Source organism: Cognatishimia sp. (genome assembly GCF_049116455.1).
GTDB lineage: Bacteria > Pseudomonadota > Alphaproteobacteria > Rhodobacterales > Rhodobacteraceae > Cognatishimia.
Map to the genome: position 1 here is coordinate 459197 of NZ_JAGDYW010000005.1, position 56544 is coordinate 515740.

General features: G+C 52.6%; 62 protein-coding genes (2 of these 62 only partly in view). 35 read left to right on the forward strand and 27 right to left on the reverse strand.

The genetic code is table 11. From position 1 onward, the window contains the following. From JXQ85_RS14145 to JXQ85_RS14160, 4 genes are all read right to left on the reverse strand, one after another. Positions 1 to 95 carry the 5' end (the start) of an ATP-binding protein gene (locus tag JXQ85_RS14145; RefSeq protein ID WP_421749586.1) on the reverse strand. It extends 2584 nt beyond the left edge of the window, so the window shows 95 of its 2679 coding nt (coding positions 1-95); it begins with the start codon at positions 93 to 95; the stop codon falls past the left edge of the window. After that, positions 82 to 369 carry a hypothetical protein gene (locus JXQ85_RS14150; protein WP_421749587.1) on the reverse strand — a complete coding sequence of 96 codons (288 nt, stop codon included), beginning with the start codon at positions 367 to 369 and terminating at the stop codon, positions 82 to 84. Before JXQ85_RS14150 ends, JXQ85_RS14145 begins: the two co-directional genes overlap by 14 nt. Continuing rightward, entirely contained in the window at positions 369 to 734 is a 366-nt protein-coding gene (locus tag JXQ85_RS14155) for a response regulator transcription factor (protein ID WP_421749589.1), read from the reverse strand. Before JXQ85_RS14155 ends, JXQ85_RS14150 begins: the two co-directional genes overlap by 1 nt. A gap of 65 nt (positions 735 to 799) precedes the next feature. Then, complete coding sequence (locus JXQ85_RS14160; protein WP_421749590.1) at positions 800 to 2098, reverse strand: short-chain fatty acyl-CoA regulator family protein; 1299 nt, start codon at positions 2096 to 2098, stop codon at positions 800 to 802. Positions 2099 to 2314: 216 nt separating this feature from the next. Here JXQ85_RS14160 and JXQ85_RS14165 point away from each other — a divergent pair, with 216 nt between their 5' ends. The 7 genes from JXQ85_RS14165 (at position 2315) to JXQ85_RS14195 (ending at position 10664) form a co-directional block, all read left to right on the forward strand. Further along, entirely contained in the window at positions 2315 to 3670 is a 1356-nt protein-coding gene (locus tag JXQ85_RS14165) for a substrate-binding protein (protein ID WP_421749591.1), read from the forward strand. A gap of 139 nt (positions 3671 to 3809) precedes the next feature. Further along, a complete protein-coding gene (locus JXQ85_RS14170) occupies positions 3810 to 4841 on the forward strand; it encodes a branched-chain amino acid ABC transporter permease (protein ID WP_421749592.1) in 1032 nt (343 codons plus the stop codon). Positions 4842 to 4844: 3 nt separating this feature from the next. Then, positions 4845 to 6050, forward strand: coding sequence for a branched-chain amino acid ABC transporter permease (locus JXQ85_RS14175; protein ID WP_421749593.1), 1206 nt, complete (start codon positions 4845 to 4847; stop codon positions 6048 to 6050). Between the two features lie 12 nt (positions 6051 to 6062). After that, on the forward strand, positions 6063 to 6818 hold the full coding sequence (locus JXQ85_RS14180) for an ABC transporter ATP-binding protein (protein WP_421749594.1): 756 nt from the start codon (positions 6063 to 6065) through the stop codon (positions 6816 to 6818). Between the two features lie 14 nt (positions 6819 to 6832). Continuing rightward, positions 6833 to 7588 carry an ABC transporter ATP-binding protein gene (locus tag JXQ85_RS14185; RefSeq protein ID WP_421749595.1) on the forward strand — a complete coding sequence of 252 codons (756 nt, stop codon included), beginning with the start codon at positions 6833 to 6835 and terminating at the stop codon, positions 7586 to 7588. 70 nt (positions 7589 to 7658) lie between these two features. Further along, the gene (gene acs, locus JXQ85_RS14190) at positions 7659 to 9605 is read left to right on the forward strand and encodes an acetate--CoA ligase (RefSeq protein ID WP_421749596.1); all 1947 of its coding nucleotides are present in this window, start codon (positions 7659 to 7661) and stop codon (positions 9603 to 9605) included. Between the two features lie 126 nt (positions 9606 to 9731). Then, a complete protein-coding gene (locus JXQ85_RS14195; RefSeq protein ID WP_421749597.1) occupies positions 9732 to 10664 on the forward strand; it encodes a DMT family transporter in 933 nt (310 codons plus the stop codon). On the opposite strand, the gene JXQ85_RS14200 is transcribed toward JXQ85_RS14195, so the two are convergent. Further along, positions 10597 to 11271 (reverse strand): thiamine diphosphokinase, encoded by a 675-nt coding sequence (locus JXQ85_RS14200; RefSeq protein WP_421749598.1) that lies wholly within the window; start codon positions 11269 to 11271, stop codon positions 10597 to 10599. The genes JXQ85_RS14195 and JXQ85_RS14200 overlap by 68 nt on opposite strands. 144 nt (positions 11272 to 11415) lie before the next feature. Here JXQ85_RS14200 and JXQ85_RS14205 point away from each other — a divergent pair, with 144 nt between their 5' ends. After that, complete coding sequence (locus JXQ85_RS14205; protein ID WP_421749599.1) at positions 11416 to 13215, forward strand: hypothetical protein; 1800 nt, start codon at positions 11416 to 11418, stop codon at positions 13213 to 13215. 64 nt (positions 13216 to 13279) lie between these two features. On the opposite strand, the gene JXQ85_RS14210 is transcribed toward JXQ85_RS14205, so the two are convergent. Further along, positions 13280 to 13516 carry a DUF2842 domain-containing protein gene (locus JXQ85_RS14210; RefSeq protein ID WP_421749600.1) on the reverse strand — a complete coding sequence of 79 codons (237 nt, stop codon included), beginning with the start codon at positions 13514 to 13516 and terminating at the stop codon, positions 13280 to 13282. A gap of 4 nt (positions 13517 to 13520) precedes the next feature. Next, positions 13521 to 14816, reverse strand: coding sequence for an adenylosuccinate synthase (locus tag JXQ85_RS14215; RefSeq protein WP_421749601.1), 1296 nt, complete (start codon positions 14814 to 14816; stop codon positions 13521 to 13523). A 202-nt stretch (positions 14817 to 15018) separates the two neighbouring features. Here JXQ85_RS14215 and JXQ85_RS14220 point away from each other — a divergent pair, with 202 nt between their 5' ends. The 4 genes from JXQ85_RS14220 to JXQ85_RS14235 all read left to right on the forward strand — a co-directional run bounded on the left by JXQ85_RS14220 (position 15019) and on the right by JXQ85_RS14235 (position 18210). Next, positions 15019 to 15318: a YciI family protein gene (locus JXQ85_RS14220; protein ID WP_421749602.1), complete on the forward strand. Its 300-nt coding sequence runs from the start codon at positions 15019 to 15021 to the stop codon at positions 15316 to 15318. Between the two features lie 95 nt (positions 15319 to 15413). Further along, positions 15414 to 15809: a DUF6524 family protein gene (locus JXQ85_RS14225; protein ID WP_421749603.1), complete on the forward strand. Its 396-nt coding sequence runs from the start codon at positions 15414 to 15416 to the stop codon at positions 15807 to 15809. Positions 15810 to 15981: 172 nt separating this feature from the next. Next, a complete protein-coding gene (gene secG / locus JXQ85_RS14230; RefSeq protein ID WP_421749604.1) occupies positions 15982 to 16344 on the forward strand; it encodes a preprotein translocase subunit SecG in 363 nt (120 codons plus the stop codon). A 222-nt stretch (positions 16345 to 16566) separates the two neighbouring features. After that, positions 16567 to 18210, forward strand: coding sequence for a CTP synthase (locus JXQ85_RS14235; protein ID WP_421749605.1), 1644 nt, complete (start codon positions 16567 to 16569; stop codon positions 18208 to 18210). 61 nt (positions 18211 to 18271) lie between these two features. On the opposite strand, the gene JXQ85_RS14240 is transcribed toward JXQ85_RS14235, so the two are convergent. After that, a complete protein-coding gene (locus JXQ85_RS14240) occupies positions 18272 to 19315 on the reverse strand; it encodes a Hint domain-containing protein (protein ID WP_421749606.1) in 1044 nt (347 codons plus the stop codon). 158 nt (positions 19316 to 19473) lie between these two features. On the opposite strand from JXQ85_RS14240, the gene JXQ85_RS14245 reads away from it, so the two are divergent. The 8 genes from JXQ85_RS14245 (at position 19474) to JXQ85_RS14280 (ending at position 25920) form a co-directional block, all read left to right on the forward strand. After that, on the forward strand, positions 19474 to 19896 hold the full coding sequence (locus JXQ85_RS14245) for a TerB family tellurite resistance protein (RefSeq protein WP_421749607.1): 423 nt from the start codon (positions 19474 to 19476) through the stop codon (positions 19894 to 19896). Between the two features lie 38 nt (positions 19897 to 19934). Next, positions 19935 to 20372, forward strand: a complete 438-nt coding sequence (locus JXQ85_RS14250; RefSeq protein WP_421749608.1) for a TerB family tellurite resistance protein — start codon at positions 19935 to 19937, stop codon at positions 20370 to 20372. Positions 20373 to 20539: 167 nt separating this feature from the next. Next, a complete protein-coding gene (locus JXQ85_RS14255; RefSeq protein ID WP_421749609.1) occupies positions 20540 to 21319 on the forward strand; it encodes an ABC transporter ATP-binding protein in 780 nt (259 codons plus the stop codon). A 19-nt stretch (positions 21320 to 21338) separates the two neighbouring features. Continuing rightward, positions 21339 to 22058 carry a transporter substrate-binding domain-containing protein gene (locus JXQ85_RS14260; protein ID WP_421749610.1) on the forward strand — a complete coding sequence of 240 codons (720 nt, stop codon included), beginning with the start codon at positions 21339 to 21341 and terminating at the stop codon, positions 22056 to 22058. Between the two features lie 60 nt (positions 22059 to 22118). Then, positions 22119 to 23003: an ABC transporter permease gene (locus JXQ85_RS14265; RefSeq protein ID WP_421749611.1), complete on the forward strand. Its 885-nt coding sequence runs from the start codon at positions 22119 to 22121 to the stop codon at positions 23001 to 23003. Further along, complete coding sequence (locus JXQ85_RS14270; protein WP_421749612.1) at positions 23000 to 23806, forward strand: ABC transporter permease; 807 nt, start codon at positions 23000 to 23002, stop codon at positions 23804 to 23806. The genes JXQ85_RS14265 and JXQ85_RS14270 overlap by 4 nt, the downstream gene beginning before the upstream one ends. A gap of 115 nt (positions 23807 to 23921) precedes the next feature. Beyond that, on the forward strand, positions 23922 to 24605 hold the full coding sequence (locus tag JXQ85_RS14275; protein WP_421749613.1) for a type 1 glutamine amidotransferase: 684 nt from the start codon (positions 23922 to 23924) through the stop codon (positions 24603 to 24605). 109 nt (positions 24606 to 24714) lie between these two features. Further along, positions 24715 to 25920, forward strand: a complete 1206-nt coding sequence (locus JXQ85_RS14280) for a DegT/DnrJ/EryC1/StrS family aminotransferase (protein ID WP_421749614.1) — start codon at positions 24715 to 24717, stop codon at positions 25918 to 25920. A 63-nt stretch (positions 25921 to 25983) separates the two neighbouring features. Here the strand turns inward: JXQ85_RS14280 and phaR are convergent, their stop codons facing one another. The 3 genes from phaR to JXQ85_RS14295 all read right to left on the reverse strand — a co-directional run bounded on the left by phaR (position 25984) and on the right by JXQ85_RS14295 (position 29021). Further along, a complete protein-coding gene (phaR, locus tag JXQ85_RS14285) occupies positions 25984 to 26535 on the reverse strand; it encodes a polyhydroxyalkanoate synthesis repressor PhaR (protein WP_421749615.1) in 552 nt (183 codons plus the stop codon). A 121-nt stretch (positions 26536 to 26656) separates the two neighbouring features. Continuing rightward, positions 26657 to 27097, reverse strand: a complete 441-nt coding sequence (locus JXQ85_RS14290; RefSeq protein WP_421749617.1) for a phasin, PhaP — start codon at positions 27095 to 27097, stop codon at positions 26657 to 26659. A 130-nt stretch (positions 27098 to 27227) separates the two neighbouring features. Then, a complete protein-coding gene (locus JXQ85_RS14295) occupies positions 27228 to 29021 on the reverse strand; it encodes a PHA/PHB synthase family protein (RefSeq protein WP_421749618.1) in 1794 nt (597 codons plus the stop codon). A 107-nt stretch (positions 29022 to 29128) separates the two neighbouring features. Here JXQ85_RS14295 and phaZ point away from each other — a divergent pair, with 107 nt between their 5' ends. After that, positions 29129 to 30400 (forward strand): polyhydroxyalkanoate depolymerase, encoded by a 1272-nt coding sequence (gene phaZ, locus JXQ85_RS14300; RefSeq protein ID WP_421749619.1) that lies wholly within the window; start codon positions 29129 to 29131, stop codon positions 30398 to 30400. A 3-nt stretch (positions 30401 to 30403) separates the two neighbouring features. Here phaZ and JXQ85_RS14305 read toward each other — a convergent pair whose 3' ends face one another. The 5 genes from JXQ85_RS14305 to JXQ85_RS14325 form a co-directional block, all read right to left on the reverse strand. After that, positions 30404 to 31105, reverse strand: a complete 702-nt coding sequence (locus tag JXQ85_RS14305; protein WP_421749620.1) for an alpha/beta fold hydrolase — start codon at positions 31103 to 31105, stop codon at positions 30404 to 30406. Between the two features lie 3 nt (positions 31106 to 31108). Continuing rightward, positions 31109 to 31858, reverse strand: a complete 750-nt coding sequence (locus JXQ85_RS14310; protein ID WP_421749621.1) for an alpha/beta fold hydrolase — start codon at positions 31856 to 31858, stop codon at positions 31109 to 31111. A 132-nt stretch (positions 31859 to 31990) separates the two neighbouring features. Next, positions 31991 to 33385 carry a TRAP transporter large permease gene (locus JXQ85_RS14315; protein WP_421749622.1) on the reverse strand — a complete coding sequence of 465 codons (1395 nt, stop codon included), beginning with the start codon at positions 33383 to 33385 and terminating at the stop codon, positions 31991 to 31993. A gap of 4 nt (positions 33386 to 33389) precedes the next feature. Further along, positions 33390 to 34058 carry a TRAP transporter small permease gene (locus JXQ85_RS14320; RefSeq protein ID WP_421749623.1) on the reverse strand — a complete coding sequence of 223 codons (669 nt, stop codon included), beginning with the start codon at positions 34056 to 34058 and terminating at the stop codon, positions 33390 to 33392. 63 nt (positions 34059 to 34121) lie between these two features. Continuing rightward, entirely contained in the window at positions 34122 to 35126 is a 1005-nt protein-coding gene (locus tag JXQ85_RS14325; protein WP_421749624.1) for a DctP family TRAP transporter solute-binding subunit, read from the reverse strand. A gap of 231 nt (positions 35127 to 35357) precedes the next feature. Here JXQ85_RS14325 and JXQ85_RS14330 point away from each other — a divergent pair, with 231 nt between their 5' ends. The 7 genes from JXQ85_RS14330 to JXQ85_RS14360 all read left to right on the forward strand — a co-directional run bounded on the left by JXQ85_RS14330 (position 35358) and on the right by JXQ85_RS14360 (position 42496). After that, positions 35358 to 37025 (forward strand): sensor histidine kinase, encoded by a 1668-nt coding sequence (locus JXQ85_RS14330; RefSeq protein WP_421749625.1) that lies wholly within the window; start codon positions 35358 to 35360, stop codon positions 37023 to 37025. Between the two features lie 3 nt (positions 37026 to 37028). After that, a complete protein-coding gene (locus JXQ85_RS14335) occupies positions 37029 to 37643 on the forward strand; it encodes a response regulator (RefSeq protein ID WP_421749626.1) in 615 nt (204 codons plus the stop codon). Between the two features lie 118 nt (positions 37644 to 37761). Continuing rightward, positions 37762 to 39711 carry a threonine--tRNA ligase gene (thrS, locus tag JXQ85_RS14340; protein ID WP_421749627.1) on the forward strand — a complete coding sequence of 650 codons (1950 nt, stop codon included), beginning with the start codon at positions 37762 to 37764 and terminating at the stop codon, positions 39709 to 39711. 219 nt (positions 39712 to 39930) lie between these two features. After that, complete coding sequence (locus JXQ85_RS14345; RefSeq protein WP_421749628.1) at positions 39931 to 40236, forward strand: DUF2282 domain-containing protein; 306 nt, start codon at positions 39931 to 39933, stop codon at positions 40234 to 40236. Between the two features lie 81 nt (positions 40237 to 40317). Further along, on the forward strand, positions 40318 to 41181 hold the full coding sequence (locus tag JXQ85_RS14350) for a DUF692 domain-containing protein (protein WP_421749629.1): 864 nt from the start codon (positions 40318 to 40320) through the stop codon (positions 41179 to 41181). Then, positions 41178 to 41939 (forward strand): putative DNA-binding domain-containing protein, encoded by a 762-nt coding sequence (locus JXQ85_RS14355; protein WP_421749630.1) that lies wholly within the window; start codon positions 41178 to 41180, stop codon positions 41937 to 41939. Before JXQ85_RS14350 ends, JXQ85_RS14355 begins: the two co-directional genes overlap by 4 nt. Next, positions 41936 to 42496, forward strand: a complete 561-nt coding sequence (locus JXQ85_RS14360) for a DoxX family protein (RefSeq protein ID WP_421749631.1) — start codon at positions 41936 to 41938, stop codon at positions 42494 to 42496. Before JXQ85_RS14355 ends, JXQ85_RS14360 begins: the two co-directional genes overlap by 4 nt. A gap of 4 nt (positions 42497 to 42500) precedes the next feature. Here JXQ85_RS14360 and JXQ85_RS14365 read toward each other — a convergent pair whose 3' ends face one another. After that, positions 42501 to 42869, reverse strand: a complete 369-nt coding sequence (locus JXQ85_RS14365; protein ID WP_421749632.1) for a hypothetical protein — start codon at positions 42867 to 42869, stop codon at positions 42501 to 42503. A gap of 42 nt (positions 42870 to 42911) precedes the next feature. Beyond that, a complete protein-coding gene (locus JXQ85_RS14370) occupies positions 42912 to 43223 on the reverse strand; it encodes an ArsC/Spx/MgsR family protein (RefSeq protein ID WP_421749633.1) in 312 nt (103 codons plus the stop codon). 207 nt (positions 43224 to 43430) lie between these two features. On the opposite strand from JXQ85_RS14370, the gene JXQ85_RS14375 reads away from it, so the two are divergent. Next, complete coding sequence (locus JXQ85_RS14375; protein WP_421749634.1) at positions 43431 to 43637, forward strand: cold-shock protein; 207 nt, start codon at positions 43431 to 43433, stop codon at positions 43635 to 43637. Positions 43638 to 43702: 65 nt separating this feature from the next. Here JXQ85_RS14375 and JXQ85_RS14380 read toward each other — a convergent pair whose 3' ends face one another. The 3 genes from JXQ85_RS14380 to JXQ85_RS14390 all read right to left on the reverse strand — a co-directional run bounded on the left by JXQ85_RS14380 (position 43703) and on the right by JXQ85_RS14390 (position 45524). Beyond that, complete coding sequence (locus JXQ85_RS14380; protein WP_421749635.1) at positions 43703 to 44047, reverse strand: hypothetical protein; 345 nt, start codon at positions 44045 to 44047, stop codon at positions 43703 to 43705. A 163-nt stretch (positions 44048 to 44210) separates the two neighbouring features. Next, complete coding sequence (locus JXQ85_RS14385; protein WP_421749636.1) at positions 44211 to 44690, reverse strand: dihydrofolate reductase; 480 nt, start codon at positions 44688 to 44690, stop codon at positions 44211 to 44213. Next, positions 44691 to 45524, reverse strand: coding sequence for a thymidylate synthase (locus JXQ85_RS14390; protein ID WP_421749637.1), 834 nt, complete (start codon positions 45522 to 45524; stop codon positions 44691 to 44693). It abuts the gene before it with no gap. 208 nt (positions 45525 to 45732) lie between these two features. Here JXQ85_RS14390 and JXQ85_RS14395 point away from each other — a divergent pair, with 208 nt between their 5' ends. Further along, positions 45733 to 46161, forward strand: coding sequence for a VOC family protein (locus tag JXQ85_RS14395; RefSeq protein WP_421749638.1), 429 nt, complete (start codon positions 45733 to 45735; stop codon positions 46159 to 46161). Between the two features lie 38 nt (positions 46162 to 46199). Here the strand turns inward: JXQ85_RS14395 and JXQ85_RS14400 are convergent, their stop codons facing one another. Both JXQ85_RS14400 and JXQ85_RS14405 read right to left on the reverse strand, forming a co-directional pair. Further along, positions 46200 to 46697, reverse strand: coding sequence for a MarR family winged helix-turn-helix transcriptional regulator (locus tag JXQ85_RS14400; RefSeq protein ID WP_421749639.1), 498 nt, complete (start codon positions 46695 to 46697; stop codon positions 46200 to 46202). Between the two features lie 86 nt (positions 46698 to 46783). After that, positions 46784 to 47044, reverse strand: a complete 261-nt coding sequence (locus JXQ85_RS14405; protein ID WP_421749640.1) for a succinate dehydrogenase assembly factor 2 — start codon at positions 47042 to 47044, stop codon at positions 46784 to 46786. A 119-nt stretch (positions 47045 to 47163) separates the two neighbouring features. Between JXQ85_RS14405 and JXQ85_RS14410 the strand changes: the two genes are divergently transcribed. Continuing rightward, entirely contained in the window at positions 47164 to 48366 is a 1203-nt protein-coding gene (locus tag JXQ85_RS14410) for a pyridoxal phosphate-dependent aminotransferase (RefSeq protein ID WP_421749641.1), read from the forward strand. Positions 48367 to 48390: 24 nt separating this feature from the next. After that, positions 48391 to 48810 (forward strand): hypothetical protein, encoded by a 420-nt coding sequence (locus JXQ85_RS14415; protein WP_421749642.1) that lies wholly within the window; start codon positions 48391 to 48393, stop codon positions 48808 to 48810. A 36-nt stretch (positions 48811 to 48846) separates the two neighbouring features. Here the strand turns inward: JXQ85_RS14415 and JXQ85_RS14420 are convergent, their stop codons facing one another. Continuing rightward, entirely contained in the window at positions 48847 to 50205 is a 1359-nt protein-coding gene (locus JXQ85_RS14420) for an MATE family efflux transporter (RefSeq protein WP_421749643.1), read from the reverse strand. A 132-nt stretch (positions 50206 to 50337) separates the two neighbouring features. On the opposite strand from JXQ85_RS14420, the gene JXQ85_RS14425 reads away from it, so the two are divergent. Next, positions 50338 to 50985: a TIGR02453 family protein gene (locus JXQ85_RS14425; protein WP_421749644.1), complete on the forward strand. Its 648-nt coding sequence runs from the start codon at positions 50338 to 50340 to the stop codon at positions 50983 to 50985. Here the strand turns inward: JXQ85_RS14425 and ppk2 are convergent. From ppk2 to JXQ85_RS14440, 3 genes are all read right to left on the reverse strand, one after another. Continuing rightward, the gene (gene ppk2, locus JXQ85_RS14430; RefSeq protein ID WP_421749645.1) at positions 50982 to 51911 is read right to left on the reverse strand and encodes a polyphosphate kinase 2; all 930 of its coding nucleotides are present in this window, start codon (positions 51909 to 51911) and stop codon (positions 50982 to 50984) included. The two genes, JXQ85_RS14425 and ppk2, sit on opposite strands and share 4 nt — an antisense overlap. Before the next feature lie 92 nt (positions 51912 to 52003). Continuing rightward, entirely contained in the window at positions 52004 to 53422 is a 1419-nt protein-coding gene (locus JXQ85_RS14435) for a pyridoxal phosphate-dependent decarboxylase family protein (protein WP_421749646.1), read from the reverse strand. A gap of 124 nt (positions 53423 to 53546) precedes the next feature. Beyond that, positions 53547 to 54311, reverse strand: a complete 765-nt coding sequence (locus JXQ85_RS14440) for a hypothetical protein (protein ID WP_421749647.1) — start codon at positions 54309 to 54311, stop codon at positions 53547 to 53549. Positions 54312 to 54561: 250 nt separating this feature from the next. On the opposite strand from JXQ85_RS14440, the gene parE reads away from it, so the two are divergent. Next, positions 54562 to 56520, forward strand: a complete 1959-nt coding sequence (gene parE / locus JXQ85_RS14445) for a DNA topoisomerase IV subunit B (RefSeq protein WP_421749648.1) — start codon at positions 54562 to 54564, stop codon at positions 56518 to 56520. Positions 56521 to 56532: 12 nt separating this feature from the next. Next, positions 56533 to 56544, forward strand: partial view of a hypothetical protein gene (locus JXQ85_RS14450; protein WP_421749649.1) — the start only. 717 nt of this gene lie beyond the right edge of the window; 12 of the gene's 729 nt are visible here — the first part of the coding sequence; its start codon is at positions 56533 to 56535; its stop codon lies off the right edge, out of view.

The window sequence follows — 56544 nt, forward strand, 5'->3', positions numbered from 1 at the left end:
CCTCGGCGGGTTGCACGTTCAGCAGCAAAGGCGACACCAAACAAGAAAGCGACGTAAATCAGGCAGACGGCAATCAAGACATTAAGATTGCCCATTTTGCCCTCGCTCAGCATGATCTTTCCCGGTCTCGGTCACGTTCAACAAAGACCGTGCAGACAGGAATTTGGCAATCACCAGAACAAACCAAATCGCAAAAATGTAGATGATGGCCGACGAGCTTAAAACTTGGTCCTCGCCTTCAGTCCGCCACAACAATGGCACCAGCCAAAGGACGAGCCCAATCACTGGTAGAATTTTGATCAAATCGATCAGACGGCGGCGGCGGTAGTTTTGCCGCTCCAGAAAAACCGATGATCGCGGGATCGCCACTAGGCGACCAGCTCATTCACAGCGTTTAAAACATCCGCATTTGAAAACGGCTTAGTCATAAACATGCTTGCTCCGGCCTGTTCAGCCATTTCGCGATCTTTGACTTGCCCTCGCGCCGTCAACATAAGCACCGGTAAAACCTTGGTTTCGATATTGGCACGAATATCTATCAAAATTTCGTACCCGCTGCGGCCCGGCAACATAACATCCAAGATCACGACATCCGGTTCACGCCTTTTTATAGCGTCCACCGCATCATGCCCATTCGAGTGCGTCGCGACATCCCAACCATCCCTAGCCAAGATAAAGCTGATCGCTTCAATAATATTCGGTTCATCTTCGATCAGAAGAACTCGCTTGCCCATGCCTCTCTCCCCATTGCAAAAGCGCGCGTTCATACATTCTTATCCACGCATATAAAAAAACCAAGCTAAATTCCTTCAGCAAGTACCGATGGTGTATGACGACCTCTGCAGTTTTCGCGCGGACAGATCCGACACGTCGTGCCAATTTCCAAAGGATTTTCCTGTTTCACATCCGCCGGGACCACCAACATATGAGCGTGATACAATGGCGGATGATCAAAACTCGGAGCCGTCACGGGCTCGGAAATTGCAAAGCACTCAAACTGCTCATGATCTCGCCCCGGGACCTCAACAACCCTACGTAAGGGCTGCATGGGCCGCGCAAGAGCCTCAAACAAAGGCCATTTCGCGCAAGCTGCACTGAATTTCGGAGCGCCAAAGCCGCGCACTTCTTTGCGAAACAACAATGTTCCGGCCGCATCACACACCACCAAGCCAAGGGGCTTACCAATGTCATCAGCTGGCATCACTGCTAGGCGGCGCAGAATGGTCGCTGTTGAAGCCTCAAATACTTTAGCCAGTGCGGCTGGGTTCAGGCCGTTCACTTGCAAGGCTTGCTTCAAAGGGTCCAACGGCACACGCTTTGCGTCGTGAGCATATTGACGCAGGAGCCGCGCAGCCTGCTTTTGCGCCGACGCACTTTTAAGCTGTTCTGCCTCGCGCACCACCAGGTCTGGCGAGGCTCCAGCGCCTTCCAGTTCAGGAAAATGAAACCTGCGATCTTCAAAAAACTGCTCGACCTCTTGTTGTGGTGAGGCCTTTTGATCCGTTGGATCTTCCCCTCCGTCTAGAAACTGAACAAGAGACTGGGCACTTTCTGACAGGCGCAGGCTGTCTTCGTTGATGTTGCGCACAAAGCGCGCGCGCCACTCAGGCTCGATATCATGATCTTCATGCAGAATTCCCGCTGTCGAATGAATCGCCGAAACCATGGAAAGCACCTCATGCATCGAGGTGGCCAAATAGGGATCATGCGACATGCGATCTGACAGAGTTTCGACAGTATGCTGCAGCTTCTGCACGCTTTCATAACTTTGCGCGATGACTTTTGCCCAGCCTGGAAAGCGCCCGGCAAATTCGTCAATACGGTCAACTTCAGGGTCTGCATCCGGTCGATCCGCCGCTGCGTTACGCAAAACAGCAACCAGATTCGCCTCAGCCCCTTCGCTCAGCAAGGACATATCAACCGCCAGTTCTTGGGCGATATCCATCAACAATTTGCCACCAATCTTGCGCTTATTGTGCTCGATCAGATTCAAATAGCTGGGCGAGATCCCAACAGCTTTCGCCAGATCCGCCTGCTTTTGCCTCGCTAAAACGCGGCGTTCGCGGATTCGGGAGCCAACCAATGTGTCTTGCGCCATGGCATTTCCTCACGTTTTCAAGAGCTTTCTGCGCGGCAGAATAATAACTTTACAAACCCACCTTATCATCAGAAAGATTTTTTACAAAATTTTCCTTACTGTTCAGGCAGTTATTGATAACTTTTCTGATTTCCCGCGAAAATGCAATGGCATGTAAATGCACGCACTGAACGGAAGAGGAGCCGGTCAGTGCACCATTCCAAAGGGAGGAAAATAATGTCTAAAACGACTGTTTCTCGTCGCGGCGTCCTGAAATCAGGTGCAGTTGCTGGTGCGGGTCTTGCCGTTCCAACAATCTTTACCGCAAGTTCAGTATCTGCGTTTGCAAACGAGCCAACTGGGTCTTCGGTCACTCTTGGCTTCAACGTTCCACAAACCGGTCCTTACGCGGATGAGGGCGCAGACGAGCTGCGCGCTTATGAGCTGGCGGTAGAGCACCTCAATGGTGGTGGCGACGGCGGCATGATGAACACATTCAGCTCCAAGGCGCTGAACGGCTCAGGTATTCTGGGCAAAAAGGTAGAGTTCGTCACCGGCGATACGCAAACCAAACCAGACGCGGCGCGCGCTTCTGCACGTTCCATGATCGAAAAAGATGGCGCGGTGATGATCACTGGCGGCTCATCCTCAGGTGTTGCGGTTGCTGTGCAAGCGCTTTGCCAAGAGGCTGGCATCATCTTTATGGCGGGCCTAACGCACTCTAATGACACCACTGGTAAAGACAAAAAAGCCAATGGTTTCCGCCACTTCTTCAACTCTTACATGTCTGGTGCCGCGCTTGCGCCGATCTTGGCCAAGAACTACGGCAAGGATCGTAAGGCCTATCACCTGACAGCGGACTACAACTGGGGTTACACCACAGAAGAAGCGGTACGCACATCCACAGAAGCCATGGGCTGGGAAACTGTTGCAGCGGTGAAAACACCTCTGGCACAGACTGACTTCTCATCCTACGTGGCGCCAGTTCTGAACTCCGGTGCAGACGTTCTGGTTCTGAACCACTACGGCGGCAACATGGTGAACTCGCTGACTTCTGCGGTTCAGTTTGGTCTGCGAGCAGCAGAGGCGAATGGTAAGAACTTTGAAATCATCGTTCCGCTCTATTCTCGTCTGATGGCACGTGGTGCTGGTAAAAACGTTGCTGGCATCTTCGGATCCACCAACTGGCACTGGTCCCTGGAAAACGTGGCGGGCTCTCGCTACGCGGGCACAAACGCCTTCGTTCAGTCCTTTGGCCAAAAGTACGGCTTCCCGCCATCACAGGCGGCGCACACTGTTTACTGTCAGACGCTGCTTTATGCAGACGCGGTACAGCGTGCGGGCTCCTTCAACCCATGTGCGGTTGCAGAAGCACTCGAAGGTTACGAGTTCGACGGTCTGGGCAATGGTCCAACCCTCTACCGTGCCGAAGATCACCAGTGCTTCAAAGACGTGCTGGTCGTGAAAGGTAAAGAAAACCCAGACAACGAGTTCGACTTGCTCGAAATCGTTGACGTCACACCGGCGGCGCAAGTGTCTTATGACGCGTCGATCTTTGGTGGCGAGCTGGGTTCCTGCAACCCGGGCGCATAACCTCCCTCGGCGCTCGGTTCCCGACAGACCCGGCGCCGTTTCACACACACGGTTAAGCGACGGAGCGGGCACCTCCAGTCTTCGCCATTCATTTGGCAAGGCTGGAGGTGCCCAACACACCAAATCCACGGTGGGGATCATGGACGCAATTATTCTTCAAATCCTAAACGGGCTCGACAAGGGCTCGGCCTATGCGCTGATTGCGCTCGGGCTTACTCTCATTTTCGGCACCCTTGGTGTCGTGAACTTCGCCCATGGCGCGCTGTTCATGCTGGGGGCCTTCTGCACGGTCACGCTCAGCCGAATCCTGACCCTCAGCCATGAGGTTGTTGACCCAACCCGCAAAGACTTTTTGGGCAATCCACTGAAAGTCGATGTGCCTTACATCTATGATATCTTTGGGGAAAGCACTGGAGCCACCATAATCGACTGGGCGGTGCCGCTGTCCATTCTCTTTGCCATTCCAGTGATGATCGGCATCGGCGTTCTGATGGAGCGCGGCCTGATCAAGCACTTCTACAAGCGTCCACATGCGGATCAGATCCTTGTGACCTTTGGTCTGGCGATCGTTCTTCAGGAAATCATCAAATATTACTTTGGCGCCAACCAAATCCCTGCCCCTGCCCCTGCGGCCTTTGTCGGTTCATTGGATTTCGGCGCGATCTTTGGCATGGAGCCCGGCGCGATCATCTACCCTTATTGGCGGATCGTTTATTTCTGCTTTGCGATGATCCTGATCGGTGCGGTCTTTGCCTTTCTGCAATTCACCACCTTTGGTATGGTTGTCCGCGCTGGTATGGCGGACCGCGAAACCGTGGGGCTTCTGGGCATCAACATCGACCGCCGCTTTACCATCATGTTTGGTATCGCCGCCGCTGTCGCTGGCCTTGCGGGCGTGATGTACACCCCGATCAACTCACCCAACTACCACATGGGCATGGACTTCCTCGTGATCTCCTTCGTTGTGGTGGTTGTCGGCGGCATGGGCTCTTTGCCTGGCGCGGTGCTGGCTGGCTTTGTTCTGGGAATTCTCGAAAGCTTTGCGTCCATGCGCCAAGTCATCGAGCTGCTGCCCGGAGTGAACCAAGTTGTCATCTACCTCGCAGCCATTGTCATTCTACTAACGCGTCCACGGGGCCTCTTGGGTCGCCGCGGTGTGATGGAGGACTAACTCATGTTTGGTCTCAATAAAAAAGACACATCCCTTCTCCTGATCGTTGCAGCACTTGTGATGTTTGCCCCGATCCTTCTGAACCCATTCCCAGAAGGATCTGGTTTGGCACAGTTCAATGCGGGGTACCCGGACTTGATGCAGCGCTTCGTGATCTTTGGTATCTTTGCAATCGGTTTCAACATCCTCTTCGGTCTCACTGGCTATCTGTCTTTCGGCCACGCGGCCTTCTTGGGCGCTGGGTCTTATGCGGGCATGTGGATGATGAAACTGCTGTCGATCAATGTGATCCCAGCGATCATCTTCTCAGTTATTATTGCTGGTGTTATCTCACTAGCGATTGGCTGGATCTCACTACGCCGCTCGGGCATTTATTTCTCAATCCTGACATTGGCCTTCGCCCAAATGGCCTTTGCACTGGCGGCATCGGTTCTGACGCCAATCACTGGCGGGGAAACCGGCCTGCAAACAAATCTAAATGACCCGCGTATCCTGCCAGAGTTTCTGGGTGGCGGTTCGTCGGTAGATGGCAACATCCCGAAGCCGTCTTTGTTCGGCATCGAGGTGAGTTCAAGCTTTGAGCTCCCAATCGCGGGCTGGCTCTGGACCTTCAACTGGGGTTACTACATCTGCGGAATCATGATGCTAGTGGCCTTCTACGTTGCGATCCGTATCTTCCGCAGCCCATTTGGTCTGATGTTGAAAGCTGTGAAATCGAACCAACAGCGCATGAATTACACCGGTCTCAACACCCGCCCCTACATGCTGGCCTGCTTTGTGATCTCTGGCATGTATGCCGGTCTAGCGGGCGGCCTGATGGCAGCAATGGACCCACAGGTTGGCGCTGAGCGCATGCAATGGACAGCCTCTGGCGAGGTGGTTCTGATGACCATCCTTGGCGGTGTTGGCACTCTGATCGGCCCGGTTCTGGGCGCAGGTTTGATTAAATACTTTGAGAACATCTTCTCAAAGATCAACGACAACCTGCTGCATCAGTGGTTTGCCTTCCTGCCTGATGGGATGGAAAACCTGATGGTGACCATCATCCATCCGTTCATCGGCAAAGGCTGGCACTTGACACTGGGCCTGATGTTCATGGCGATCGTAATCTTCCTTCCGGGAGGATTGGTCGAGGGCGGACAACGCATTCGCAAGATGCTCAAACGCCAGCCTGAGAAGACTGCTACCAAAAGAACCCCTGCGGAATAAGGAGAGAGACTGATGGGTATTCTAGAAGTCAAAGACGTAGGGAAACGCTTCGGTGGCCTTCAGGCGCTGGGTAATGTGAACCTCGACGTTAATGAAAACACCGTGCATGCCATCATCGGTCCAAACGGAGCTGGCAAATCCACCCTGCTGAACTGTTTGGTAGGCAAGCTGATCCCTGACACAGGGTCTGTCATGTTTGACGGGCAATCGGTCCTGGGCCGCACGCCTTACCAGATCAACCAGATGGGCATTTCGCGGGTTTTCCAAACGCCAGAGATCTTTGGTGATCTTAGCGTGTTGGAAAACATGATGATCCCGATCTTTGCCAAACGCGATGGCGCCTTTCGCCTGCATGGCATCGAAAACATGATGGATGAAAAAGACATCGTGGAAGGGGCCGAGAAGATGCTGGTCGACATGAATATGGCGGACAAACGCAATATGCATGCAGCCGCCATGTCTCGTGGTGACAAACGCCGGCTTGAAATTGGTATGTGTCTGGCGCAAGAGCCGCGCCTGTTGCTTTTGGATGAGCCCACCGCCGGTATGGCGCGGGCAGACACCAACAACACCATCGATCTTCTAAAAGAAATCAAAGAAGAGCGCGACATCACCATCGCCATCATCGAACACGACATGCATGTGGTTTTCTCACTGGCAGAACGCATCACCGTTCTGGCGCAGGGCACCCCACTTGTTGAAGACACCCCTGACAATATCAAAGGCCACCCCAAAGTGCGCGAAGCGTACCTAGGCGAAGCGGCATAAGGGAGGACATCAAAATGAATGCACCCGCAGATTTTTCCAAAGGCGTGAACCGCGCGCAAACCGCCCCCGCCTTCCTGTCCGTCTGGAATATGGAAAGCTATTACGGCGAAAGCTACATTGTTCAGAATATCAGCTTCAATGTACACGAAGGTGAAATTCTAGCGCTCTTGGGCCGGAACGGCGCTGGCAAAACATCAACCCTGCGCTCTATTGCCCGGATGGATGAGCCCCAAGTTACCCATGGTGAAATTTGGCTCGACCACCAACCACTGCACGATAGACAAAGCTATCAGGCCGCCATGGCAGGTATAGGATTGGTCCCTGAAGATCGCTCGATCATTCCGGGACTAACGGTAGAAGAAAACCTACAACTTGCGCAGATCGCGCCACCCATTGGTTGGTCGATCGAGCGCCTATATGACCTCTTTCCCCGGCTCGGGGAGCGCCGGAAACAGGAGGGGGTCACGCTCTCGGGCGGTGAGCAGCAGATGCTAGCCATCGCCCGAGCGCTTGCACGCGACATCAAGGTGCTGCTGCTGGACGAACCCTACGAAGGTCTTGCACCTGTGATCGTGGATGAAATTGAAAAAACGCTGCGCATCATCAAAGAGCAGGGCATCACAACAATCATCGTTGAACAGAACGCTATTCGGGCTTTGGAACTGGCCGATCGCGCTGTGATCTTGGACACCGGCGGCATCGTCTTTGACGGAACCGCGCAGGAAGTGCTTGAAAACGATGAACTCCGCGCAGAGTATCTGGCTATCTGATGCGGAGGAGCAAACCTGTGTCCGGCCCTCACTGGACGCAGGCGTTGCAGATTAAATTTAGGATCAAACTATGACCTCACAAACATTTGCCCCTGCTGCCGATCTGGCGGCCAATGCTCATGTGGACGAAGCGAAATACAATGAAATGTATGCCGCTTCGATTGCCGACCCGGAAGGGTTCTGGCGCGAGCAAGGGAAACGGGTGGACTGGATCAAACCATTTACCCAAGTCAAAGATGTCAGCTACGCATTCGGCGAAGTGAACATCAATTGGTACGCCGATGGCACGCTGAACGTTTCGGCCAACTGCATCGACCGCCATTTGGCAACGCGTGGTGATCAAACCGCGATCATCTGGGAACCTGATAGCCCCGAAGATCAAGCGCAGCACATCACCTATAAAGAGTTGCATGCCAACACCTGCCGGATGGCAAATGTTCTAAAAGACCTCGGTGTCGGCAAAGGCGACCGCGTCGTTCTTTACATGCCGATGATTCCAGAAGCGGCCTATGCAATGCTTGCCTGCACCCGTATCGGAGCTATTCACTCCATCGTTTTTGCGGGCTTCTCGCCAGACGCTTTGGCAGCGCGGGTAAACGGGTCAGAAGCAAAGGTGGTTATCACCGCAGACGAGGCTCCGCGCGGTGGGCGGAATACACCGCTGAAATCCAACGCGGACATCGCGTTGGAAGGCTGTGCCGACAGTGTGAAATGCCTCGTTGTACGCCGCACAGGTGGCGATGTGGCTTGGAATGATGCGCGGGATGTGGATTACAACGCGAAGGCCGCTGAGGCGTCTACAGATTACGCACCGGAAGAGATGAATGCAGAGGATCCGCTGTTCATTCTTTATACATCTGGCTCCACAGGCATGCCAAAAGGTGTCGTGCACACCACGGGCGGTTATCTGGTTTACGCAAGCCTGACCCATGAAACCACTTTCGACTACCACGATGGCGACATCTACTGGTGCACCGCCGATGTGGGCTGGGTCACGGGCCACAGTTACATTGTCTATGGTCCACTGGTGAATGGCGCGACCACGTTGATGTTTGAAGGCACACCAACCTACCCGGATGCATCCCGGTTCTGGCAGGTCTGCGAAAAGCATAAGGTCAATCAGTTCTACACGGCCCCAACCGCGATCCGCGCCCTGATGGGACAGGGCAATGAGTTCGTTGAAAAGTGCGACCTCTCCAGCTTGAAGGTGCTTGGCACCGTGGGCGAACCAATCAATCCAGAAGCATGGAATTGGTACAACGAGGTTGTTGGCGGCGGCACATGCCCAATCGTTGACACATGGTGGCAGACCGAAACCGGTGGGCACTTGATGACACCCCTGCCCGGTGCCCATGCCACAAAACCCGGTTCTGCGATGAAGCCATTCTTTGGCATTGAGCCTGTGGTGCTGGAACCAGCTTCTGGCAAGATCATTGAAGGCAACGGAGTCGAAGGTGTGCTCTGCATTAAAGACAGCTGGCCCGGCCAGATGAGAACTGTCTGGGGTGATCATGATCGTTTCATGAAAACCTACTTTGCGGATTACAAAGGCTACTATTTCACTGGCGATGGCTGCCGTCGCGATGAAGATGGGGATTATTGGATCACCGGTCGGGTTGATGATGTGATCAACGTCTCAGGTCACCGCATGGGGACAGCTGAAGTCGAAAGTGCGCTGGTAGCTCATCCGAAGGTCGCTGAATCTGCTGTTGTTGGTTACCCTCATGACATCAAAGGACAAGGTATCTATTGCTATGTCACTTTGATGGCAGGCGAAGAGCCCACCGAAGAGCTACGTAAAGAGCTTCGCACTTGGGTTCGTTCAGAGATTGGTCCAATTGCCAGCCCTGATCTCATACAATGGGCCCCAGGGCTGCCAAAGACCCGTTCCGGCAAAATCATGCGTCGTATCCTGCGTAAAATCGCAGAGAATGATTATGGCGCGCTGGGAGATACTTCGACCCTCGCCGAACCTGCCGTGGTCGATGATCTGATCGAAAACCGTATGAACCGGTAAACCTATCACTTCCCCGATGCGCAGCGTTCGTTTCCAGTCGCGCGCGTCACTAACTTGGGCCGGTCTTTTGATCGGCCCTTCTTTTTGCGCGTTGCTATATTGTTAGCGCCACCGTAGCGTCGCCACATGAAACAGGACCGCATCCTTCTTGGCATTGTCTTAATGCTCAGCTTTAGCACCGTCGCCCCAATTGGCGATGCGGTGATCAAAATTCTGGGTGGGTTGGTCCCTGTTATTTTCTTTGTTGTTAGCCGGTTTGCCCTGCAGGCTCTGTTTTTGACACCAATCGTATTGGTCTCAAAATCTCTCGGCTCTTTAACGCTGCGCCAATACGGGTTGATCCTGTTGCGCACGCTATTTCATATCGCCGGTGTGGGCAGCATGTTCATGGCGCTGCGCTATCTACCGCTTGCCGATGCGATTGCCATCGCCTTTGTGATGCCTTTTATCTCGCTGCTGCTGGGGAAATATATTCTCGGAGAGGACGTCGGCCTGCGCAGACTTAATGCCTGTTGTGTTGGTTTTTTCGGCACCCTGCTGGTGATCCAACCAAGCTTTGTCGAAGTCGGAACCGCCGCCCTATGGCCCTTGATGACCGCGGTGGCCTTTGCGCTGTTTATTTTGGTGGGTCGCCAGATCGCGCAACAGACCGATCCGGTTGCTATACAGATGCTCAGCGGCGTAATGGCCACAGCAATCATGTTGCCTCTTCTGTTGATCGGCGCGCAGCTGGGCTGGGCTGAATTCGAGATATTCGTGCCCACGGGCAAAACCCTCTGGCTTCTTCTATTGGCTGGATTCCTTGGCACGGTGGCGCATCTGTTGATGACCTGGTCGCTGAAGTTCGCGCCCTCCACAACATTGGCCCCGCTGACCTATGTTGAAATTCCTCTGACCACTTTGGTGGGCTTCATTGTGTTTGGTGATCTGCCAAATCAACTCGCCACCATCGGGATCTGCATTTCAGTTGCAGCAGGGCTTTATATTGTCTTCAGAGAGCAGGCCAACGCGCGACGGAGTGCAAAAGCGCCTCAGCAACCTTCTCCAGCTCAGCCTTAGGCAAAATCACAAGCATCTTGGGGCCTGTCATAGTGATCTCGATATCCCCCGTCGCTTCATTGGACGTGCCCACGCGTCCATCTGGCGTAAAGGTCAGCCCGTTGATAGGCCACTTCAAGCCATGCGACGTGCCTTCGACCAATCCCATTGGATAAAGCGAGACACGTGTGCCCCCAGACATCGGCAGGCGCAAAACCGGCGGGCAAAGAAAAGCAATGTCAGTGTCGCTTAAGATGATGCATTGCCGATCCGGGCGGCGCACCAACACATTATAAACAGCCAATTGGTGATCAAGCCGCGCACCCGTAAAACCAGCGCCCAGAACCAAAGGCGCTTCGATGTTACGCAACGCTTTATCGAAGTCCGTCGAATCTTGTTCAGCGATGGCATGCACACTGTCCTTGGGGATGCCCAACGCCTCGATATGATCCAAACTGTCCATATCCCCGATCACCGCATCGGGCATCAAACCGGCTTCAACGCAATGCGCAGCCCCGCCATCAGCGGCGATCAAAGCCGCAGATATTGCCATGCAACGTGATATTTCAGCTTTGGTTGCCAGCCCGGCTCCTACCAAAGTCACAGTTTTTGTTTCGCGAACTATCAAAATTTCACTCCTGCACCGGCCCTTACCGGATAGTTTGCCCCATTTTAGCCCCAAAATGATACGCTCATAGGCACAGAATCGGTCACGTTTGGTCACCCTCGCTGTGGTAAGCATGCTTCCGAGTAGTGCAAAGGACCTGAATCCATGGTTACGAATAACAAAGTTTTGACGGTGTCGTACGGGACATTCTCGTGCACCCTTGAAGGATTCGACGAGTCCTTTGACACCATGAAAGCAATTGCCGAGTATTTCCGGGATCTGGCCGCTGACGACCGTTATTTTGGTGCAGAACCGCCCACCCCAGATGCAGAGATGCTGACTCGGATCGCAGAACGCGAAATCGAACGTCGCGTACAGGCCCGCCACGAAGCCGGTGCTATTGTTTTAAGTGCAGCCCCAGAAGCTGCCGCCGCAGAACCAGAAACTGTAGCGCCAGAAATGGACGCAACAGAAGTAGAACAGGACGCGGCGCATATTGAAGATATCGAGGAAGACGCGCAGCCAGATACATCAGAGGCAACTCCCGTAAATGTTGCAGCTCTTGTCGAAGCTTCCGAAGAATCCGAAGAAGACGCAATTGAGCCAATCGTAGAAGACGAAAAAGTCGCGGAAGCAGCAGAAGAGTTCTTTGCAGATTCTGACGTTGCTGAAGACGCACTTGATCTGGACGATGCGTTCACTGCTGAGCTGTCAGATGAATTGGCGGATGACGAAGAAGACACCGTTAACTTGTTTGACGATGCGATCTCAGAAACCAAAGCCGACGATGCCGACGCAGAAGACAGCATTGCCGCCAAGCTACGTCGTATTCGCGCGGTTGTATCTAAGGTCGACGTCGAAGATGACGACGAAGATGATTTCATCGAAGATCAACACGCAGATGACAGCACTCCGATTGATCTTGGTGACGATCTAAGCGCCCAAGACGACTTCGAAGAAGATGTTGCACCTGTTGCAGAACCTGTAAAGCCGCGCGCACGTGTTATTCGCATGAAACGCGCAGCCTTTGAGGAAGCTGCAGAAGATGGCACGCTGGAACAAGCACTGGAAACTGCAGTTTCGCCGAAGCGCGTAATTGCAGAAGAGCGTGTTTCCGAACCAGAATCATCCTTGTCTGATGAAGACGAAGCTGACTTGATGGCGGAACTGGCTGAAGTGGATGCAGAGCTGTCCATCGAAGAACCAGAAGCGATTTCTGAGCCAGAAGAATTCATCGAAGACATTGTCGAAAATGAAATCGAAACTGAGCTGGAGCCGCATCCGATTGCAAAAGATCGTCGTGCACGTCGCGCATCTTTGGAAACATCTGAACCTGGTGATGAGGCCCTTGATCGTTTGATCGACGAAGCCAACACCAAGCTGGATGAGCCTGAAGGTAACCGCCGTCGCAGTGCTATTGCACATCTGCGCGCCGCTGTTGCAGCCACGAAGGCAGAAAAAGAAGCTGGGAAGTCTTTTGAAAAAGAAGACAACTCAGATGTGTACCGCGAAGATCTTGCTGAGGTCGTTCGTCCGCGCAAAGCCGCAAAATCTGCTCCGCCCCTGAAACTGGTGGCAGAACAGCGTATCGACGCACAAGAAAAGGCCGCACCAAAAGGTATTCGCCCTCGTCGTGTGTCTGTTGATGAAGTTGCGGCTGCAGAAGCCAACGAAGCATCAAGCAATTTTGTTGAGTTCGCTGAGAACATGGGTGCGACCCAGTTGCCAGACATTATGGAAGCAGCCGCGTCTTATCTGACCTTTGTCGAAGGTCGCAAAAAGTTCTCGCGTCCGATGCTGATGCGTCTGGCTTACCAAATGGGCGAAGATCGCTTCCAACGCGAAGCAGGTCTGCGCAGCTTTGGCCAGCTGTTGCGTGACAAGAAGATTGAAAAGATTGCTGGTGGTCGCTTCACCGTGTCCGATGCGATCAACTTCAAGCCGGATGATCGCGCAGCAGGCTAAGCCCGGCACACACATAAAAGAAAAGCCGCTCAAATTGAGCGGCTTTTTTTATTTCTAAATTGTCTTAGACGTCTTCGTCATCCGGCCCCGCCTGCCCCACGCCCATAAAGACGTTTTTAAGCGGAAAGACCCAAAGCACGCCGAGCGCAACGTAAATCACCAGCTCAAGCAAGATAGAAGGTCGGCCCAGCCACCCCAATACGGCGGTCGCCAGAACGGACGCTAAGATCATGTAGATCGGCAGGCCGATCACCAAAATGATGATCGCCCAGCGTTTCTTTGCTTTATGCGACAACGCCACCCGATCAGTCCGCGAATGGGTCAGTGACAAGAATTGTGTCATCGCGCTCCGGCGAAGTCGACAACAAGGCCACTGGGCATTCGATCAGCTCTTCAATGCGTTTCACATATTTAACCGCGTTGGCTGGCAGGTCATTCCAAGTGCGTGCCCCTTCGGTGGTTTCGGACCAACCCGGCATTTCTTCGTAAATCGGTTTGCAACGGGCCTGTTGATCCGCCGCAGTTGGCAGATAGTCCAGACGCTCACCATCCAGCTCGTAGCCAGTACAGATTTTCAATGTTTCAAATCCGTCCAAAACATCAAGCTTTGTCAGAGAGATTCCATTGATCCCTGAAGTCGCACACGTCTGACGCACAAGACACGCATCAAACCAGCCACAACGGCGTTTCCGGCCAGTGGTGGTGCCAAACTCGTGGCCGCGGGTGCCCAAACGGTTGCCGTCTTCATCGTCCAGCTCGGTTGGGAATGGACCTTCGCCAACGCGCGTTGTGTAGGCTTTCACGATACCCAGAACATAGTCGATGGAGCCCGGACCAATGCCAACCCCGGTGGCCGCTTGGCCCGCGATCACGTTGGAAGAGGTCACAAATGGGTATGTGCCAAAATCAATATCCAGCAATGCGCCCTGTGCACCTTCAAACAAGATACGCTTGCCCGCTTTGCGCTTTTCGTTCAGCACTTTCCAAACCGGAGCCGCATAAGGCAGGATCTTCTCGGCAATCTCTTTGAGCTGCGCGATCAAGGCGTCCCGATCCACGGCTTCGATGCCCAGACCTTTACGCAGTGGATCATGGTGCTGCAGAGCACGGTCAACACGCGCTTCCAACGTTGCTTCATCCGCGAGATCAGCCACACGCACTGCGCGACGGCCAACTTTATCTTCATAAGCTGGGCCAATACCGCGACCAGTTGTACCGATCTTGGTGCCCTTAGAGGCGGCCTCTTCACGGGCGCGATCCAATTCGCCATGAATTGGCAGGATCAGCGGTGTATTTTCTGCAACCATCAATGTCTCAGGCGAAATATCAACGCCCTGTGCTTTGACGGTTTCGATTTCCTTAAGCAGGTGCCAAGGATCCAAAACGACCCCATTACCGATCACGGAAAGCTTGCCACCGCGCACAACACCGGATGGCAGCGCGTGCAGTTTATATACTTTCTCGCCGACAACGAGGGTGTGACCGGCGTTATGCCCGCCTTGGAATCGTGCGACGACATCAGCGCGTTCGCTGAGCCAATCCACGATTTTGCCTTTACCTTCATCGCCCCACTGAGCGCCTACGACAACAACGTTGGCCATATCCGGTCCTTGCTTTCAAGAGTCAAACCCGCGCCCTTTTAGCGACAGTCACCCATATGTGAAACCATTAATCGCACCTGCGGCGTTTGATACAGCACATAACCTCATAGATAAGCAGTAGCTGGGCTGACAGCACCGTGCTAACTGGCTCTATACTAGACGGGTTTCTCGCCTAATCTGGACCCATACGAGGGAGATGATCATGCCGAACGCATATTGGGTGGTGCTTTTTGAAGACGAACCCGAAATGAATGATCACCGGCGCAAACACCGGGATGCGCATGTGGATTTCCTACGCACCAATGAAAATCGCATCAAAATCGCAGGTGGCATGCGCCCTATGCCCGGCGCGCCCTATTGCGGGGACATGTGGATTGTGAAGGGCTGCGATTTTGAGGACGTCGTCGATATCGTGCAAAAAGATCCTTATTATAATCCGGAATTCCGGCAATTTCGGATATTCTCCTGGGGCAAGTCTCTCGACAAACCTGTCACGCTCTAACGCAAAATAGGACATAATTCGGACTAACCCCTAGACATCACCTATGGTTTTAAGCACATGCTTAGAAAAAGACTTGGGGGGAATTGGGGGACCGGATGGGCTATTTCCTGCGCTGGATATTCGCCTTTCTGCTATTGGCACTGACGTTTAATCCGACGGACATTAATTATGTCCGCTGGACTATGACGCATTATGCCACTGAAACGCCAATCACCGTGTTGATGGGGCTTTTGCTGACAATCGGCTACATCATCTACCTCCGCGCCACCCTGCGCAGCATCGGTGGTTTTGGTATGTTCCTTATTCTTTCGGTCGTCGCTGCCCTGCTTTGGGTGCTATATGATTGGGGTATTCTCACGCTTGAAAACCGCGCCCTAAATACATGGTTAGGCGTTCTGGCTTTGTCATTTGTGCTTGGGATCGGCCTCAGCTGGAGCTTGGTACGGCGACAATTGACCGGCCAAGCCGATATGGATGACGTCGACGAATAGTCGTCAATCACGCACATTCAAGCATCCGACGGCTGACCCATCGGCAATCGAAAGCAAAACCAAATGAATGTGCTTTTGGGTCCTTTCGATTGTAGATTGCGCCTTGCCCTACGCGGTAAAACTGCATAGATAGCGCGCTGAAGTATTCGAACGCTTAACAAGACAGGTTCTCATGGAAAACGTCGTCCTCATCATCCACCTCCTTCTGGCGCTGGCGCTGATCGGCATCGTATTGATGCAACGTTCTGAAGGCGGCGGCCTTGGCATGGGTGGCGGTGGCGGTGGAGCTGTCGCAGGCCGTTCGGCAGCAACTGCGCTTGGGAAAGTGACCTGGTATCTAGCCGCTGCGTTCATTTGTACATCGATTGCTTTGACCATTATCGCCGCGAAAAACGCTGGTGGTAACTCTGTGATCGACAGCCTGGGCACTGATGTCTCGGTTCCTGAAGCAACCGCACCGGTTGCGCCTGCAGGTGATTCACTTCTGCCACCGGCGGAAGGTGACAACGCACCTTTGGTCCCTAAGGCCAACTAATCAGCACATTCGGGGGTCTTTCGAGGCAACCACCATAGCTTGAGTATTTCGGCTGGACCGCAACAGCATCTTGCGGTCCCATTGCCAAATTCAAGCGAATCCTTTATATATTGAGTCCCGTGATGCTACGGCAACTTTCGTGCCGTGGGTGCTCACTTTTTTGGAATTTCACGCCACACACTCAGACGATGGCGTGTGGCAATCACGGGGGTCGCCAAACCTATGGCAAGGTTCATTTTCATCACTGGTGGTGTTGTCTCTTCGCTGGGCAAAGGCCTTGCATCTGCGGCGTTGGGCTCCCTGCTGCAAGCGCGCGGATATTCTGTGCGGCTTCGGAAACTAGACCCGTATTTGAACGTTGATCCAGGCACCATGAGCCCGTTTGAACATGGCGAAGTCTTTGTGACTGACGATGGTGCGGAAACCGATCTAGATCTTGGTCACTATGAACGGTTTACCGGTGTTCCAGCGCGTATGACCGACTCGGTGTCATCGGGTCGTATCTATTCCAACGTTTTGGAAAACGAACGTCGCGGCGATTATCTGGGCAAAACCATTCAGGTTGTTCCGCATGTCACAAATGAGATCAAAGACTTTATCTCGATTGGCGAAGACGAAGTAGATTTCATGCTGTGTGAAATCGGCGGCACCGTTGGGGACATCGAAGGTCTACCCTTCTTTGAAGCCATCCGTCAGTTCACCCACGACAAACCTCGTGGCCAATGCATCTTTATGCACCTCACTCTGCTGCCTTATCTGGCGGCGTCTGGTGAACTTAAAACCAAACCAACACAGCACTCTGTCAAAGAACTGCAGTCCATCGGGATTGCGCCTGACATTTTGGTCTGCCGCTCTGAGCAGCCAATCCCAGAGAAAGAGCGCGAGAAGATTGCTCTGTTCTGTAACGTGCGCAAAGAAGCTGTTGTGGCAGCTTATGATCTGAATTCGATCTATGAAGCGCCTCTCGCTTATCACCATGAAGGTTTGGATCAGGCGGTTCTGGATGCCTTTGGCATTGCCCCTGCCCCAAAACCAAAACTGGATCGTTGGAACGATGTTCAGGACCGAATCTATAAAACCGACGGCGAAGTGAATGTCGCGATTGTCGGCAAATACACTCAGCTTGAGGACGCTTATAAGTCCATCAAAGAAGCCCTGATCCATGGCGGCATGCACAACCGTGTGAAAGTCAATGTGAACTGGGTAGATGCTGAGGTCTTTGACAAAGGCGATGCGGCTCCACACCTTGAAGGCTTTGACGCGATTTTGGTTCCAGGCGGCTTTGGCGAGCGTGGCACCGAGGGTAAAATCAAAGCCGCACAGTTTGCGCGCGAACATAAGGTGCCATACTTAGGCATCTGCCTGGGCATGCAAATGGCCGTGATTGAAGCGGCACGAAATGTTGCGGGCGTCGAAGATGCAGGTTCTGAAGAATTTGACCATGAGGCCGGAAAAAAACGCTTCGAGCCTGTGGTTTATCACTTGAAAGAGTGGGTGCAGGGCAACGCCAAAGTGCGCCGCAAAGCCGATGATGACAAAGGTGGTACGATGCGCCTTGGAGCGTATAACGCGACGCTGGCTGAAGGATCCAATGTTGCAAAGGTCTACGGAACCACAGCGATCGATGAACGCCACCGTCACCGCTATGAAGTCGATATCAAATATCGCGAACAGCTGGAAAAAGCAGGCCTGAAATTCACAGGCATGAGCCCAGATGGACGTTTGCCAGAAATCGTAGAATGGGAAGACCACCCTTGGTTCATCGGCGTTCAATTCCACCCGGAACTGAAATCTAAACCGTTTGACCCACACCCACTGTTCCGCGACTTTGTACGCGCCGCGATGGAAAACTCACGTCTGGTGTGATCCAGACTGAAGTCATCAAATGATAGCTGAAATGAAAAACGCCGCTTTATCGCGGCGTTTATTAGTCTGACAAAACAGGTAGATCGTTTTTGCGAAGTCGCTCGACCAAGCTACGCTGCGCGCTGTCCCTTGGCATAAAACGCGCACTTGGCCACTGCCCCTGTGCAACATCAAGATCAGGAAACAGTGCCAGAACTTCAGTACGAGCCGCCTCTTCAAGCCCATTGATGGCCTCTGCGCCGCAATAAAAACTTTCCGACGGGGCATTCTCGGCAAAGACCACCTGATGCTCGTCAAAAACCAAGTGAAAATATGTCACTTCGGTCACATCCTGATCGACATAAATACCGGGCAAGACAGACAGCTTTCGCGCTGATACCAGAACTTCTTTTGCGTCAAACATCCGCGCACAAAGTGGTCCATTCACCAGCATTCGGTGCTGCGGGGACACCATCAGGTCTTTTGTTGGTAATCCTTGCCCCATGGCACCCGCCGTGATGCAGATGGGTCTAAGCTTTGGGTAGGTTGAAAAATCCTGCACATTTAAAGTACGGCTCAACACCAGACGCACGGGTTTGAAATCTCCGTCTGCCGTTTCGACCAAGTCACCGGGCTTTAGATTCTCAACCAGAGCTTCCCCGCTGTTTGTGCGGATCGAAGTGCCTCGGGTAAAACAGGCTACAAAATCTTCATAGAGGTTGTTTTGGCGGTGCGATGTGCGTTCAACGTTAAACGTATACGATTGCCCTGCGACCAGAGGTTCTGTTGATACGAGACCATGCACGGCTCCTTGTTCATAACCGTCGCCACCAAAGTGAATGCTTGTCACCTGATGGCCGTTAGACGAATTGATCAGATCATAGGCTGAGTGAATGGTTGTGCCGCTGCCATAGCTGATGCCATCGATATTCACGCCACTTGCCAAAGATTGACTATAATCGACTTCGTCAAGGACGCCGTCATTGTCGCTCACTTCGATCAATGTCGGAGTGGCTCCTGGCGCTAGGGTCAAAGTGAATGGACCAGACCCTGCGGCCATTGCACCTTGCTCACTTGGCAAACCACCAATGAAATCACTTGGACTATACACGTATAAAAACGGCATGTTGGAACCTCGAACTCGTTACTCCGGTTATGTTTGATGGGAAATTGCGGAATTGCCAGTGCAGAATTTAGACAAGATTAAGGATTTTCCCTCTGAGTTTTGTTTGCCTTCGCGGGATTGCTCGACCACATTGGGAAAAAAATAGAGGGGGAAGTGCGATGTGGGACGGATTACTGTCACGCCTAAGAGGGAAATCACCAGAACCAACACCTTTGCCAGAGCCAGATGAGCAGTTGGCGCTTGGGGCATTGTTGGTGCGCGTTGCCAAATCAGATCGTGAATATCACGTCACCGAGATTGCTGAGATCGACAGTATTCTTGCAAAATCGTTTGGAATCAATGCTGTAGATGCCGCAAAAATGCGTGCAACCTGTGAAAAGCTTGAACAGCACGCGCCTGGAACCCCGGACTTCGCATTGATCATCCGCGAGCACGTGGACTATGCGCATCGTCTTGAAGTGGTCAATGCGCTTTGGGATGTCATTCTTGCGGATGGGCATGATACGCCTGAGGAAGACGCTGCGTTGCATGAGATTGAAGGCCACTTGGGAATCGATCCCAAGGACAGCCCTGCGCCATAGCGGTTGACCTCGCGGCTTAGAACTCCGATCTAACAGTTATGTTTGCTGATTTTCTAAAGCGCCTCACTGCGCAAGACCCCGCCCCTTTGCAAGATGCCGATGCGCGTCTGGCCTTGACTGCCCTTCTTGTGCGGATTGCCCGCGCTGACGGGGATTATTCTGGGACTGAGATCGAAAACATCGATCGCATTGCAGCCACGCGATATGGCCTGTCCCCGTTCGAAGCCACCAATCTGCGCAAAGACGCTGAGGTTCTGGAAAGCGAGGCGCCAGATACCGTGCGATTCACACGTGCGATCAAAGATGCTGTCTCACATGAAGATCGGATTGGCGTGATCGAAGCCCTTTGGCAAGTTGTGCTGGCCGACGGTGAACGCGATGCCTCTGAGGACGCCATCGTGCGTCTGGCATCAAATCTATTGGGCATCAACGACCGCGACAGCGCCCTTGCACGGCAGCGAGTTAGCAGGGGTTAGAGCCAAACAACCTAAGCGGGTTTGGCCGTCGAAGTGCCGCCAACCTGCCGCCAAAATCCGTCATTTCGTTACCAAATGGACAAATTCGGACGAATTGCGAGTTGCAATTGCCATTTTTTTCGTTGCAATTGGTTGCAACTAAAAGAATGTGACAGGGATTTGCTGCTTTGACTGACGCCACGCCAGTGCTGGAGATACGTGACCTTCATAAAGCCTATGGCCAGCTTGAAGTGATCAAAGGGGTCGATATCACAGCACATAAAGGCGATGTGGTCAGTTTGATTGGTAGCTCTGGCTCTGGCAAATCCACCATCCTACGTTGTGCGAACCTGTTGGAAGACAGCCAGCAAGGCGACATTCTTTTTCAAGGTGAATCTGTGAAATGGAAGGGAACCGGGCTTGCACGCGTTCCAGCAGATTCAAAACAAGTACTGCGCATTCGCACCAACCTTTCCATGGTGTTTCAACAATTCAATCTGTGGTCCCATATGACAATCTTGCAAAACGTCATGGAAGCACCGGTGACAGTTTTGAAACGCGACCGTGACGAGGTCGAAGCGAAAGCACGTGAATATCTGGAGCGTGTGGGCATCGGCGACAAATGCGATGTCTATCCAGCCCAGCTATCCGGTGGCCAGCAACAACGCGCCGCCATCGCCCGTGGCCTATGTATGGAACCACAGGCGCTTTTGTTTGACGAACCGACATCCGCTTTGGATCCGGAACTTGAACAAGAGGTGATCAAAGTGATCAAATCTCTGGCAGAAGAAGGCCGGACGATGATGATCGTGACCCATGACATGAAAATGGCTGCCGACATCAGCAGCCACGTCGTTTTCTTGCATCAGGGATTGATCGAAGAACAAGGTGCGCCGCAACAGTTGTTTGGCGCGCCCAAATCAGAACGGCTTAAACAGTTCTTATCTTCAACTGCTTACGCCGAATAAAACCAACAGGAGTGACACTATGAAAAAGTTTATCCTAGGAACCGCTGCATTGGCACTATCCGCAGGCATGGCGCTTGCTGGCAGCCATTCTGTTGTCCGTCTAGGCACTGAAGGCGCGTATGAGCCTTGGAACTTCATCAACGACAAAGGTGAGATCGACGGTTTCGAACGCGATCTGGGCGACGAGTTGTGCAAACGTGCAGAGCTGACCTGTGAGTGGGTTAAAAACGATTGGGATTCTATCATCCCGAACCTCGTGTCCGGCAACTACGATGCCATCATCGCGGGCATGTCCATCACAGCGGAACGCGATGAAGTCATCGACTTTACACAGGGTTACACTCCGCCAGACCCATCCGCATATGTTGCCCTGTCAGCTGATGTTGACCTGGATGGTGGTGTGATCGCCGCACAGGCATCCACATTGCAGGCTGCATTTGTCGCAGAACAAGGCTGGGACCTGATCGAATTCGCAACTCCTGAAGAAACAGTAGCTGCCGTGCGCAATGGCGAGGCGGATGCCGTACTTGCCGATCAATCTTTCCTAGATACTGCTCTTGAAGGCGGCGATCTGGTGATGCTTGAGCGCAAAGAAGCCATCGGTGGTGGCGTCGGCATGGGTTTCCGCGAATCTGACGCAGAATTGCGCGCGAAATTTGACGCGGCAATCGACACCATGAAAGCAGACGGTTCCTTGAACGAACTGATCGCAAAATGGAAAGTTTCCTCTCAGTGGTAAACTAATACTTTATTGGCCCACGGAAATTTCCGTGGGCCAGTTTTTTTAAGAAGGCTTGCGATGTTTTCCTATTGCACCGATCCCTCCACACTCGAAGGCTTTAAGTGGCTGAGTTGTTACCTAACAACCGGCAAACACATGAGTCTGTATTCATCCGTGTTTGTGGTTTTGGCGCTATTGGCAATCACCGCACCAACAGCACTTTTGTTCGGTTTTACCGCGGCAACCGCTGCACGTTCACGTGTTGCCCCTGTGCGTTGGGTTTCTTGGGGTTATACCAATATCGTGCGCGGCGTGCCCGACATCGCATTTTTTCTGTTCTTTGTCATTGCCTTAGACCAAGGATTTGAATGGCTTCGGCACAAAGTAAAATGCTCTGACTGGGATCAGCCCATTCGACAAGGCGTAGACTTTGTCGTCTGTGATATCGCGAAATTGCCGCTAAGCAATGCGCCGCAATGGGTTCACGAAACCTACGGATTTTTCCTTGCAGTCCTCACATTTGCCATCGTTTTTGGAGCCTTCGCCTCAAATGTGATTTTTGGCGCTATGCGCGCAGTCCCACGTGCCCAGATGGAAACAGCAGAGGCCTATGGAATGACCCGTCGTCAAGCCTTTTGGCGCGTGATGGTTCCGCAGATGTGGGTGTTTGCCCTGCCCGGCCTCTCAAACCTCTGGATGGTTTTGATCAAATCGACACCCCTGCTCTTTTTGCTGGGGGTCGAAGACATCGTCTATTGGGCCCGTGATCTGGGCGGTACGAAATCCGCCCGCTTCACGGATTACCCGCATGGCGACTGGCGCATCTGGTATTTCCTTGCGCTGCTGGTGTTCTATCTGGCCTTCACCCGTGTCTCTGAAATCACTCTGGATCGCCTGATGAAGCGGTTAACCAAAGGCCAAGCCACCGCGGGTGGTGAAGCGCAACGAAAGGCTGCGGCATGAGCTGTTATGAGACCATCCAAGCCTATGCGTTCCGCTCGCTTGGCTATGGCGAGCGTCTTCTGCCACGTGGCGAATACACGCTTTGCGAGCAGTTCACTCTGATCGGTTCAGGCATGATGCTGAATGTCTATTTTGGCGTCTTAGCTTTGGTGTCTGGCTTTTTCCTAGCGGTCGCTTTGGCGGTTGGTAAAGCCAGCCCAAATGCAATGTTCCGCAAACCCGCTGAGTGGTTCGTCTTTGTCTTCCGCGGCAGCCCTCTGTTTATCCAATTCTTCTTTGGCTACTTCTGCTTTCTGAGCCTCAAAGGTGTGTCGGGTTTCTTTGACCCCTTCACGTCGGCATGGCTGGGCGCACTTGTCGTTCTCTTCTGCAACACCGCTGCATATTCAGGTGAGATCTTTTACGGCGCGCTTCTGTCGATCCCAAAGGGAGATATCGAAGCAGCGGATGCTTACGGTATGACCGGCTGGCTACGCTTTAAACGCGTGACATTTCCAACCATGATGCGGCTGGCTTGGCCTGCCTATACCAACGAAGGCATCTTTCTGTTTCACGCGACAACGCTGGTGTTCTTTTCTGGTTTCCCAGCCAAGCGACAACAGGGTGATGCGCTTTATTACGCAAGTTATTTCGCGGATAAAACGTTTAACCCCTTCATCCCCTACCCGATCCTGGCGGGCTATTTTATTCTGCTGACGCTCGTCTTGATCCTGATTTTTGGCCAGTTCAACAAACGCTTAAATCGACACCTGCCGCAGAATAAGCGTTCAAAGATCAAACTACGCATGAATTTGCTTCGCTGACCTTGCGCAGCTCGATGCAGCGCAAAGGCACCTTTGCGTTCTCGTGCTGGCCCCATAGGTCAAGCCATGGCACATAGCCATCAAAGTATACGTTCAGATTCGGCGAAGGTGGCTTATGAAAATTGGCATTCTGATGTGCGGCGCGTTTCCGCAAAACCTGCAGGAAGTGACCGGCAACTATGACGCGATGTTCCAGACCCTGCTAAATGGGCAGGATTTCACGTTTGAAGCCTTCAATGTCTTTGAAAACCAATTCCCTTCATCGGTCGAAGATTGTGATGGCTGGCTGATCAGCGGCTCTCGCCATGGGGTCTATGAGGACCATGACTGGATTGCCCCGCTTGAAGATTTTGTACGCGAAGCGGTCACGGTCGCACGCCCAATCGTTGGCATCTGTTTTGGCCACCAATTGATCGCCCAAGCGCTTGGCGGCAAAGTTGAAAAGTTTGAACGAGGCTGGGCTGTGGGGCGTAAGCTTTATGACTTTGGCGGTGTCGAACTACCTCTGAACGCCTGGCATCAGGACCAGGTCATTGAGCCACCAGAGGGGGCTATGACCATTGCCTCCAACGACTTCTGCAAACATGCAGCCATCATCTATGGTGATCGCGCTTTTACAGTGCAAGCACACCCAGAGTTTGGCTCTGAAATGATCGAAGGACTGGCACTGACCCGGTCCGAAATCGTGGATGATCCAGAGCAGATCACCGAGGCCATCCTAAACCTGGACGAGCCTTTGGCGAACGAAGTTCTCGGCGACCAAATTGCGGACTTCTTCCGCCTAAATCGCAAATCGTGACCTATCTACAATAGGTTAAAAATTCACCTCTTAACGCGGTGTTTGGACTCGTTTTCCCGCGTGATTAGATTTAAAATTATGAAAGAGTAAATTAAGTAAAGCTGAAACTATGTCCCTGCCTGACGTCTATTCCGCCGAACCAATCCCCGCCGCCGCCCATGAAGAGGTCGAGCGCCTTCTGAAGACTGCTGACCTGTTCCGCTATACGGCAGCCGAAGATGCGCCAGTTGCCTTATTAGAAGCGGAATTTGCCGAGCTTTTGGGAAGCAAATACGCCCTGGCCGTCAGCTCATGTTCTGCAGCTTTGTTCCTGTCGCTCAAGGCACTTGATCTGCCGCGGGATTCCAAAGTTATGATCCCGGGTTTCACCTTTGCTGCTGTGCCCTCTTCAGTCATTCACTCAGACCTTTTGCCGGTGCTTTGTGAGGTTGGTGAAAACTACCGCATCGATATGGCCGATTTCGAAGCCAAACTGGATGATGTTCAAGCCGTAATCATCAGCCATATGCGTGGTCATACCTCTGACATGGACGCGATCATGACGCTGTGTGATGCGTACAATATCCCAGTCATCGAGGACGCGGCCCACAGCCTTGGAACCACTTGGCACGACCGCAACATTGGCACCATTGGTAAAATTGGTTGCTTCTCATTCCAGTCCTACAAGCTAATCAACGCTGGCGAAGGCGGCATTCTGGTGACAGATGATGCTGATCTGGTGGCGCGCATGGTCATCATGTCAGGCGCTTACGAGCACAACTGGCAGAAACATAAATCCCGTCTAGGCGACAATACCGAAGACCTGCAAAAGGCTTTTGCAAAATGGCAGAACCAATTGCCGCTTTATAATCTGCGCCTGTCTAATATGTCCGCCGCCATCATCCGTCCGCAAATCCCAGAACTAGCGCGCCGTGTGCGCGATGGCCGTGCGAACCACGACTACGTCGCAGATCGGCTGAACACCAGCATCTGGATGCAAGTGCCAGATAAGCTGGCGGCAGAAGAGCGCGCGCCGGATAGCATTCAATTCAATCTGGTAGATATGGACGATACTCAGGTTTTGGCCTTTCAAAGCGCAGCTCAGGCGCGCGGCCTGAAAGTACAGGTCTTCGGCGCAAGCCAAGACAATGCCCGTGCTTTTTGGAATTGGCAGTTCATCAAGGATCTTCCAGAGCTGCCTCAAACGCGCGCGATGCTGATGAAAGCCTGCGATGTGCGTTTGCCGGCACGTTTGAAAAAACCTGACCTAGACGCAATTGCAGATGTTTTGCTGGCAGCCATCCAAGATGTGATGGCCCCGACCCCGGCTGAATAATTCAACCGCGTCCTGCGGCTATTATCAGTAAAAAGGAAAAGGCCCCGCGAGGGGCCTTATGTATTAGGAAAGTTTGGACAGCTTGGCCTGTAATTCAGCCAGTTGCTTTTTTATGTCATCCAAAGCTTCTTCAGGTTCAGATTCTTTTTCTTCGGTCTGTCCGTCAGAGGCTGGGTTGGTTGATCCCGGCCAATTGCCCATACCACCTGTCATCGCCTTCATGAACGCCTCTTGCTGCGCTTGCATTGCGGCCATCGGATTGATGGTGGAGATGTTTTCAACCATCTTTGATTGACCTTCGCGCAGCATCTCAAAGCTTTCAGCCAAGAACTGCGGCACAATGCTAGAGGCCTGATTGGTGTACGAGCGTACAAGATCGTTCAACACATTCACGGGCAACATGTTTTCGCCGCGGCTTTCATGTTCTGCGATGATCTGTAGGAGATATTGGCGCGTCAGATCGTCACCGGTTTTCAGATCAACGATCTGAACTTCACGGCCATCCCTGATGAATGCTGCAATATCGTCCAAAGTGACGTAATCACTGGTTTCCGTATTGTACAACCGACGGCTCGCGTAGCGCTTAATCAACAGCGGCGAATTGGTCTCAGCCACAGGCAGCCTCCCTTTTATGCAGCAATGCAGAAAACCTTATGCGACTGCAGAACAAAAAGAAAGGGCGCGCCGAAGGCACGCCCTTTAGAATTCGGGTATTTACCCTAAATTCACACCGAAATTACTTCGCTGTTTTTTTTGCTGCTGCAGTTGCGTCTGCAGTTGCTTTTTTAACAGCTGCAGTTGCTTCTTCGGTTGCTTCTTTAGAAGCAGACATCATCAGCTCAACAGTTTCGGATTGTACTTTTTTCGCAACTTCTGCGAATGCCGCCATGTTTTCTGCAGCAACTTCAGCCTGTGCAGAAGCGAAGTCTGTCAGCGCTTTTGCGTAATCAGCAGGCTCTGCCTTTGCTTTAGACATGTCTGCCAATTTAGACAGGGTGTCTTTTGTCCAAACAGAAGAGATCTCGGAAGATTTCTCAGCTGCCTCCAAAGCAACGCCAGCAAGTTTTTCGTTCAGTGCTGCAGTGTTCTTGAACGCGTCGTCCAGAGCAGAAGTGTCTACTGGGAATGCGCCCATCATGTCTTTCAGAACGGCGGTCATGTCTTGGGTTTTAGCCATAGTCTTAGTCCTAAATAAATGTGCGGGTCGATCCCGCGGTTTCTAGTCTGAAGACAATATGCTTTCTGCAGTGCAGCATTTCAAGCTATTTCTTGCTGCACTGCAGAATAATTTACGTTACCTAATGAAATCAACGCGTTGCAGGAACCTTCACATAGCTTCCTGGAGCATCTTCAATCGGAGGATGATCCGAATCGCCCGGTTCGCGTGCTGCAACTTTCTTGCCAGAGCTAGATGACAACCATGTGTCCCAACGCGGCCACCATGTGCCTTCGGTGAATTCCGCCTTCTCAAGCCATTCGTCAGAATCGAGCTTCAGATCTTTGTTGGTGTAATGGCCATACTTCTTTTTGCTGGGCGGGTTCACAATGCCCGCGATGTGACCCGATTGCGAAACAATAAAGGTACGGTTGCGGCTCTTAGTTTGCTGGAAACCGCGATAGCAATCTTTCCAGCGTGCAATATGGTCCGTTTCACAGGTCACGGCACAAATCGGCAAGGTAACGTCGCTGATATGCAGCGTTTCGCCAAAAAGCTCGATGCCCTCATTCACAAATTGGTTGTCCTGACAAAGGCGGCGCAGATAATCGACAACCATCTTACCTGGCAGGCCTGATCCATCGCCGTTCCAATACAGAAGATCAAAGGCCGGCGGGGCCTCTCCCATCATATAGCTGCGAATGGCGGGGCCATAAATTAGATCATTAGACCGCAGAAAGCTCATGGTGCGCTGCATAATAAAGGAGCGTAGAAGCCCATGTTCAGCAGCTTCGGCTTCGATCCCATCCACAAAATCATTCTGCAAGAAGGGTGTGAATTCGCCCTGCTCTGCGAAGTCCGTCAATGTCGTAAAGAAGGTCGCCGTCTTGATCGACTTATCACCGCGCTTTTTCATCAACGCCAAGGTCAGATGTAGCGTTGTGCCTGCAATACAGTAGCCCACCGCATTCACTTGCTTTTGCTTTGTCAGTTTCTTGACCTCAGAGACCGCTGTGAGATAGCCGTCTTCGATGTAATCCTCGATACCGACCTCGGCAAAAGAGCGATCCGGGTTCACCCAACTCACGACAAAAACAGTATAGCCCTGATCGACGAGCCACTTAATCAGGCTGTTCTTTTCTTTTAGGTCCAGAATGTAATATTTATTAATCCAGGGTGGGAAGATCACCAGAGGGATCTCGTGTACCTCTTCTGTGCTCGGAGAATACTGCAGCAGCTCCATCATTTTATTGCGGAAAACCACTTTCCCCGGGGTCGTAGCAACGTTGCGGCCCAGTTCGAATGCGGTTTCATCCGCCAGCTTTACAAGAAGCTCACCATTGTTGGATTCCAGATCACGGATCAGGTTTTCTAGTCCGGCGATAAGCGAGCGCCCTTCTGTTTCTACTGCTTTTTCTAAGGCATCTGGATTTGTGCCCAGAAAGTTCGTCGGCGCCATCATATCAACAATCTGATCAGAGAAATATTTCAGGCGCACACGTTCCTTGGAAGGCAAATCTTCTATTGAATCCACAGCGTTACGGATGGCATCGGCATTCAGCATGTACTGCTGTTTTACAAAGTTGAAATAGGGATTGGTCTGCCACATCGGGTTTGAAAACCGACGATCGGTTGGCGTGTCATCCTCTGGAGCCTCAAGCTTACCCTGTGCGAGCGCCTGCTGGGCATCGACAAAGTGTTGAACGGATTTCCCCCAAAATTCCATTTGTTGTTCAAAGACCTTGGCTGGGTTTTCGATCATTTCAGCCCAGTAGGCTGTAGCGGCATTTGTGAAAACCTCATGATTCGGCGCTGACAGCTCTCTCCTTATTGGATCATGACGCGACATTACTTCAATCAGACGTTGAGAAAGTTGTTCAACTTTCTCCAAATTTTCACTGAGTTCGTCGTATTTCGCAACTGCGGCATCGTCATGAGTTGTCATATTAATCACTAGACCTTATCGTCGCTGCTACGCAGCAATTGTGTGCGGCTGGGGGGAGAGTCAGCCTTAATACCTCGTAGGATAGCGGGGAAAAACAGGAGAAGCCAATGCGATACATGGCCACGTATGACATGATGGAAACCATCCGGAACACCAACCAATGGCTTGGTGCGTCGGCGCAAGCCATGGCGGCTTATCCGCTTTTTTCGATGGTTCCAAACCCTGCCCTGCACTGGATGGGCGCTTGGGGAGAAGTCACAGAACGTACCTTCGCCCGCATGGTAACCAAGCCGGATTGGAACATTCACTCTTTCACCTGTGAAGACGGCAAAGACCACGTCGTCCAGGTCGAAACCGTTGTTGAACGTGATTTTGGTGATCTGATTCATTTTTCCGTTCAAGGCCGCAAGCGACGTCGTAAACAAGTCATGTTGGTTGCACCTATGTCCGGCCACTACGCGACCCTTTTGCGCTCTACAGTGATGTCGCTACTTCCTGATTGTGAAGTCTTTATTACAGACTGGCACAATGCCCGCGATATTCCGGTGTCCGCCGGAAAGTTCGACGTAGAAGATTACACTCTTTATCTGGTCGACTTCATGCGCGAGCTCGGTACAGATACCCATGTGATCGCTGTCTGCCAGCCGGCTCCTTTGACCCTCGCTGCGACCGCCTATCTTGCTGAACAGGATCCGGAAGCTCAACCTCAGACTTTGACGTTAATTGGTGGTCCGATCGACCCTGACGCAACGCCGACAGATGTGACTGACTTTGGTCACCGTGTGACGATGGGCCAGCTCGAAGAAACTATGATCCAACGAGTTGGATTTAAATACGCTGGTGTTGGCCGCAAAGTTTACCCGGGCTTACTTCAGCTTAGCTCATTCATGTCGATGAATGCGGAACGCCACTCGCAGGCTTTCGTCAACCAGATCACCCGCGTCATGAAAGGCGAGGCCTCTGATCACGATGCACACAACCGTTTCTATGATGAATACCTGGCTGTCATGGATATGCCAGCAGAGTTCTACCTGTCCACTGTCGAGCGCATCTTTAAGAACGGCGAAATTGCCAAGAATGAATTTGTGGTCGATGGCCATAAGGTTGATCTGGGCAAAATCACCACGGTTGCGGTGAAAACCGTTGAAGGCGCTAAGGATGATATTTCGGCGCCAGGCCAATGTGTGGCAGCGCTTGATCTGCTGACTGGCCTACCAGACAGCAAAAAGGCGAGCCATCTGGAACCGGATGCAGGTCATTACGGTATTTTTGCCGGCAAAAGCTGGCGCAACAACATTCGTCCACTGGTTTTGGACTTCATCAACGCCAACCGACCAAAGTCAACAAAGAGCGCCGCGAACAAAAACGCGGCGGCCTAAGCGCTACCGCAACATCAGTGGCCGTGACATCCAATGCCGTAACGCCTGCGTTACGGCAGACGGGTTCTGCAAAGTTGGCACGTGACCTGCGCCCGCAATAACTGACAGTTCTCCGTCGGTTAGAAACTCAGTCATGATCTGATGGCGTTTCAACGGGATCAACCCATCCTCTTCACCGCAAATCACCTGCACAGGGCAGCCGCATTTGCGCAGGATCGATTGCATATCACGATGACGCTGTAATGCGCGCACTTGGTTCACAAAGCGATCTACACCAATATTTGCCGCCATATCTTGCATCAAGGGCAGCAGCTGACCATCAAGGTCTTCTACTGTCACATCAAATAGCTGGCTGACAATTTCTGCCAACCGCCCAGCCCGCGCAGCCACCAACATCGGCTCGTAAGCCATTGCACCAAAAGGACTTTCCTGAAGTGGCGATGTCGAGATCAATGCCATTCTCGACAGACGATCAGGTGCGCGCGACGCAATTTCCATCGCGACGACCCCACCCATGCCACTGCCCACCAAAGCAAATTGCTTAGGCGCACGCGCCAAAACTTCTTCTGCCAGGTCAGCCATACGGCCAGACCCACCCAATGGCATTACCATCATCGCGTGTTCTGATGACAGCTCTGCCAATTGCGGCCCGAATTGACGCGCATCACATAAGATATCTGGCAACAAGATCAGCGGTTCAGCCATGATTCAGCCCTTTGCCGCTGCAATGACATCAGTCACTGCGTCTTCGATAAGTCCAAGGCAAGTCTCATCAGAAAACCTGTGATCCGCACCTTTCACCAACAAAAGGCGCATATCAGCGCCTTCTGCGTGATCCAACAAACGCACTGCAGTCTCGGTGGACACGGCGGTGTCTTCGGTGCCTTGAAGGAAACGAACCGGACAGTCGAAAGTCAGGGGCGCGCGCAGAACGAGGTTTTCGCGGCCATCTTCGATCATGCGTTTCGTGATGATGTATGGCTCCATGTAATCACTGGGCAATTCAACATGGCCAACGGTTTCAAGCGTTGCCTTTTGGGCATCGTCAAATCCAGCCCAATAGCTGTCTTCTGTGAAATCAGGGGCCGCCGCAATGGTCACAAGCCCTAGCAAACGATCTGGCTGCGCGCGCGCCAAAAGCAACGACTGCCAACCTCCCATGGAGGAACCCACCAGAACATATGACCCTTCAATCAGGCTATTCACGGCGGCAATTGAATCCTCGTGCCAGTCGCCGATGCAGCCTTCTTCAAAGGTGCCAGAGCTTTCGCCATGACCCGAATAATCAAACCGCAGAAACGCGCGACCTTGGGCCTTGCACCAAGCCTCAAGGTGCACAGCCTTGGTGCCTTCCATGTCGGACTTCAGTCCGCCAAGAAACACCACGCATGGGCTTTGGCCTTCGGTTTTGTGGTAGGCGATCTGACGCCCCTGCTCTGTTTGAAGAAAATCAGCCACAGCTCTCCCCTTTCATCGTTAACCGCTCTTAAACCCGACATTGATCAAGCGGTCAAAGGGGAACCAGTCTGAAATCGAAAAGGAGCGCCCAATGGGCGCTCCAAACTTGTTTAAACCGTGTGTCTTAACACGCTATTGCGTCACGATTTCTGGCCCCATGATCGCATTGGGCAAGACTGTCGAAATCCAAGGGACGTAAGTCACGAGGATCAAGAAGACGAACATGATCGCAAGGAATGGCAATGCTGCGCGCACCACGCCCATCATCGACATGTTCGCGACCCCCGCGGTCACAAAGAGGTTCAAACCAACCGGAGGCGTGATCATCCCGATCTCCATATTAACCACCATGATGATGCCTAGATGGATCGGATCAATGCCCAGCTCAATCGCGATTGGGAAGACCAAAGGTGCCACAATGACCAGCAGGCCTGATGGCTCCATGAACTGGCCACCAATCAGCAGGATCACATTGACGATCACCAAGAACATGACAGGACCAAAGCCGTAGGACAGCATCCATTCCGTGATCTTTTGCGGAATTTGCTCGTCGGTGATGACGTGTTTCAGCAAAAGCGCATTGGCGATCACGAACATCAAAGTAATGATCAGCTTACCTGCATCACGCAAGGTCACCACCGTGTCTTTGTGCCAGAAGGCCGTCAGGATCGCATGTGGCTTTTGCAGCAAAGATTTGCGATTTCCGTCCTCATCCGCTGCCAATGGTCCCATATCGCGATAGATGAAGCTCGCAACAAAGAAGGCATAAACAGAGGCTACGGCTGCTGCCTCGGTTGGCGTAAAGATCGCGCCGGTAACGCCCGGGATGCCGTAGATCCCAACCATGATGATTACAATTAACAAGAGACCCCAGATAGCATCCTTGAGGCTCGCCCAGATTTCACCAAAGCCTGCAAACTCACCTGCTGGCATGTTTTTGATGCGCGCCATCACATAGATGCCGATCATCAACATGGTGCCCGCCATAATACCGGGAATGACGCCTGCAAGGAACATACGCCCAACAGAAACTTCGACCGCCGCCGCATAGACCACCATTACGATGGAGGGCGGAATAAGGATGCCCAAGGTACCTGCGTTGGCAATAACACCCGCTGCGAATTCTTTGGTGTAACCCACCTGCCGCATCGCTGCGATGACGATCGAACCAATAGCCACAACCGTTGCAGGGGAGCTGCCCGAAAGCGCGGCAAACATCATGCAGGCCAGGACACCCGCGATGGCCAGACCGCCTCGGAAGTGACCCACCAAGGCAATGGAAAAGCGAATGATCCGCTGCGCCACGCCGCCGGTCGACATAAAGCTCGAGGCCAAGATAAAGAATGGGATCGCCAAAAGTGTTGAATGGCCTTCAAAGGCTTCAAACAGGGTTTGAGCGACGGAGGCCAAAGAGCTGTCCGAAAAGATCAGCAAAAAGACAATGGAGGAAAAGCCAAGGCTCACAGCGATTGGCGCACCAATCAGCATCAGGCCGATGACCATGCCAAAGAGAATAAGAATGTCCATCGGGTTAGTCCTTTAGCTTTTCAGCAGCTTTCGCCACGTCGTCTTCAGCTTCGTGGCTGACGATCAAAAGGTCTTGCTCATTGCGCCAAACGCGCAGGGCAACTTGGGCGAAACGCAGAACCAGAAGGGCCATCGAGACTGGCATCACCAGATAAGGCACTAATTTCGGCAGCTTTTCGTACTCCACACCTTCGTTAAACACGGGTTCGAGCCAGCGCATGAAGGCAGGAACTGGAATGTCTTGCGTCTCATACCACCCTTGCCCGCGGAACTTTTCAACAAAGCCGGTTGGGAACCAACGGCCTTCGGTTGGCGGCAGGTTTGCGAATGGTGCCCAGTAATCCCATGCGCCTTTCAGCAACAGCAAGGAATATGCCAGACAGACCGCAACGACGACTAAGCCAAGCACACGACGGGTTGGCGCGGGGGCTGTGTTGACCAAAGCGTCCACACCAAGGTGCAGGGTTTTCTTGACTGCATAGCTCGCACCCAGAAGAACAAGCCAGGCAAACAAGAAAACGGTCAGCTCCAGCGCGTAGAAAATGTTTGAGTTGAACCCGTACCGCGCGACGACATTGGCGAAGGTCATCAGCGTCATAATGCCAAGGATAATGGCAATGATGCTTTCTTCAATCCGGTCGATGCGAGATGGGGGTGTTGAAGTTGCGCTCATGGCGCGCCTCCTTATTGATGGGGCGCCAAGGTGACCTTGACGCCCACATTGCAGTTTAATGGGTTAGTTAATCGCCGCGTTGATCGCTTGCGCCGCGTCGATGTTGTCTTGTCCAACATCATCCGCGAACTGCGCCCAAACTGGCTTCATTGCAGAGACCCAAGCCTCACGTTGATCGGCGTCCAAAGAACGCACCACGCCACCCGCATCGATGATCGATTGTTTGGCAGCCAGATTCACAGTGGTGGATTCCTGGTTTCTGGTTGCTGTCACTTCGGAAACGATGGTTAAGAACTGCTCGCGCACATCTGCCGGCAAGCCGTCTAGCCAATCCACAGAGGTCACCAACAGGTAATCCAGAATACCGTGATCGGTTTCGGTCACACCGTCCTGCACTTCAAAGAACTTCTTGCCGTAGATGTTGGACCAAGTGTTTTCTTGACCGTCCACAACGCCCTGCTGCAGTGCGCCATAGACTTCAGAGAAGGCCATCTTTTGCGGGCTACCGCCCATGGCTTCCATCTGCGCAACTAGTACATCAGAAGACTGAACGCGGAACTTCAGACCGTTTGCATCGCTAGGCAACAGAAGCGGCTTGCTCGCTGACATTTGCTTCATGCCGTTGTGCCAGTATCCAAGACCCTGCAGGCCACGGCGTTGCATGCTGTCGAGCATGGCTTGGCCGGAATCAGACGCTTGGAAGGCTTCAACCGCATCGATGTTTTTAAACATGAATGGCAGATCGAAAATGCGGAACTGTTTGGTGAACTTTTCAAACTTAGACAGTGAGGGTGCCGCCAGCTGAACATCGCCCTGCAGCATCGCTTCTAGGACTTTGTTGTCATTATACAGCGTGGAGTTCGGGAAGACCTCCATGCACATCTTGCCGTCCATTTCGGCATTCACACGCTCTTCCAGCAAAGAGGCTGCAATGCCCTTCGGGTGTTTGTCGGTATTTGTAACGTGGCTGAACTTTACGACGATCTCGCCTTCTTCACAGGCCGCAAACGCGACGGATGGAAGGGATGCGACAGCTGCAACGCAAGCAGCTTTCAAAAAGGTTTTCATTGGTATCTCCCTAAGTCGGCGCTCCTCTGGCGCCAGTATAGCAATACGAAGGGGTGCCCATATTTACGACAAGGTAGAAACTGTATGGTGATTTTTTGTGCATTTTTTCAATGAGATAGGTTCTCAACAAATCCTAACCCGTGCGTTTTCCCGAAATTTCGGACAAATATTCTTGCGTGAAATTCCCACCTCAGCGACAAAAGAGACCTTATTTCAACCGGAGACCCAAGCGTGATTCGAACCATCATTCGCCCTGCATTGATCTGCGGCCTGCTTGGTCTTGGGGCGGCGTTGTGGGTATATCACTCGACATTAAAAGACGAGTTTCAAGCCTTGGAAAAAGCCGGGGCCGCACGGCTTGGTGAGGCGTCTAATCGCATGCGATTGCAGATCGATGCCTTTCGGGCGCAGACCAATTTCATCGCAAGTGCACCTCATGTTGCAGACTCTGTTGCGCAAGCGGATTTTGATCAAGTCACCGAGGATTTAAAGGATTTCGCGCTGACCTATGGGGCGACCCGGATCGATCTTTTTGACGAAGCAGGAAGATCGCTGGCGACCTCTGCGTTTGAGCCCACTGATGTCTCAGGAAAGTTGATTGATGCGGCCTTCAACGGACGGCTTGGATTTGAGCAAGAACGCGATCTTGAGAACCGGTTCTTTCGGTTTAGTCGCGGTATAGAAGCCGATGGGCTGACCATTGCTGCGGTGGTTGTCACAGCCGATGTTGCGGCTTTAGAATTCGAATGGCCGGTAACACCTGAGGTTATCGTTTTTCTGAACGACGACCGGCTGACCTTTGCGTCCAACCGCGCGAGTCTAGTGCTGTTGGCCCAATCAAACGATGCGGATCCCGCTAAGTTTGACATCAGAAAACAGGGTAAATCAGCAGGGTTCACAACCTACTGGATCGCCCCCCCTGGCGAACTAGAACGCGAAGCTATAATTCTCGATCAATATGTCCCGCATTTTGATCTAACTGCGCAGATTTTTATGGAAACGCGTGCCGCACGTAACACCGCATTGATCCGCGCACTCTTGGCGGTTGCCGCCGCACTGGTTCTTGGATTGATCGCAGCCATCGCCGTACAGCAACGTCGCCGGTTAGAACTCGAAGCGCAATATTCTGCGACTTTGGAAGCGCGTGTTGAAGAGCGCACAAAAGAGCTGCGAAACGCTCAAGATGAACTCGTGGAAGCATCCAAACTCGCCGCCCTTGGTCGCCTATCCGCCGGAGTCAGTCACGAGCTGAACCAGCCGCTTGGTGCAATCTTAAATTTCGCTGATAACTCTAAGAAATTCCTGCAAAAAGACATGCCCGATCGTGCGCGTGAAAACCTCACTTTGATTTCAGGACAGGTCGAGCGGATTAAGCGGATCATCACCAACCTGCGCGCCTTTGCGCGACAGGAGGCAGCACCAACAGAACGCATCGATTTCACCGAAATCACACAATCCGCAATCGAGGCTGCTGCGGATATTCTTTCGGCTGGGCATGTGTCCTTGGAATGCGTCCTTCCCGATCAGCAGATCCCAGTTGTGGCAGGCCGCGTGCGCCTGGAACAAGTGGTTCTAAATCTCTTATCCAACGCGACGGATGCCCTATCCCAGAGCGACAAAAAACAGATCATCGTCTCACTCACGGCCTCCCAAAAAATCACTACGTTGACGGTCGCTGACACTGGACCAGGCATCGAAGACCCGACGCGGGTGTTTGAACCGTTTTATACGACCAAAGAGCTTGGCGCGTCTAAAGGGCTCGGCATGGGACTGGCTTTGTCGCACGGTCTGATCACACGGTTTGGCGGCACCCTGACCTGTCGCAACCATAATAATGGCGCAGAATTCGTGATCTCGCTGCCGATTGCATCCTCAACGTCAAATCAAGGGGCGGAGTAAACTATGTTCAAAAAAGTGCTGATCATCGAAGACGACGCCATGCTGCGCAGCTCTATTGTACAGGCGCTTGAGCTTGAAGATTTGGAACCCATCCCAACGAATGGATTTACGCAAGCCCGCCGCTCGATCCGCCATAATTTTAGGGGTGTGATCCTGTCAGACATTAAGATGCCTGATCACGATGGATTTGACGTGTTGCGGTTTGCCCAAACCAAAGATGCAGAGCTTCCTGTGATCCTGCTGACCGGACATTCTGATGTGCCAACGGCCAAACGCGCCATAAAAGAAGGAGCTTATGATTACCTCGAAAAACCCTGCCCGCCTGACGAAATGATCGACGCTCTGCTGCGTGCTCTGCGGCAGCGAGAATTGGTGATGGAAAACCGCGAAATCCATCAGGAACTTGAGGAGCTAACGGATGGCACCTCGGGGAGCCTGGCAGAGCGGCTTGAATCCCATGAAAAACGGATCATCGAAGAGGCTTTGAGTGAGGCAGATGGCAAAGTCGCCATTGCCGCTGAAGCCTTAGGCATTCCGCGCAACACATTATATGACCGGATGGGCAAGCTACAGATCGTGGCCAAAGCGTTTCGGAATGGGGCGGATCAGAAAAACTGATCGCCATGAGCCTCTCTGCCTGTTGACTTGCGCAGCCTCTAGGGCGACAAGGCACATCGAACCACATACCCGCAACCGGGCGTTCTGTTGGCGCCAAACTGACGAGGAGCTTCTGGCAATGACCCAGATTTCCCTGACTTTCCCCGACGGCAATGCACGATCCTACGACGCAGGTGTAACACCTGGCGAAGTCGCAGCATCCATTGCCTCATCCCTTGCGAAAAAAGCGATCTCTGCGACCGTTGATGGTCAGCATTGGGACCTTGCGTGGCCAATCGAGGCAGATGCCTCCATCGCGATCAACACATTGAAAGACAATGACGCTGAAGCGCTGGAGCTGATCCGCCACGACTGCGCCCACATCATGGCCCGCGCAGTGCAAGAGATTTGGCCAGACGTCAAAGTCACCATCGGCCCAGTGATCGAACACGGCTGGTACTATGACTTTGATCGCAAAGAAGCCTTTACGCCTGAAGATCTCGGCCTCATCGAAAAAAAGATGAAAGAGATCATCAACAAACGCGATCCCGTCCGCACTGAGGTTTGGGAACGCGATGTTGCTGTCAAATACTATGAAGAGCGCAATGAGCCTTATAAAGTCGAGCTGATCGAAGCCATTCCTGGCGATGAGCCTCTGCGCATGTATTGGCATGGCGATTGGCAAGACCTTTGCCGCGGTCCGCACCTACAGCACACAGGTCAGGTTCCCGCGGATGGCTTTAAGCTTATGTCTTTGGCGGGTGCCTATTGGCGCGGCGACAGCAGCCGCGCGATGCTGCAGCGTATTTACGGCGTGGCGTTCAAAAACAAAGAAGACCTGAAAAAGCACCTCACTTTCCTTGAGGAAGCGGAAAAGCGCGATCACCGTCGTCTGGGCCGTGAAATGGATCTCTACCACATGCAGGAAGAGGCACCGGGTCAGGTCTTTTGGCATCCAAATGGCTGGACAGTATATACAGAGCTGCAAGACTACATGCGCCGCGCTCAGCGCAAAGGTGGCTATGTAGAGGTGAACACTCCGCAGGTGGTTGACCGTAAGCTTTGGGAAAAATCCGGCCATTGGGATAAATACCAGGAGAACATGTTCATCGTCGAAGTGGACGAGGATCATGCGCGCGAGAAATCCGTGAATGCCTTGAAACCAATGAACTGCCCATGCCACGTTCAGATCTTCAACCAAGGTCTGAAATCCTACCGTGATCTGCCACTGCGCATGGCCGAGTTTGGCTCTTGTGCGCGTTATGAACCATCTGGCGCATTGCACGGGATCATGCGTGTGCGCGGTTTCACACAGGATGATGGTCACATCTTCTGCACCGATGATCAGATCACATCTGAAACCAAGATCTTCATCGACTTCCTGTCCAAGATTTACGGCGACCTTGGGTTCCATGACTGGACCATCAAGCTATCTACCCGCCCAGAACAACGGATTGGCTCAGACGAGACTTGGGACGAGATGGAAAAGGCGCTTGGCGACGCCTGTAAAGCGGCGGGCCACGACTTTGAACTCCTCGAAGGTGAAGGCGCTTTCTATGGTCCAAAGCTCGAGTTCACTCTGACCGATGCAATCGGACGGAACTGGCAATGTGGAACACTGCAAGTCGACGCGAACCTGCCAGAACGTTTGGATGCCACCTATGTGGGCGCGGATGGTGACAAACATCGCCCCGTCATGTTGCACCGCGCGACCTTGGGATCGTTTGAACGTTTCATCGGCATTCTGATCGAAGAACACGCAGGCAAACTGCCTTACTGGCTGGCACCGCGTCAGGTCGTTGTGGCCTCGATTGTCTCTGATGCTAACGACTACTGCCTTGAGGTTGTCGAAGCGCTGAAAGCCGCTGGCGTACGTGCCGAGGCTGATCTGCGCAATGAAAAGATCAACTATAAGGTCCGCGAACACTCTGTTGGCAAAGTTCCTGTGATCTTGGCCTGCGGTAAGAAAGAAGTCGAAGACCGTACTGTGACGGTGCGCCGGTTGGGTGAGAAGCAAACCAAAGTCCAGACACTGGACGAAATTGTTACAAGTTTAAAAGTCGACGCAACTGCACCGGACTTGCGCTAGGCGTTTGTAACATTTCTCACGTAAATCCATTGGAAAGCCGGGTCATCTGATCCGGCTTTTCCTTTATTTTAAGTCATTTTCCCTTAAGGTTGTTCACACAAGATAACACGACCGTGACCCACGAATGCGTTATTGGAGAATGGATAGGTCAAAAGGCTAGAGTTCTCCCATGCCGACTAGAGCGGCAGGAATTAACAACCTGATTTAGGGAACACACACATGTCTAAGACCGTAAAAACTCTGGCAGCAGCCGCATCCGTAGCAGCAGCAATGACTGCAGTAACTTCCACAACTGCACACGCAATGGACAAAGAAAAATGCTACGGCGTTTCTCTGGCAGGCAAAAATGACTGCGCAGCGGGCCCAGGCACAACTTGCGCCGGCACATCCACAGTAGACTACCAAGGTAACGCATGGACACTGGTTGACGCAGGCACTTGCGACTCCATCGAACTGCCAGCGATGGCAGACGGCAAAGGCCGTATGGGTTCTTTGGAAGCACTGGAGCGTGACCTGCCAGCATAAGCTGTCACCAAGACTTCACTGGCTCCGCTCCCCAAGGGCGGAGCCTTTCTGCCCTCTAGGGCACACAAGAAAGACCTGATCATGCTTGATTCTGCTCAGAAATTTCCCCGCCTCCCGCATAAGCCGGGCGTTGGCTACAAAGCGCAGCATTTCACTGACATTCTGGAAAACCCAGGATCTGTTGGCTGGCTGGAAATTCATGCAGAAAACTATATGGGCATGGGTGGCCGCCCTCTGGCGCAACTGCGCCATCTGGCCGAAGAATTCCCGATTTCTGTGCACGGTGTTGGCCTGTCGATCGGCGGCGAAAGCCCGCTAGATCCAGAGCATCTTGCACGCCTGAAACATCTTGTAGAATGGCTGAACCCAACAGTGTTTTCCGAGCACCTTGCTTGGTCCACACATGATGGAAGCTATTTCAACGATCTCTTACCGCTGCCCTATACCAAAGATACTCTGACCCGCGTAGCCGATCACATCGATCAGCTACAGAATACAATTGGCCGACAGATGATGCTTGAGAACCCTTCAAGCTATTTGAAATTCGCAGAAAGCACCTGGTCAGAACCGGACTTCCTTCGCGAAGTCGCAGAGCGGTCTGGCTGTGGCCTGCTGCTGGACGTAAACAATGTTTTTGTGTCAGCCACCAACCTTGAATATGACCCCCGCGACTACATCAACGAATATCCACTCGATAAAGTCGGAGAAATTCACCTTGGTGGCCACGATGAAGACGAAGATGACCACGGCAAACCACTGCTGATTGACAGTCATGGTGCCGAAGTCGTTGACCCGGTTTGGGCGCTTCTCGATCATACCTTGGCTCTCTCTGGTCCACGCCCGATCCTGATTGAATGGGATACGGATGTCCCGGAATGGGCCATTCTATCGGCAGAAGCAGACCGTGCAGCGTCTGCGCTATCTCACATCAAGGTTCCGGCATGAGCGTGACGCAAACTGAATTCCGCGCCGCCATGTTGGACGCCGCGCAAGAGATTCCAGTGGGCCTACTGGACGGGCGCGATCAACCTGCTGGTCGCCGCTTTAGCGTCTACCGCAACAATGTAGCCGTTTCATTAACTGAGGCTTTGGAAACGGGTTTCCCCGTGATCGCGAAATTGCTGGGCGAAGCAAATTTCAAGCCAATCGCTGGCTTGTTTCTACGCCAATCCCCCCCGTCTGCGCCGGTGATGATGCATTATGGCGCGGCCCTCCCGCAGTTTCTTCGCGAATTTGAGCCACTCAAACATCTTGGCTACCTTGGGGATGTCGCCGAAATCGAACTCGCCTTGCGGCGCAGCTACCACGCGGCGGATAGCACCGGTGTGCCAGGGGATGCGCTGGCGCAGATTGCGCCAGAATCCCTGCCCAATGTTCGCATGACCCTTGCGCCTTCGCTTGAAGTGCTGCGTTCGCATTGGCCGATCTATGACCTCTGGGCGTACAACACTTACGAAGATCACCCCAAACCACAAGCTCAGGCCCAGACCGTTGTCATCCTGCGCCCAGAATTTGACCCTACCCCCCATCTGCTGCCTGCCGGCGGCGCTACTTTTATAACTGCCATCAACAAGGGAGAAACTCTTGGGCAAGCTGCGGAAACCGCGGCCGAATTGGCAGAAGACTTCGATCTTGGTGCTATCTTGGGCCTTTTGTTGACCCATGGTGCCATTATCGAAATTCAAAACGAGGACACAGAATGAACGCCCTGATTTCACTGCACAATGCCGTTTTTACGCGAGTTGACCGCCAAGACTGGCTGCTGCCAACTTTGGCCCGGTTCATCTTTGCTGCAGTTTTGCTGCTTTACTATTGGAACTCGGGCCTCACAAAACTAGGTGACGGGCTCTTTGGGGTGTTCACGCCTTCTGTCGGCGCCTATGCGCAAATCTTTCCAAAGGCACTTGAAGCGGTCAGCTACAATACCAGCGCATTGAGCATTTTTCACTGGGTGATTGTGTTTGCTGGCACCGTAACCGAATTTATCCTTCCAGCCCTCATTGTGGTTGGATTGGCCACACGCATCGCAGCCCTTGGAATGATCGGATTTGTTGTGATGCAATCAGTGACCGACATCTATGGGCACGGTGCGGACGCATCCACAATCGGTAGCTGGTTTGACCGCATTTCCGACGCGCATATCTTAGATCAACGCGCCTTCTGGGTCTTTGTCCTGCTGGTACTGGTTATCAAAGGTGCAGGCCCTTTATCTTTGGACCGAATTTTCAGCGGCCGCCAAGCCAAGTTGGCAGACGCTTAATCACTTAGAAATGCGCTTTTTCCTCGTCGGGTTTGCCTGCAGCAATTGCAAGCACCCCGGCGAGACCCGCAAAGGCAATTGGGAACATCGTAAAGACGCTAAACCCAAAGCCAACATACATCCAAACAGCAGACGCCAATAGCAACAGCCCGCCCCACAAAGCACGTGCGCGCGCCATTGCGCCACCTGCAATGGCAAGCATTGGCGCCATCAAAGATGTGCTTCTGATCAGTTCGACGTTATCAACCTGCTCAGCAATGCCGTCCAATTCCCCCCAGTTTTCAATGGCTGCGGTATAGCCCCAGCCGAAAAAACCGACGATCATTCCGATCACCCCGGCGATAATACCCAAAACCAAAGCTGCGTTTCTCATACCTGTCTCCGTTTCTACATTAGAGATAAGCGAGCGCGTGGCTCACGCCAAGGCAGCTTGGACGTCTTTGCTCCAACTTAGGAATAATTCCCCGTCACGCTCAATCAACGGTCGTTTCATCAATGATGGGTTTTCGACCAACAAAGTCATCGCCGGTTTCTGCCGCTCAGCGTTATTCAACTGACGCCAAGTTGTGGAACGCGTATTCACCAAAGCATCGCCAAATTTGGCCAAAGCCCGTTCTAAAACGTCGCTTGGTACGCCGTCTGTGCGCACATCAACAAAGGTTGCATTTGGCAGAGTTTTCATTGCCTTTCGGCAGGTATCGCAGTTTTTCAGACCATAAAGTTGCATGACATTCACTCATCCAAAGAGTTTACCCTAGGGAAACTTATATTTTTTCAGTTGTTTTGCTTGCTTTTTACATAGGCCATGTAATCATCCGACCGTAGCATTTTGTTTAATTTGTCCGGTTTCGCCAATTTCGGAATTCGGATTATTGGATCATCTGCTGCTTCCCGCATCAACGGGGCGAGTGTTAGAAGTAGAAGGAGAGACGGTATGCCAACTGGCACCGTAAAGTGGTTTAATACAACCAAAGGCTACGGCTTTATTGCACCAGATGATGGTGGCAAAGATGTTTTCGTTCATATTTCAGCGGTTGAACGCTCGGGCTTGACGGGCCTGGCTGACAACCAGAAGGTTGAGTTTGAACTTTCCGAAGGGCGCGATGGTCGTCAGATGGCCACTGAACTCAAGGCCTCATAAACACGCGCGGGGCGTAAACAACGCCCCACTCAGTTCTCTTTAAATCGGCATGAACGCTACCCGCATTAGTGGGTGGTGTAGCAGCCTTTTTCGCCCACTGGGCAGACGATCCGGGATTTCATAACCTTTTTGACCTTCTTGACGCGCTTTGGCGTACAGATTTCGCCCGCGACAGGAACGCCACAGCTGACCATTCCACCCGCCTGCACAGGCTGAAGACCTGCTGGGCACAAGTTCTGGCTCGACGCTGCAGCGCGGTAAAGACAACCGGACGGCGTCGCAGGTGGAGGGACAGGGATAAATTCTACAATTGGATCTTCCTTGATCTTGCAAGGGAAAATCACACAGGTTGCATGCGCCGGCGCGGCTACCGCGACCAAAGCTGCAATCATCAGCGCTTTCTTAAACATTTGGTCACCTTTTCTCTGTTCGAACTGCTCAATATTATTCAGGTGTTTGCTGTAGCGTCACACTACAAGATTTTGAGATTCAGTCAATTTTTGCGATCGAACCATAGCAAAGCCAAGCGGTTTTCACAGGAACCGTGACATTTTTGAATCCAATTTTGATCGCTTATCGTTTTCGGAAGTATTCGGTCAACGTACACTTGGGGGCTTCTGCACGAAGCAGCCTGTCATTGATCAACTCCCAGTCATCGGAAGCAAACTCTGGGAAAAAGGTATCTGGCGCATCGACTTCAACGTCGACCTCCGTCACCAACAGCCGGTCTGCCAAAGGCAGCATGGCTTTGTAGATCCGCGCGCCACCCATGCTGTAAATACGCTGATATCCGGCCGCGTAGGCTGCATCGATCGCCTCCTCAACCGAACTCGCAGCGACTTCGCCAATGTCAGCCTTTGAAGAAACAACGATGTTAAGTCTGTTCTTCAATGGTTTAAACGGAAGACTATCCCAAGTGTTTCGCCCCATGATCATGGCCCCACCAAGGGTCTCTTGTTTGAAAAACGCCAGATCTTCCGGCGCGCGCCACGGAATATCGTTGTCTTTGCCAATGGCGCCGTTGCGATCACGGCCAACAATGAGAGTAATCATTTAGACAGCCACCGGTGCTTTGATCGCGGGGTCGGGATCATAGTTCAAGATTTCAAAGTCTTCATATTTGAAATCAAATATGGAACTCACATCACGCTTTAAGCGCAATTCGGGAAGGTGTTTTGGAGTACGGTCTAGTTGAGTTTTCACCTGATCCATATGGTTGGAATAGATATGTGCATCACCGATCGTATGCACAAAATCACCAGGTTCATATCCGGTCACATGTGCCAGCATAACCTGTAACAGTGCGTAGCTTGCAATATTAAACGGAACACCAAGGAACATGTCAGCGGATCGTTGGTAAAGTTGCAAATGCAGCTTACCACCCAAAACTTTCACCTGCCAAAGTGTGTGGCACGGAGGAAGCGCCATGTCTGGTACATCGGCCGGATTCCACGCTGACACAATCAGACGTCGACTGTTTGGAGAGTTTTTAATCATCTCAACCAAATCTGCGATCTGATCAACTGTCTTTTTTCGATACAGCTGCTCTTCACCCTGCGGTGCATCCACGGGTTCTAGCGCTGGAAAACGACGCCATTGATGGCCATAGACTGGCCCCAAGTCCCCGTTCTCATCTGCCCATTCATCCCAAATCGTTACACCGTTTTCTTGCAGATAACGGATATTGGTATCGCCACTTAAGAACCAAAGAAGCTCATGGATTATCGAGCGCAAATGTAATTTTTTGGTGGTCACCAAGGGAAAACCGTCCGCTAAAACATAGCGGCATTGCATTCCAAAATAAGATGTGGTCCCGGTTCCCGTACGATCCGTCGTGGTTTCGCCTTGGTCCAAAATCAACTGCATTGCATCGTGATATTGCTGCACCCGACCCTCCTTTGGGTTTCAGCGTTAACTCAGACTCAAGACATAACGGGTTTGCCGCATAAGCGCTACATCTCGTGGCAAAGAAATTCCCTAATACCAAATATCCACAATTTTTGACTACTCGCACAGTTAATGTAATCGATTGCAGCAGAGTGCTCGACAAATCGCTCCCGACCAATAGACTGCAAATCAAATAAGGAGATTCTGAATGAAATTGCGCTATCTGCACACAATGGTTCGTGTGAAAGACCTTGAGAAATCAATGGATTTTTACGCCCTACTGGGCCTGAAAGAAACCCGCCGCGTCGATCATGAAGCTGGGCGTTTCTCGCTGATTTTCATGGCGCCGGAAGGCCAAGAAGAATGCCCCGTTGAACTAACCTACAACTGGGATGGTGATGAAGGTTTGCCAAGTGATGGCCGCCACTTCGGCCACCTCGCCTATGAGGTCGAAAACATTTACGAAATGTGCAAGCATCTGCAAGACAATGGTGTCACCATCAATCGCCCACCGCACGACGGTCGCATGGCTTTTGTTCGATCACCGGACAATGTTTCCGTCGAACTTTTGCAAATGGGTGATCCTCTGCCAAAAGCCGAGCCTTGGACAAGCATGGGCAATACCGGCAGCTGGTAACTTTGCTAGCAGGCATTGGATGATGCGTCACCCAATGATCAATAGATGTAGCGTATTTGGTCGCTCCAATAACGCTCTACGCGCCTGAGGGACGAAGTTATGTCTTCAAGACCCTCAGGCCCCAAAACACCTTTGGACTGCAATCCCGTCGCGTGTCGACCGAATAGGTCGGAAACGACATCGTGAATACCGCGCCCTTTATCAGTCAGGCGCACACGCACAGATCGTCGATCAATTTCGCATCGCTGATGATGCATGTACCCTGAATCCACCAGCTTTTTCAGGTTATAGCTGACATTACTACCCTGATAATAACCACGCGATTTCAACTCACCGGCAGTGACCTCATTGTCGCCGATATTAAACAGCAGCAAAGCCTGAACCGCGTTGATTTCCAAGACGCCGACGCGTTCAAATTCATCTTTGATCACGTCCAGCAAAAGTCGGTGAAGACGCTCGACCAACGCCAACGTATCCAGATACCCAGTGATAAAACCGTAATCACCGGGGCTTTCCAGCGATGAATGTATGCTCATTCCAGTCTCCGTCTCATGTTCACAGAGAAACTGAAGCAAAATCGCGAAAATTCAGTTAAATCAGAAGAAGATCGATAAAAACCGAACTATTTCCGCGCCATTTCCTTGGCTATATCCTCAATCAACTCGGCAAATACTGCCGGTGCAGCGGCTTGACCGCTCACCCATTGGTATAGATCCTGATCGGCCTCATCCAAAAGCGCATCGTAATGGTCCAATTCGGCCTCATTCATCCCATCCAAACGCGTATTGGCAAAATGACTAAGGATAATATCCATCTCTTTGATCCCACGACGCATCGAGCGCAATTTCATACGTTTTAGGCGGTGTTCACGGATCTCAGTCATTGCGGCCTCTCCTTACAATGACTGCGGCAGATACCGTCCGAAAGCCTTAAGCGCAATAGCGCTTGAACCGGCCAGACCAGCACCCTAAGACTTGCACAGATGCATATTTTGAGGTTGCCATGTCCTTTTTGTCAAAGACCCTATCACGGGTAAAACCTTCACCGACAATTGCGATCACGGCCAAAGCTGCCGAACTGAAAGCCGCAGGACGGGATGTGATTGGCCTCTCTGCGGGCGAGCCAGACTTCGACACGCCTGAAAACATCAGAAATGCGGCGAAGGCTGCGATCGATGCGGGTAAAACACGCTACACGGCACCCGATGGTATTATAGAGCTGAAACAAGCGATCTGCGATAAGCTGAAACGCGACAGCGGGCTGGACTACAATCCAAAACAAGTTTCGGTTGGAACTGGTGGAAAACAAACGCTTTATAACGCCCTTATGGCAACGCTAAACGAAGGCGACGAGGTCATTATTCCCGCCCCTTATTGGGTGTCCTATCCCGACATGGTGTTGCTGGCAGGCGGCACCCCTGTTGTTGTGGAAACGACGCTTGAAGACAATTTCAAGCTGACGGCGGATCAACTCGAAGCGGCCATCACACCAAACACCAAGTGGTTTATCTTTAACAGCCCTTCGAACCCGACAGGTGCAGGCTATAATCATGATGAACTAAAGGCACTGACGGATGTTCTACTGAAACACCCACATGTCTGGGTGATGACCGACGACATGTATGAGCTGCTGGCTTATGACGATTTCAAATTCTGCACCCCAGCTGAAGTTGAACCGAAGCTCTATGAGCGCACCTTGACCTGTAACGGGGTTTCTAAGGCCTATGCCATGACCGGCTGGCGCATCGGATATGCTGCGGGTCCAGTCGAGCTGATTGCCGCCATGCGTAAAGTGCAAAGCCAATCGACATCAAACCCCTGCTCTGTCAGCCAATGGGCCGCCATCGAAGCGCTCAACGGGACCCAGGATTTCATTGCGCCCAACAACGAGAAATTTGTGCGTCGCCGCGACATGGCTGTGGTCATGCTGAATGCCATCGAAGGCGTCACATGCCCAACACCAGAGGGTGCCTTCTATGTTTACCCTTCGATTGCCGGCCTGATTGGTAAAACTACCCCTGCCGGCACCAAGATTGTCGACGATGAGGCCTTTGCGACCGCTTTGCTGGAAGAAAAAGATGTGGCGATTGTCTTTGGCGCGGCCTTTGGCCTCTCACCAAATTTCCGTGTCAGCTATGCAACCTCGGATAAGGCGCTGAAAACCGCGCTGACGCGCATTACAGATTTTTGCAATAGTTTGACGTAACCCAAATAATCCAAAGGATCCCAGATGGTGGTACATGTACCCGATTATTTCTTTCGAACACGCGATGGCGGTGCCAGCGTGTTTCGTGTAGATGGGGACAATCGCCACGGTCGACTGGACATGGATCAGATTGCATCGATCAACATGCGCACAGGCGACGTGCGCCCGAATGGTGATCGTGTTCTGACAGCCGAAGATCATGAGGCGATCAACACTTGGATTGCGGACCGTAAGGAAACGCTGGAGTGGCGGCAGATGGATGACATTCTGCGCGCCATCGATCAAATGAACGCCACTGCGCATTGGGCGCAGTCAAAAGCAACGGATGAGCAATTGGACATGGTCACCGACACGCTTTTAATGGCAATGCATGATCTGAGATCTGTTCTTGTACGTAAGAAAGCCGCCGCACTTTCAAAGGACGCAGACGAAAAGGCGCGGTGATCTCCGCGCCTTTCAAACTATTGATTTGGAAGTTGATTAGGTTGCAGCAACCTTCATGCGAAGCTGCTCGACCTGCCCCCACCAAAAGCGCCACATCAACAGAACCGCGGCGACCCCCAGACCGATCCCAAGACCAATCCAGATACCAATCCCACCCCAGCCGAATGTAAACCCGGCCAAATAGCTTGCTGGCACACCAACAACCCAATAGCTGACAGCCGCAATAATCATTGGCACACGCGTATCCATGACACCCCGCAGAATGCCCAACGCAAGGGCCTGTGCGCCGTCTACGAATTGGAAAAACGCAGCGGCGATCAGCAATACAACACCAACCTGAACGATGGCTGAATAATTAGGGTCTTTTGGATCAAGGAACAGGGATACCAGCCACTCACCACAAGTGACAAAGACAACCGTCGAGAACACTGTAAACAAGAGGCTCATCACAATCGCCGTGCGCGCACCTCGGGCCAAGTGTTCGATATCCTTGCGACCCAAAGCATTGCCTGCACGTACGGTTGCCGCATTGCCCAAGCCCAGATGCACCATGAACATCAAGCCCGCCAGATTAATAGCAATCCCATGTGCCGCTAGGGTAATTGTTCCCAGCCACCCCATCATCAAAGTGGCCGCAGCAAAAAGACCAACTTCGGCCAAAGTGGTAAAACCGATTGGCACTCCGATGCGAAACACACGCGCCATTTCATCCCGGTCTGTCTTCCAGAGCCTTGAGAACAGATCATATTGCGGTAGCTTCATCTGCGCATAGATAACCGCACCGACAATCATGACGCCCTGCACAGCCAGAGAAGCTATCGCAGCGCCCGTTATACCCAGCTCAGGCAGGCCCCAGTTTCCAAAGATCAAAGCATAGTTGACGACGGCATTCACCACGGCCGCCAAGACCGTGATCCAAAAGATCACGCGTGTATGTTCAAGCGCAGCAAGGTAGCTTTTTAAGACCATAATCAAAAGCGCCGGGATCAAACCGATCCCCATAATGCGCAGGTAGGATTGCGCCCCTTCGCTTAGGATCGGGTCCTGTCCCAGGGTCACCAGTATGGGCTTGGCCCACCAAAACACAGGCAACATCGCAACCGCGTAGATCACCGACAGCCATATCCCCATACGGGTTGTGCGTCGAATTGTGGTTTCATCGTCTTTGGCTGCGGCCTCAGCCACTATCGGCATCACTGCAAAGGCAAACCCCGACCCCAGAATAAAGGCCAAGAAGAACACCTGTGATCCCAGAACCACTGCAGCCAATGCGTCTACCGAATACCACCCCAACATGATGGTATCCGTCAGCCCGACGGCAAACTGCGCCACGTGACCGCCGATCAACGGCAAGCCAAGCTGCAAAAGCGCGCGAACATGCGCGCGATATGTCATTTCATTTTGAGCCATATCGACAGGGTTAGGCTTTGCCTATGATTTAGGCAAGTTGTTTCACACGCCCAGATAGAAAGGACTGGACGCATGATCCATCTGCAGCAAAACTAGGGGATATTGCAGGAGAGTTTTATGGCCGACCCATTTCACGCTTTGATCCCTGACGCCCGTGCCTTCCTCTCTGAATTGGCGCAGAACAATTCGCGTGATTGGTTCCTAGCCAACAAAGCGCGTTATGACAGTCATTTGAAACGACCTGCCGAACTGTTACTTGATCAGATCAGCGCTGAACTTGCGAAATCCTTGGGAGCTCCGGTCAAGCCAAAACTCTTTCGCCCCCATCGTGATGTTCGATTCTCAAAAGACAAAACACCTTACCACCAGCACCTCAACATGCTTTGGAATGCCGATCTGGGCGGGGTACAGCCGGTAGGATTCTTTTTTGGGATCGGGCTTGATTACCTGTCCATTGGTGGCGGGTTTATGGGCTTTGAAAAAGACACGCTGACAAGCTGGCGGTTGACGGTAGACGGCCCACTGGGTCAAGATATTGCCGACGTCACCGCGTCACTTACCCAACAAGGCATGCGGATTTCTGAACCAGAGCTAAAACGCGTACCAGCCCCTTATGATCGTGAGCACACACGCGCAGAGCTACTAAGACGCAAAAGCATGTCTGCATGGCGAGACTTTGATCAAATCGAACAACCATTGAGTACATTGGCTGAGGTCTTTAGTGACCTCAAACCATTGATCAATATGCTCGGCAGTTTGCGTTAGGCTGGCCCACTACGCCGATTGTTTGGATGCAGTGCTTTCCCCAGAATGTGCTCTGAGTGATGAATAACGTGGCTGGCAGAGGCCACAATCACCGGATCTGGTTCTGATACCAACGCATGGTCTTTCCCGGGATATTCAAGCGAGCTTAGAAAGTGGCGCATGCAATTTAGGCGCGCACGTTTCTTGTCGTTGGATTTGATCACCGTCCAAGGCGCATCTGCGGTATCCGTGTAAAAGAACATCGCCTCTTTGGCTTCGGTATATTCATCCCATTTGCCAAGGCTGGCCTTGTCTATTGGGCTTAGCTTCCATTGCTTCAAAGGATCGGTCTCGCGGCTGGCGAACCGCGCCTTTTGTTCATCGCGTGTCACCGAAAACCAATATTTATATAGCTGGATTCCTGACCGAACGAGCATGCGCTCAAGATCCGGTGTTTGACGCATAAACTCTAGGTATTCGCTTGGCTCACAAAACCCCATAACCCGTTCAACGCCCGCGCGATTATACCAGCTGCGGTCATAAAGTACGATTTCTCCATGGCTTGGCAAATGATCAATATAGCGCTGAAAATACCATTGGCCGCGCTCCTCATCCGTGGGTTTGTTCAGTGCCACCACCCGCGCTGTGCGCGGATTAAGGTGCTCGGTAAAACGCTTAATCGTTCCGCCCTTGCCTGCAGCATCACGCCCCTCAAATAACATCACAAACTTTTGCCCAGTGTCCTGCGCCCACAGTTGCACTTTTAATAGCTCGGCCTGCAGCTGCGCTTTTTGGGTCTCGTATTCCTTGCGCGTCATCCGGGTAGCATAAGGGTATTCCCCCTGCTCAAACGCCAGCACGCTGGTAGCATTCTCTTGCGGTTTAAGCTCTGATTTGACCTGAGCGCCCTCAGGGAGTTTAACGGAATTATTCACTATTGCAGGCATTTTCGCTCCTTCATCTGGTGTCGCTCTTGCGCTACCAGATGAAGGGCAAAACCGCCTTGACCCACGTCAAGCCGCGTTGGGTCAAATCCTGATTAAGCTGAGGCCAACGCGGCGACGGCTTGCACAGCCTCGCGAATATGCGCGTTAGTCGTGCGATGGTTCACGATCGCCGCGCGCAGCATCTCTACATCCCCAATTTTTGTGGTTGAGAACACCGCTTCACCGCTTTCCTGCAACTCAACAGCAATGCGCACGTTCAGCGCAGATTGAGCCTCTGCAGGCAGATCGGTTTGCGCTGTAAAGACACAAACATTGGAAACAGGATCGCACGCTAAGGCCATTCCCGCCTGGGCTTGCACTTCCTGAGCCATAAAGCCTGCAAGATCACAGTTGCGCGTGATTGCTTCGCTGAATGCTTCTTCTCCGATGGTTTCCAATGCCATCCAGACTTTGATCGCCCGGTTCCCACGCGACAGATCAACGCCATAGTCGCAGAACCACGGCTCACCACTGGCCACACCACGCTCTTTACCGTCTAGATAGACTGGTCGGGCCGCAAAGGCATTTCTTAGGTCTTCACCATCGCGCACCAGACAAAGGCCGCAATCATAGCTGACATACATCCACTTGTGAAAATCCATTGCAATAGAATCTGCCCGTTCAATCCCGTCGGACAGGCTGCGATAAGGTTCTTTCGCAATCCGCGTCCAAGCACCAAACGCACCATCAACATGCAACCAAAGGCTTTCGGCTGCGGCAACATCAGCCAATGCATGAAAATCATCGTAAAGGCCTAGATCAACGGAACCGGCAGTGCCCACCAAGAGGAAAGGCAGCGCACCTTGTGCGCGATCTTCGGCAATCATCTCTTTTAGTGCAGTAACATCTAGTCGGCCATCTTTCAAAGGCACCAAGCGTAGGTTTCCTGATCCGACACCAATCAGTTCGAGCCCTTTTTTGGTAGCGTTATGCACGCCTGCCGCCGCATAGGCCGTAAGGCGTTGCCCCACCTGCCCGGCTTCGCGAACCTCTTTGCCCAATGTTTTCACACGTGCTGCTGCAAAGGCCTGCGCCGTCGCTTGAGAGGTACCGGTTACAAATACACCAAAGGCGCTTTCGGGCATGCCCATCTTCTGGCGCGTCCAGTCGATCACCGCGCGCTCCATATAATTCGCGCCGTGATTGCGACCTCCGCAATTTGAGTTCATCACCGCAGCCACCATGCTGGCCGCGATATCGGTGCTCAGGCCACTGCCCTGCACCCAACCCCAATATTTCGGATGTGTGTTTCCCGCGTGATAAGGCAATACGTCGGTGCGCAATCGATCCATGACATCAGCGCCCTGTGCTGCGGTCTGACCGATAGCGTAGCTGTCTTCCAACCCTTCAGGCACATGCTGCCACGGGCGCTCGCCTGCGTTTTGCATAAGATCAATGCAGTGATCTAAGAGATCACGGGTTTCAGCTCGGAAACGGTCCCAATCCTGTGGGTCCAAAGTTTGATCGGACACGTTTTGCCCTCCGCAGCACTACAACTGACGCGCCATTTACATGACGCAGCGCGGCGGTGCATCCAAAATCCGCGATTCTGTTGGTTCACAACGTCGCGGCTTTCAGAAATCGAAAATCACATTCTTAAAGCGACATGCGGGCTGGGATGCTCATCAGGGGCACAATGCGGCCAAATCCTTGGGTGGCGTGGAATCTTTCAGAATTCTGAAATGCCTTCAAAGCCACAGCCGCATCGACATTTGGCATGTCCATTTGCATCACTGGTTTGCGCAGCAGGTTAACCGAAAGCACTGGCCATTCTTCCTCATATTCACTGTCGGCCACTTTGCACGGAGCAATCGCAGAAACGACCACATTGCCAATGGGCACCAAACGAAACAGGTCCGACGCCACTTTCAATATCGCACTGGATGCGTAAGCACGGTAGATCTTCATCGAGACCTCGCGCGGCATCTTGACCTCTGCCAGTTTGCCGCTGGGCATTTGTTTCAGTTGAAAATCAGGCACAATCGACGGGCTATGCAGCGCAAGCACCGCATGCACCAACCCCTTTTCCACCGTAAACCCTAGCCCACGCGCCAATTTATGTATGCCTGAAAGTTTTTGCTGGCTCTTGATCACTTTCATCAAAGCGCCATCATCGCCGGCACGCAGTTTTTGATAGACCTGCTGAACCTCAGGCCGCGTCTGCGCGGCCCAATGTATTTCCTCTATGATCTCATGGTGCAGCCCTGTGATCTGGCCAATATAACTGTCCAGTTCCTGCAGGTCTTGAGCGTTGGACCGCTCCAACGCGCGCTTCTGCCTGTCCTTTTCTTTCTGCTCGAATTCTCGAACAGCTGGCCGTGTTACCCGACCTAAGGACCCCATGGTGTCATTATATGCCATGACACTTCTCTCCTTTGGGGTGTAAATTGCCTCACCCTTCAACCGTGGGAGCAAAAGTCTCACAATGCAACATAAAAAGGGTGAAAAATCAGACTTATAGCCTTAATCGTTAAAAAATTATGCTATTTGTTAACGATTTCGTAACCACTTTTACTCTCGCGTTGTAACAGTTTTGCAATCGCACCTGCGCCCTTGCCCATGTCGCATCCGAATGGAATAATGACGGCAACCATAATGAAAAGAGCAGCGCATGACCGATCTACTCGCGGCAACTGAAACCGAACACACCTATGATGCATCCTCGATTGACGTTCTGGATGGTCTGGAGGCGGTACGCAAACGCCCGGGCATGTATATCGGTGGCACGGACGAGCGCGCGCTGCACCATATGGCGGCTGAAATTATCGATAACTCGATGGATGAAGCGGTTGCAGGCTTTGCCACTCGGATCGAAGTCACCTTGCTGGCCGACTATTCGCTGAAAGTCACCGACAACGGGCGCGGCATTCCAATTGATGCGCACCCGAAGTTCCCAGACAAATCCGCGCTTGAGGTGATTTTCACCGAGCTGCACGCAGGCGGTAAATTCTCTGGCGGGGCTTATGAGACCTCCGGCGGTCTGCACGGTGTGGGTTCCACCGTTGTGAACGCGCTGTCAGACAGCCTGATTGTCGAAGTCGCCAAGAACAAAGAAGTCTTCCAGCAAAGCTTCAAACGCGGCGTGCCGCAGGGCAAATTGGAAAAGATCGGCGCGGCTCCGAACCGGCGCGGCACCACGGTGACGTTCCACGCAGACGATCAGATCTTTGGCAAACACCGGTTCAAACCGAAACGCCTGATGACTTTGGTGCGCTCCAAAGCCTACCTCTTCTCTGGCGTTGAAATTCGCTGGAAATCTGAAATTGACGACGGCGAAACCCCAGTCGAAGCCACCTTCCACTTCCCTGGCGGGCTGTCCGACTATCTGTCAGAAACCCTTGGCAGCTCCACCGTCTATGCCGACACGCCATTTGCTGGCCGCGTTGAGTTCAAAGAAAAGTTCAACGAAGCAGGCTATGTCGAATGGACCATCAACTGGACGCCGTCGCGCGACGGTTTCATCCAGTCCTACTGTAACACCGTCCCAACACCCGAAGGCGGCACGCACGTCACCGGCTTCTGGGCCGCGATCCTGAAAGGCATCAAGGCCTACGGCGAACTCGTCGGCAACAAAAAGGCCGCACAGATTACCCGTGACGACTTGCTGGCGGGCGGCTGTGCCTTGGTCAGCTGCTTCATCGCGGATCCGGCCTTTGTGGGTCAGACAAAAGACCGGCTCTCAACCGAAGCCGCCAATAAGATGGTCGAGAATTCCGTTCGCGACCACTTTGACAACTGGCTGGCCTCCAACAACAAATCTGCCGGCGCGATCCTCGATTTCCTTGTGCTGCGCGCCGAAGAGCGCCTGCGCCGCCGTCAGGAAAAAGAGACGCAACGCAAGTCCGCCACCAAGAAACTGCGCCTGCCCGGCAAGTTGACGGACTGTTCAGCCACCAACCGCGAGGGCACAGAGCTCTTTATCGTCGAGGGTGACTCTGCGGGTGGCTCTGCCAAAATGGCGCGGAACCGCAAAACGCAGGCGCTTCTACCTCTGCGCGGTAAAATCCTGAACGTTCTGGGCGCGGCCAGCAGCAAGATCGGCACCAACGCCGAAATCAGCGACCTGACCCAAGCGCTTGGCGTGGGCCTTGGCACCAAATTCAACGTCGATGATCTGCGCTATGACAAGATCATCATCATGACCGATGCGGATGTCGACGGTGCCCATATCGCGGCGCTTCTGATGACCTTCTTCTACACCCAGATGCGCCCGATGATTGACAGCGGCCACCTCTATCTGGCTTGCCCGCCCCTTTTCCGCCTGACCCAAGGCGCAAAACGCATCTACTGCGTGGACGAGGCCGAACGCGACGCTTGGCTAGAAAAAGGCCTTGGCGGCAAAGGCAAGATCGACGTCTCCCGCTTTAAAGGTCTGGGCGAGATGGACGCGAAGGATTTGAAAGAAACCACCATGGACCCTGCGTCACGCACATTGATCCGCGTGACCATTGACGAGGACGAACCCGGCGAAACCGCCGACCTTGTTGAACGCCTGATGGGTAAGAAACCGGAGAAACGGTTTGAATACATTCAGGAGAACGCACGGTTTGTGGAGGAGTTGGATGTTTGATGGAGTTAGAAATTGTCAGAATCG

Coding starts and splice junctions, on each gene's coding strand:
- JXQ85_RS14245 (WP_421749607.1), top strand. CDS start 19,474: ATGTGGGACGGATTACTGTCACGCCTAAGAGGGAAATCACCAGAACCA.
- JXQ85_RS14400 (WP_421749639.1), bottom strand. CDS start 46,697: ATGAGCATACATTCATCGCTGGAAAGCCCCGGTGATTACGGTTTTATC.
- JXQ85_RS14165 (WP_421749591.1), top strand. CDS start 2,315: ATGTCTAAAACGACTGTTTCTCGTCGCGGCGTCCTGAAATCAGGTGCA.
- secG (WP_421749604.1), top strand. CDS start 15,982: ATGGAAAACGTCGTCCTCATCATCCACCTCCTTCTGGCGCTGGCGCTG.
- JXQ85_RS14360 (WP_421749631.1), top strand. CDS start 41,936: ATGAACGCCCTGATTTCACTGCACAATGCCGTTTTTACGCGAGTTGAC.
- JXQ85_RS14185 (WP_421749595.1), top strand. CDS start 6,833: ATGAATGCACCCGCAGATTTTTCCAAAGGCGTGAACCGCGCGCAAACC.
- thrS (WP_421749627.1), top strand. CDS start 37,762: ATGACCCAGATTTCCCTGACTTTCCCCGACGGCAATGCACGATCCTAC.
- JXQ85_RS14195 (WP_421749597.1), top strand. CDS start 9,732: ATGAAACAGGACCGCATCCTTCTTGGCATTGTCTTAATGCTCAGCTTT.
- JXQ85_RS14265 (WP_421749611.1), top strand. CDS start 22,119: ATGTTTTCCTATTGCACCGATCCCTCCACACTCGAAGGCTTTAAGTGG.
- JXQ85_RS14205 (WP_421749599.1), top strand. CDS start 11,416: ATGGTTACGAATAACAAAGTTTTGACGGTGTCGTACGGGACATTCTCG.
- JXQ85_RS14220 (WP_421749602.1), top strand. CDS start 15,019: ATGCCGAACGCATATTGGGTGGTGCTTTTTGAAGACGAACCCGAAATG.
- JXQ85_RS14320 (WP_421749623.1), bottom strand. CDS start 34,058: ATGAGCGCAACTTCAACACCCCCATCTCGCATCGACCGGATTGAAGAA.
- ppk2 (WP_421749645.1), bottom strand. CDS start 51,911: ATGCCTGCAATAGTGAATAATTCCGTTAAACTCCCTGAGGGCGCTCAG.
- parE (WP_421749648.1), top strand. CDS start 54,562: ATGACCGATCTACTCGCGGCAACTGAAACCGAACACACCTATGATGCA.
- JXQ85_RS14375 (WP_421749634.1), top strand. CDS start 43,431: ATGCCAACTGGCACCGTAAAGTGGTTTAATACAACCAAAGGCTACGGC.
- JXQ85_RS14315 (WP_421749622.1), bottom strand. CDS start 33,385: ATGGACATTCTTATTCTCTTTGGCATGGTCATCGGCCTGATGCTGATT.
- JXQ85_RS14385 (WP_421749636.1), bottom strand. CDS start 44,690: ATGATTACTCTCATTGTTGGCCGTGATCGCAACGGCGCCATTGGCAAA.
- JXQ85_RS14405 (WP_421749640.1), bottom strand. CDS start 47,044: ATGACTGAGATCCGTGAACACCGCCTAAAACGTATGAAATTGCGCTCG.
- JXQ85_RS14260 (WP_421749610.1), top strand. CDS start 21,339: ATGAAAAAGTTTATCCTAGGAACCGCTGCATTGGCACTATCCGCAGGC.
- JXQ85_RS14175 (WP_421749593.1), top strand. CDS start 4,845: ATGTTTGGTCTCAATAAAAAAGACACATCCCTTCTCCTGATCGTTGCA.
- JXQ85_RS14155 (WP_421749589.1), bottom strand. CDS start 734: ATGGGCAAGCGAGTTCTTCTGATCGAAGATGAACCGAATATTATTGAA.
- JXQ85_RS14440 (WP_421749647.1), bottom strand. CDS start 54,311: ATGGCATATAATGACACCATGGGGTCCTTAGGTCGGGTAACACGGCCA.
- JXQ85_RS14275 (WP_421749613.1), top strand. CDS start 23,922: ATGAAAATTGGCATTCTGATGTGCGGCGCGTTTCCGCAAAACCTGCAG.
- JXQ85_RS14225 (WP_421749603.1), top strand. CDS start 15,414: ATGGGCTATTTCCTGCGCTGGATATTCGCCTTTCTGCTATTGGCACTG.
- JXQ85_RS14370 (WP_421749633.1), bottom strand. CDS start 43,223: ATGCAACTTTATGGTCTGAAAAACTGCGATACCTGCCGAAAGGCAATG.
- JXQ85_RS14395 (WP_421749638.1), top strand. CDS start 45,733: ATGAAATTGCGCTATCTGCACACAATGGTTCGTGTGAAAGACCTTGAG.
- JXQ85_RS14350 (WP_421749629.1), top strand. CDS start 40,318: ATGCTTGATTCTGCTCAGAAATTTCCCCGCCTCCCGCATAAGCCGGGC.
- JXQ85_RS14240 (WP_421749606.1), bottom strand. CDS start 19,315: ATGCCGTTTTTATACGTGTATAGTCCAAGTGATTTCATTGGTGGTTTG.
- JXQ85_RS14290 (WP_421749617.1), bottom strand. CDS start 27,097: ATGGCTAAAACCCAAGACATGACCGCCGTTCTGAAAGACATGATGGGC.
- JXQ85_RS14410 (WP_421749641.1), top strand. CDS start 47,164: ATGTCCTTTTTGTCAAAGACCCTATCACGGGTAAAACCTTCACCGACA.
- JXQ85_RS14345 (WP_421749628.1), top strand. CDS start 39,931: ATGTCTAAGACCGTAAAAACTCTGGCAGCAGCCGCATCCGTAGCAGCA.
- JXQ85_RS14305 (WP_421749620.1), bottom strand. CDS start 31,105: ATGGCTGAACCGCTGATCTTGTTGCCAGATATCTTATGTGATGCGCGT.
- JXQ85_RS14235 (WP_421749605.1), top strand. CDS start 16,567: ATGGCAAGGTTCATTTTCATCACTGGTGGTGTTGTCTCTTCGCTGGGC.
- JXQ85_RS14215 (WP_421749601.1), bottom strand. CDS start 14,816: ATGGCCAACGTTGTTGTCGTAGGCGCTCAGTGGGGCGATGAAGGTAAA.
- JXQ85_RS14325 (WP_421749624.1), bottom strand. CDS start 35,126: ATGAAAACCTTTTTGAAAGCTGCTTGCGTTGCAGCTGTCGCATCCCTT.
- JXQ85_RS14160 (WP_421749590.1), bottom strand. CDS start 2,098: ATGGCGCAAGACACATTGGTTGGCTCCCGAATCCGCGAACGCCGCGTT.
- acs (WP_421749596.1), top strand. CDS start 7,659: ATGACCTCACAAACATTTGCCCCTGCTGCCGATCTGGCGGCCAATGCT.
- JXQ85_RS14280 (WP_421749614.1), top strand. CDS start 24,715: ATGTCCCTGCCTGACGTCTATTCCGCCGAACCAATCCCCGCCGCCGCC.
- JXQ85_RS14380 (WP_421749635.1), bottom strand. CDS start 44,047: ATGTTTAAGAAAGCGCTGATGATTGCAGCTTTGGTCGCGGTAGCCGCG.
- JXQ85_RS14250 (WP_421749608.1), top strand. CDS start 19,935: ATGTTTGCTGATTTTCTAAAGCGCCTCACTGCGCAAGACCCCGCCCCT.
- phaZ (WP_421749619.1), top strand. CDS start 29,129: ATGCGATACATGGCCACGTATGACATGATGGAAACCATCCGGAACACC.
- JXQ85_RS14420 (WP_421749643.1), bottom strand. CDS start 50,205: ATGACATATCGCGCGCATGTTCGCGCGCTTTTGCAGCTTGGCTTGCCG.
- JXQ85_RS14425 (WP_421749644.1), top strand. CDS start 50,338: ATGGCCGACCCATTTCACGCTTTGATCCCTGACGCCCGTGCCTTCCTC.
- JXQ85_RS14335 (WP_421749626.1), top strand. CDS start 37,029: ATGTTCAAAAAAGTGCTGATCATCGAAGACGACGCCATGCTGCGCAGC.
- JXQ85_RS14415 (WP_421749642.1), top strand. CDS start 48,391: ATGGTGGTACATGTACCCGATTATTTCTTTCGAACACGCGATGGCGGT.
- JXQ85_RS14180 (WP_421749594.1), top strand. CDS start 6,063: ATGGGTATTCTAGAAGTCAAAGACGTAGGGAAACGCTTCGGTGGCCTT.
- JXQ85_RS14355 (WP_421749630.1), top strand. CDS start 41,178: ATGAGCGTGACGCAAACTGAATTCCGCGCCGCCATGTTGGACGCCGCG.
- JXQ85_RS14270 (WP_421749612.1), top strand. CDS start 23,000: ATGAGCTGTTATGAGACCATCCAAGCCTATGCGTTCCGCTCGCTTGGC.
- JXQ85_RS14295 (WP_421749618.1), bottom strand. CDS start 29,021: ATGACAACTCATGACGATGCCGCAGTTGCGAAATACGACGAACTCAGT.
- JXQ85_RS14365 (WP_421749632.1), bottom strand. CDS start 42,869: ATGAGAAACGCAGCTTTGGTTTTGGGTATTATCGCCGGGGTGATCGGA.
- JXQ85_RS14170 (WP_421749592.1), top strand. CDS start 3,810: ATGGACGCAATTATTCTTCAAATCCTAAACGGGCTCGACAAGGGCTCG.